The sequence below is a fragment of the Ensifer sp. GW821-FHT05G01 genome, from assembly GCF_059419585.1.
Genome location: NZ_JBWKSC010000008.1, coordinates 1 through 57,298 on the forward strand (window position 1 = coordinate 1; position 57,298 = coordinate 57,298).

Below are 57,298 nucleotides of genomic sequence, written 5' to 3' on the forward strand. Positions count from 1 at the left end.
AAGTGCTGGAACACCATGCCGACTTCGCGGCGCACTTCATCGATCTTCTTCAGATCGTTGGTGAGCTCGATGCCGTCTACGACGATCTTGCCCTTCTGGTGTTCTTCCAGGCGGTTGATGCAGCGGATCATCGTCGATTTGCCGGAGCCCGATGGGCCGGCAATGACGATGCGCTCGCCCTTCATCACCTTCAGGTTGATGTCACGGAGAACATGGAAGTCTCCGTACCATTTGTTCATTCCGCTGATTTCGACCGCAACGTCAGTCGCGGATACGGTCATCTTGGAAACAGTGGCTGCATTGGCCATGCGATCTCCCCCTCTTATCGTTTATGGCTCGTGTCGAGCACGCGTTCCATGAAGCCTGAATAGCGCGACATACCGAAGCAGAAAAGCCAGAATATGAAGCCAGCGAAAATTAGCCCTGAGATCGGCGTCACCGCCGAGGCCCAGTTGGCATCCGAGAAGTTCAACCGGACGATACCAAGAAGATCGAACATCCCGATGATCGAGACCAGCGAGGTGTCCTTGAACAGCCCGATGAAGGTGTTGACGATGCCGGGGATAACGAGTTTCAGCGCCTGCGGCAGCACGATGAGGTTCATCTTCTGCCAGTAGCTGAGGCCGAGCGAATCGGCGCCCTCATACTGCCCCTTGCCGATCGCCTGCAGACCGCCGCGCACCACCTCGGCCATGTAGGCGGAGGCGAAGAACGACACGCCGATCAGCGCCCGCAGGAACTTGTCGAAAGTCACCCCCTGCGGCAGGAACAGCGGCAACATCACGCTCGCCATGAACAGGACGGTGATCAGCGGGATGCCACGCACGACTTCGATGAAGAATGTGCAGAGCATCTTGATCACCGGCATGGTCGATCGTCGGCCAAGCGCAAGCAGGATGCCGAGCGGCAACGAGACTGCGATGCCGACGAAGGATAGCACCAGCGTCACCATCAGGCCGCCCCACAGCGGCGTCTCGACGAACGGCAGTCCGAACCACCCGCCCGGCAGAAGGATGAGCGCCAGGATAGGCAGAACGGCGAGTAGCAAGATCGCGTTGATGTTCTTGTAGGGAACCTTCGGGATCAGCATCGGGGTCAGGAACAGGACGAACAGGATGCCGACAAGTGCGGGGCGCCAGCGCTCCTCGATCGGGTAACGCCCGAAGAGGAACTGGTCGAACTTGGCGTTGACGAAAGCCCAGCAGGCGCCGCTCCAGCCATCCGGTTGCGAGCCACCCTGCGCGACGGTCGCACACACACCACGTCCGCCGCCGGTCCAGGCGGCATCGATGAACAGCCATTGCACGGCCGGCGGTACGAGCCAGGCGAGCACAAGCAGGCTTATGATCGTCAGAGCCGTATCCTTCGGCGTCGCAAAGAGGTTCTTGCGAAGCCAGTAGGCAAGGCCGCCCGTCTGTATGGGCGCCGGTGCAGCCTCGATCATCGAGGCGCGGACAAAATTTCCCTGGTGTGAGTTCATGATCTTATCTCTCCACCAGGGCCATTCGGGCATTGAACCAGTTCATCAGCAACGACGTCGTCAGGCTCAGCGACAGGTAGACGATGATCCAGATCGATACGACTTCGATCGCCTGACCGGTCTGATTGAGGATCGTTCCGCCGACGGCAACCAGGTCGGCGTAGCCGATGGCAATCGCCAGTGACGAGTTCTTGGTCAGGTTGAGATACTGGCTGGTTAGCGGCGGAATGATGATCCGCATCGCCTGGGGTACGACGACAAGGCGGGTGGTGAGGCCGGGCCGGACGCCCAGTGCATGGGCAGCCTCGGTCTGTCCCTTCGAGACGCCACGGATACCGGCCCGAACGATTTCGGCGATAAAGGCGGCGGTGTAGAAAGAAAGCGCCAGGAACAGCGACAGGAACTCCGGTCCGATGACCGAGCCGCCGGTGAGGTTGAACTTGCCGGCTACCGGGACATCGAAGGTAATCGGCGAGCCGGTTGCCAGGAAGGCGAGGAGTGGCAACCCGATGACGAGGCCAAGCACGGTCCAGAGCAACGGGAAGCGCTGTCCGGTTGCTTCCTGCTTGATGCGGGCATGGCGGGCGACGAGGAAGCTCGCGATCACGGCGGTCACGAACGCATATAAGACATATTGCGAGCCGTCGCCGAAGACCGGCTTCGGAAAGGCGATGCCGCGGTTGTTGAGGAAGATGTTGAGGGGCAGCGCGGCCGATTCGCGCGGTTGCGGAAGCACGGCCAGAACGCCGCTGTACCAGAAGAAGATGACCAGCAGCGGCGGGATGTTGCGGAACACTTCGACATAGGCGAGCGACAGTTTCGCGATCAGCCAATTGTGCGAGAGCCGCCCGATGCCGACGATGAAGCCGATGATGGTTGCGGTGATGATGCCGGTTATCGCCACGAGCAGCGTATTGAAGAAGCCGACGACCAGCGCGCGCCCGTAAGTGGAGTCACTCGTATAGGCGATCAAGGACTGCCCGACATCGAAGCCGGCGCGCCCGTTGAGGAAGCCGTAGCCGGACGCGATGTTGGCACGCTTGAGGTTCTCGATCGTGTTGTCCGCTATCCAATAGACGACGGCAACGAGAATAATGACGGTTATGACCTGGTAAAATATTCCGCGCACCTGCGGGTCGTTGATGATCGAACCGGAAGGTTTGCTTTTCTCAGGCGTAGTTGTGACGCCAATCGCCATGCAATGCCTCTTTCCCCTTGTCACCCTTTTGGGTGTTTTTATCGTTGGGATGGGGAAGCGGCGTGCCGCTCCCCCTTTCGTGTCGGGCCGTATTAGCGGACCGGAGGAGCGTACTGAATGCCGCCCTTGCTCCACAGCGCGTTGAGGCCGCGTTCGATCTTCAACGGGCTGCCGGCGCCAATGTTACGGTCGAAGACTTCGCCGTAGTTGCCGACTGCCTTGATGATGTTGACGGCCCATTCGTTGGTCAGGCCAAGGTCGGTGCCGATCTTGCTGTCAGCTTCGACGCCGAGGAAGCGCTGAACGTCCGGGTTGGTGGACTTCTTCATTTCTTCGATGTTTGCCTGCGTGACGCCGAATTCTTCCGCCTGGATCAGCGCGTAATGGACCCAGCTGACGATATCGAACCACTGGTCGTCACCCTGGCGAACGGCCGGACCAAGCGGCTCCTTCGAGATGATTTCCGGCAGGATCATATGATCGTCGGGCTTGGACAGCGTCAGGCGCAGCGAGTAGAGGCCGGACTGGTCGGTGGTGTAGACGTCGCAACGACCTGCGTCATAGGCCGCGTTCACTTCTTCGAGCTTTTCGAAGACGACCGGGTTGTACTGCAGGTTGTTGGCCTTGAAGTAGTCGGCGAGGTTGAGCTCGGTCGTGGTGCCGGTCTGTACGCAGACGGCAGCGCCGGAGAGTTCGAGGGCCGACTTTACGTTCAGGCCCTTGCGGACCATGAAGCCCTGGCCGTCATAGTAGTTGACCGGGCGGAAGTTGAAGCCGAGAGCGGTGTCGCGGTTGATCGTCCAGGTGGTATTGCGGGCGAGGACGTCGACCTCACCGGACTGCAGGGCCGGGAAACGTTCCTTGGCCGAAGTGGGTGTATATTTTACCTTGGTGCCATCCGCGAAGATCGCGGCGGCGATCGCCTTGCAATAGTCGACGTCGAAGCCGCTCCAGTTGCCCGAAGCATCCGGTGCCGCGAAGCCGGCGAGACCGGTGTTCACGCCGCATTGGACGAAGCCCTTGGCCTTCACGTCATCGAGTGTCGCAGCCGAAGCCGCATGCGCGCCAATCCCCATGACAGCAGCGCCAACAAGAGCTGTCAGAATACTTCTTGCCATTTTTTAGAACCTTTTTCTGTTGTCGTTAGTTCCCGTCTGCACCAGCGCGTCTCCCTGCGCGTACAGCCTCCGCCACCCTCATGGCGCGAGTGCAATCTATCTCATGCTCAAAATCCATGGGGGTCAAGAGAGCTTGCCGATTTTCTGAACTTGCGTGTGAAAAACCTGAAATAAGCCAGAAGTTTAGGCAGGTTTTGCAGGAAACGGGCAATTGCTGAGCGAAAATTCGCCAATCCTCGCTTCATTCGGCCGCAAAGTGTGTTTGTCGGATTTTGCCACTTGACCCCGGTTGTAGGGCGTTCGAAGAGTTTGGGATCGGTTTTTCAGCATCGGACACTTCAATGGCAGACAGCGGCAATGTGAACGGCAAGATGGGCATCAACACCCGTCTGGCCCATACCGGCAACAAACCCTTCGACTATTTCGGTTTCGTCAATCCGCCGGTCGTTCACGCGTCCACGGTACTGTTTCCAAACGCTCAGACGATGGAAACGCGCGCGCAAAAATACACCTACGGCACCCGCGGTACGCCGACGACGGACGCCCTCTGCGACGCGATCAATGAGCTTGAGGGGGCCGCCGGCACGATCCTCGTTCCCTCGGGCCTTGCTGCCGTCACCGTGCCGTTCCTGGCCTATCTTTCGTCCGGTGACCACGCGCTCATCGTCGATTCGGTCTATTTCCCGACCCGCCATTTCTGTGACACGATGTTGAAGCGTCTCGGTGTCACCGTCGAATATTACGACCCGATGATCGGTGCGGCGATCGAGAGCCTGATTCGCCCGAACACGCGCCTGGTTCACACGGAAGCTCCGGGCTCCAACACGTTCGAGATGCAGGATATCCGGGCGATCGCCGATGTCGCGCATCGTCATGGCTGCATTGTCACCATGGACAACACGTGGGCGACGCCGGTCTATTTCAAGCCGCTTGACCATGGCGTCGACGTATCGATCCATGCAGCCACGAAATACCCCTCGGGCCATTCCGACGTGCTGTTCGGCACAGTCTCGGCCAACGCCGCCCACTGGCCGGCGTTGACGGAAGCCATGGTCACGCTCGGCATCTGCGTTTCGCCTGACGACAGCTACCAGATCCTGCGCGGGCTTCGCACAATGGGCGTCCGTCTCGAGCGGCACCAGGAAAGCGCGCTGTCGCTCGCCACTTGGCTCGAGGGGCGTGACGAAGTTGCCCGCGTCCTGCATCCGGCGCTGCCGAGTTTCCCAGGCCACGACCTCTGGAAGCGCGACTTTACCGGCGCGAGCGGCATCTTTTCCTTCGTGCTGCGCGCGGAAAGTCCAGATCGCTTCAAGGCCAAGGCGCATGCCTTCCTCGACGCGCTGTCGCTGTTCGGGCTTGGTTATTCCTGGGGTGGTTTCGAAAGCCTGGCGCTTCACGTCGGTCTGTCGGATCGCAAGGTGGCGTTGGCGCCAACCGAGGGCCCGGTCCTTCGCCTGCAGATTGGTCTTGAGGATGTTGCGGATATTCGCCGGGATATCGAGGCGGGGCTGGCAGCGGCGAACGCCGTCTGACCGTTTTCAGCGTTCGGGAGCGCCGTAGCCGTAGAGCCAATCGAAATCGGCTGCGAGCGCTTCCGGACCCTTCATCGACAGAACGATATTCCGCCCGAGCCGGAACGGACCTCGAGCGTGATAGGCGAAACGGTTGAAGGCAGCGCGACGGCGCACCTGGGCGATGCGCGGACGGCGCTTGGCCTCGAAGGCGCCGAGGGCTTGGCCAATATCGCCTGAGCCGGCGAGGCAAGCCGCAAGCTCATGCGCATCCTCGATCGCCATGGCAGCGCCTTGTGCAGCAAACGGCGTCATCGCATGGGCGGCATCGCCGATGAGAACCGTCTTTCGCCCATTCTGCCAGGCGCCATCTGTTACCGTGCAAAGCGGCCAATAGGTTGGCGCGTCGGCGTTTTTCAGCAACGTTTGCAAGCCAGTGTTCCAGCCGGAAAAGGCTTCAAGGTAGTCGCGACGTCGATCTTCAGAATCCCTGCCGACCCAGACGCTGTCGGTTTCCTTGCCCTCGATGATCGCAACCAGGTTGAAGCCATCGATTTCGCGCAAGGGGTAGGCGACGAGATGCGCCCGTGCGCCAAGAAAGGCGGTGACGCGATCCGGTTGCAGAAGGCCGGCGGCGGCATCGCGCGTGACTGTCATGCGCCATGCGACATTGCCCGAAAACTGGACCGTACCGGCACCGGGAATTGCACTGCGCAGGCGCGACCAGATGCCATCGGCGCCGATGATCAGCGCTGGTGGCCGACCGGTGATGATGGCAATCGCCTGCTCGGCATCTCCATCGATGCGGTGGCCGAGATGGAGGCGGCAGCGCGGTTCGGCGGTTACGGCAGCGATCAGTATCCTTTGAAGGCTTGCCCGGTGCAGCACGCCATAGGGCGCACGCCATCGCTCACGGGCAAAACGGCCTGACGCAACGCTTGCAAGCGAACGCAGGGATTTTCCATCGACAAGCGCGATTGCATCAGGCTCGGTCCAGACAGCCTCAAGCGCCTCGATGAGACCGAGTTCACGCAGGACGCGCGATGCATTGGGAGAGAGCTGAAGTCCGGCTCCGACCTCGGTCAGAGCGGCTGCCTGCTCGACTATGTCGACTTCAAAACCGCGACGGGCAAGGCTGAGTGCTGCCGTGAGCCCGCCGACGCCGGCACCGACGATCGCGACCGCCGCTGACATCCGCGTTGATCAGGCTGCCTGGAACGTAAAGAGACAGCCAGGCGGGTTGGTTTCGGTCGCCTTCAGCTTCGGATTGTAGCGATAGAGCGTCGAGCAGTAGGAGCAGACCTTTTCATTGTCGTCGCCCATGTCGATGAAAATGTGCGGATGGTCGTAGGGAACGGACGCGCCGGTGCACATGAATTCCTTGACGCCGATCTCGATTGCCTGGTGTCCGCCGTCATTCTGGAAATGGGGGATGCTGTGGCCGGCCATGTCATGCTCCGATGTATGCAAGTCTTTGAGGGTCGAATTTGCCGGCACCATAGTGAGCTTTGTTGCAAAAGTGTAGCGGCAAACACGCCGCACCTGTGGTTTTTGCGGGCTCGGGGTTTCCCTCTTGGGAGCGACAAATTAGGTTGCGCCAAACCGATGCCGCCTCAAGGACTAGAATGATGGATCTCAATCCGCCCCCATTTTCGCACTTCACGCATGAGGGGCTGGATATTGCCTTCTTCGACGAAGGTGATCCGTCCGGTCCGCCGATCCTGCTCATTCACGGCTTTGCCTCGAGCGCCAACGTCAACTGGGTTTTCCCCGGTTGGCTGAAGACGCTTGGCGATGCCGGCTACCGGGTGATCGCGTTTGACAACCGCGGTCACGGCAAGAGCAGCAAGCCCTATGATCCAGCCGTCTACCATCCCCAGCAGATGGCCGGCGATGCGATCGCTCTGCTTGGGCATCTCGGCATCGCCGAGGCGCATGTCATGGGTTATTCCATGGGTGCGCGCATCTCGGCGTTCTTGGCGCTGGCTCATCCCGATCGTGTGCGCTCGCTGGTGTTCGGTGGGCTCGGTATCGGAATGGTGACGGGGGTCGGCGATTGGGACCCGATCGCCGATGCGCTCGTGGCGTCGTCGCTCGACGTCGTGACACATGCGCGTGGCCGCATGTTCCGCGCCTTTGCCGACCAGACCAAAAGCGATCGTCAGGCGCTGGCCGCCTGTATCTCGACCTCGCGCGACCTTTTGACCGCCGAGGACATGGGGCGCATCGATGTTCCGACCCTGATTGGCGTCGGCACCAAGGACGATATTGCCGGCTCGCCGCAGGAGCTTGCCGACCTGATGCCGAATGCACGTGCGCTTGATATTCCGGGCAGGGACCATATGCTTGCGGTCGGTGACCGGGTGTTCAAGAAGGCGGTCCTTGAGTTCCTCGAAGAGGTGGGGCGAGCTTAAACGCGTCTACGACCTTTGGTCGAACTGGTTCCAGCCCATTTATGTCCAGCCGGATTTCCCCTATATTGACGGCATAGACCGATTGAGAAGGAGTGCGACGATGGTCGCGACGACCGAACTTCGTCAGACGGAATCCCTCAAGCTGATGGATCCGATCTGGAGCAGCCTGCGAGAGGAAGCACGCCTCGCCGCCGAGCAGGATCCGATGCTGGCAGCGTTCCTCTATTCCACGGTCGTCAACCAGCATTCGCTGGAAGAAAGTGTCGTCTACCGCATCTGCGAGCGCCTCGATCATCCCGATCTGCAGGCGAACCTCTTGCGACAGACCTTTGCTGAAATGCTGGAGGATTGGCCGGAATGGGGCACGATCCTGCGCGTCGACATCCAGGCGGTCTATGACCGCGATCCGGCCTGCACCCGGTTTCTTGAGCCCGTACTTTACTTCAAGGGCTTTCATGCGATCCAGACGCACCGGCTCGCCCATTGGCTCCTGAAGCGCGGGCGCCGGGATTTCGCGTTCTATCTGCAGAGCAGGGCATCCAGCGTCTACCAGACCGACATCAACCCGGCCGCCCGCATCGGACGCGGCATCTTCCTCGATCACGCCACCGGCCTGGTCGTCGGCGAGACCGCTGTCATCGGCGACAACGTTTCGATCCTTCACGGCGTCACGCTCGGCGGTACCGGCAAGGAAGGCAGCGACCGTCATCCCAAGATCGCCGACGGCGTTCTGATCGGGGCAGGCGCCAAGATTCTCGGCAATATCCATATCGGCCACTGCTCGCGCATTGCCGCCGGCTCCGTGGTCCTGAAACCGGTGCCGCCGAAAACGACGGTTGCCGGCGTTCCGGCCAAGGTCGTCGGCGAAGCGGGATGTTCCGAACCGTCACGCCAGATGGACCAGATCCTGACAAGCTTCGAAATTTGAACCATCGGGAACCGGTGCGTAGCCGCTTTCGAGGGGTTTACACCCGCCGATGCAGCGTGCGAGAAGCGCCGCACATCAAAAACGGCTACGGAGAAGACATTTGAAGCCCGAAGAAATCCGCAAGCTTGAAGCCTACCTCAAGCGCACGTTCAACCAGTCGATGGTCGTCAAGGCTCGCCCGAAGAAGGACGAGTCGGCTGAAGTCTATCTCGGTGACGAATTCCTCGGCGTCGTCTTCCGCGATGAGGAAGATGGCGAACTGTCCTACAACTTCTCCATGGCGATCCTCGACATCGACCTCTAAGTCGCCGATCGACCGTTTCAGGAAATGACCCGGTGGCGAGCGATCGTGCCGGGTTTTTCTATGCTTTGACGTTTTTTGGGGCGCAAGGCCGAAGAAATTTGCGCATCCGTGACTCTTTTTCATCAAGCTGTTGCAAGTATTGTGTTTTATTGCACTGCACGCTCGACTTGACTTTTTGTGCAGTGCACATAAACTGAAGCCTCCAGATCAGGCCGTCACTAAGGAGACACCCGATGTTCAACTTCGATGATGCAAACAAGAAAAGCAAAGAAGCCATTGACGTGGCTGTGAAAAGCTATTCCGCCTGGACCAAGGGCCTTCAGGCCATTGCGACCGAGGCTGCCGATTTTTCCAAGAAGTCCTTCGAAGACAGCGTTGCGCACGTGGAGAAGCTCTCCAGCGTCAAGAGCGTTGAGACGGCTTTCGAACTGCAGACCAACTTCCTGAAATCGAGCTACGAAGGCTTCTTTGCCGAGGCGACCAAGATCGGCGAAATGTATGCCGACCTCGCCAAGGACGCCTACAAGCCGTACGAAGCGCCGGTTGCCAAGGCGACCGCAGCGGTCAAGGCCGCCGCTGCCGCGTAACGCAACGGATCATTGCCGTCATTCGAAGGCCGGTCGCCGATACAGCGACCGGCCTTTTTGCTGTTTCGCACACTTCGCGGTGGATCGAAGAAAGTTGATCAATCTTATGCCTCTCCGTGCGATTATGATTGCAGTGCGTTGGTTCGGTCTTAAAATCTAGAAACGAACCATTAGATAAAGGGCAAGCACGCCGCGGCACATCAGATGGATCCGCGGCTTGTACTAAGGAAAAGACACGAATGATCGCCATGCCGGTCCGGATGCAGCAAGGAAGCGACGACGAAGGAGGGGGAAGCAACCGCAGCACCTCCGTCATCACGCGCACCAAGCCGAAGACCAAGAAGCCTAGTTTGTATCGCGTTCTGCTTTTGAATGACGATTACACGCCGATGGAGTTTGTCATCCATATTCTGGAACGTTTTTTTCAGAAGAATCCGGAAGAGGCGACTCGCATTATGCTCCACGTCCACAATCACGGTGTGGGGGAGTGCGGCGTCTTTACGTACGAAGTCGCCGAAACGAAGGTGACGCAGGTGATGGATTTCGCTCGCCAGCATCAGCATCCGTTGCAATGCGTCATGGAAAAGAAATGAGGAACTAACGTGCCAACATTTTCGCCCAGCCTCGAAAAGGCGCTGCACCAGGCACTGACTTTTGCCAACGAGCGCCACCACGAATATGCGACGCTTGAGCATCTGCTTCTGGCATTGATCGACGATGCCGATGCAGCGGCCGTGATGGGCGCGTGCAACGTCAATCTAGAGACGCTGCGCAAGACCGTGACAGACTATGTCGACAACGAACTGTCAAACCTGATCACCGGCTATGACGAGGATTCAAAGCCGACCGCCGGTTTCCAGCGCGTCATCCAGCGGGCCGTGATCCACGTTCAATCGTCCGGGCGCGAGGAAGTGACGGGCGCAAACGTGCTCGTTGCGATCTTCGCCGAGCGCGAAAGCCATGCCGCCTATTTCCTGCAGGAGCAGGAAATGACGCGCTACGACGCGGTCAACTTCATTTCACATGGCATCGGCAAACGGCCGGGAAGCTCCGAGGCACGTCCGGTGCGCGGGGCAGAGGAACACGAATCCGAGCAGAAGCCTGCACGCGAAAACGAAGAGGCGAGCGCCAAGAAGCAGCAGGACGCGCTGACGGCCTATTGCGTCAACCTCAATGAGAAGGCGAAATCGGGCAAGATCGATCCGCTGATCGGCCGGCACGCCGAAGTCAATCGCACGATCCAGATTCTCTGCCGCCGTTCGAAGAACAATCCGCTCTATGTCGGTGACCCCGGTGTCGGCAAGACGGCCATCGCCGAAGGCCTTGCCAAGCGCATCATCGAGAAGAAGGTGCCGGAGGCGCTCCAGGACGCGACGATCTTCTCGCTCGACATGGGGACGCTGTTGGCCGGTACGCGCTATCGCGGCGATTTCGAAGAGCGACTGAAGCAGGTCGTCAAGGAACTCGAGGATTATCCGGGTGCGGTGCTGTTCATCGATGAAATCCACACTGTCATCGGCGCCGGCGCAACATCGGGCGGCGCGATGGATGCGTCGAACCTGTTGAAGCCTGCGCTTTCGTCGGGTGCGATCCGCTGCATCGGATCGACCACCTACAAGGAGTACCGGCAGTTCTTCGAAAAGGACCGCGCGCTCGTGCGCCGCTTCCAGAAGATCGATGTCAACGAGCCGACGATCGCCGATACGATCGAGATCATGAAGGGTCTGAAGCCTTACTTCGAGGACTATCACCACCTGAAATATTCGAACGAGGCGATCAAGGCGGCGGTCGAGCTTTCGGCCCGCTACATCAACGACCGCAAGCTGCCGGACAAGGCGATCGACGTGATCGACGAATCCGGTGCAGCGCAGATGCTGCTGCCGATCAGCAAGCGCCGCAAGCTGATCACCGAACGTGAGATCGAAGCCACCATCGCGACGATGGCCCGCATTCCGCCGAAAACCGTCTCGAAGGACGACGAAGCGGTGCTGGCCAACCTCGAGAAGGAACTGCGCTCCGTCGTCTACGGTCAGGATCTGGCGATCGAAGCACTGGCGTCGTCGATCAAGCTCGCCCGCGCGGGTCTGCGCGAACCGAACAAGCCGATCGGCTGCTACGTCTTCTCCGGGCCGACAGGTGTCGGCAAGACCGAAGTCGCCAAGCAGCTGGCAACGTCGCTCGGCGTCGAACTTCTGCGCTTCGACATGTCGGAATACATGGAACGGCACACGGTATCGCGACTGCTCGGTGCACCTCCCGGCTATGTCGGTTTCGACCAGGGCGGTCTTCTGACCGATGGCGTCGACCAGCATCCGCATTGCGTGCTACTGCTCGACGAAATCGAAAAGGCCCATCCGGACCTGTTCAACATCCTGTTGCAGGTTATGGACCATGGCTCGCTCACGGATCACAACGGCAAGAAGATCGACTTCCGTAACGTCATTCTGATCATGACGACCAATGCGGGCGCTTCGGAAATGGCACGGGCCGCAATCGGCTTCGGTTCGTCCAAGCGCACCGGTGAGGACGAGGAAGCGCTGAACCGCCTGTTCACGCCTGAGTTCCGCAACCGTCTCGATGCGGTCATCCCGTTCGCATCGCTGCCGACACCGGTTATCCATCAGGTGGTGCAGAAGTTCGTCATGCAGTTGGAAACCCAGCTTGCAGAGCGCAACGTCACGTTCGATCTGGCACCCGATGCCATCGCCTGGCTTGCGGAGAAGGGCTACGACGAGAAGATGGGTGCGCGGCCACTGGCCCGCGTCATCCAGGAGCACATCAAGAAGCCGCTCGCCGACGAAATTCTGTTCGGCAAGCTGAAGAAGGGTGGCGTCCTCAGGGTGACGATCGGCACAAAGCCCGATGGAACCAGAGGGCTGTTGCTTGATGCCGTACCGGAAACGGCGCCGATCAAGCCGAAGGCGGAAGTGACACGCCCGGCGATGAAGAGCGCCAAGCCGAAGAAGGCCGAGGAAAAGGAAGCCGTCGGCGCTGAGCCCGCACCGAAGGCCAAGCCGAAGAAGGCTGCCGCCAAGGCGCCGTCTGTCGCCGAAGCCAAGGATACGGGCGCGGCAAGCCCACGAAAGGGCAAGACGGTGCCGAAGGTTCCGCGGAAGAAGTAGTCCTACTGGACATGATGTTTGGCGCTGCCGGATGATCTCATCCGGCAGCGTTTTTCTGAATAGAACATTCCGGAACAGCTGATGAAAAGTGATGAAAACGACCAGTCGTCGGTCGTCTGGTTTCTGAGCGGCATGCGTGGCCTGTTCAGCCTACCCGCCTTTATCCTGATGCTGTCCTTCGTCGGCTTCTGTTCGCTGACGGCGCAGGCTGGAATTCCGCCGGAACAAGTCGTGTTCATGACCGGCATGGTCTGGGCATTGCCAGCCAAGGTCATTCTCGTCAGTTCGATGATGAGTGGCGCAAGCCTGGCGGCCGCCTTCCTTGCCGTCTCGCTCTCTTCCGTCCGTCTGATGCCGATGGTTGCGGCGCTCATTCCCGAATTGCGCACGTCGAAGACACCGACATGGCTTTTGCTGTTCCTGTCGCATTTCGTCGCGATCACCGCCTGGGTGTTCGCGATGGAGAGGGTGCAGGCGGTGCCGCGCGGCAGGCGTGTCGCCTTCTTCGCCGGTTTCGGCATCACGCTGGTTGTCGCCAATATGGTGCTGGTCGGCGTCGTCTATCACTTCGTCGCTGATTTTCCGCCGATTGTCGCGGGTTGCCTGTTCTTCCTGACACCGATCTATTTCCTGGCTTCGATCTGGCATTCGGCGCGCCATCCGGTCGTCCATATCGCGTTGCTCATCGGCCTGGTGGCCGGTCCGTTGTTCTATTGGCTCGTGCCCGAATTCGACATCCTGCTTGCGGGCGTCGGCGGCGGGACGCTGGCCTGGGCCACGGAGCGGCTGTGGCATCGGCGCAAGGAAGCCAGCGCATGACGTGGCAGGATGGTTGGTGGGCCTACGCCTTCATCGCGATTGCCGGATGGCTTGCAACCGACATCTGGCGCTGGCTGGGTGTCATTGCCGGAAACCGGCTGCGCGACGATTCCGAGGCCCTGAACTGGGTGAGGGCGGTTGCGACCGCGCTCGTCGCGGCCGTCATCGCCAAGTTGATCCTCTATCCGACGGGCGTACTTGAACAATCGCCGCTATGGCTGCGCCTGGGGTCGGTGGCGATTGGCGCAACGGCATTCTTCCTGCTCGGCCGCAAACCGGCAATCGGCATCGCCACAACGATAGCAGCATTGGCAGCAGGCTTATGGTGGCTAGGTTTCTAGAGCGCCGTTCAGTGGGACGCACCAAGGACGTTCTAGCACTCTGATTCTAAAGCATCTTATCCGCCTGCAGCGATTGCACTTGAAAGCCAGATGCTCGGGAAATGCGAAGCGTGGCAGGTGACGGCCGCTGGCGCGACCGTCAGACTTGCATTCAAAGTGCCTGGCGCACTTTCTCGGCATTGGCGGCCAGCACCGCGCCATCTTCCATCGTACCGGAATGGGGCTTCAGCGGAACGCCGTCGCGTCGCGGAATGACGTGGAAGTGCAGGTGGAAGACGGACTGGCCGGCGGGCGCTTCATTGAACTGCATGATCGTCACGCCGTCGGCATCGAAAGCCTCCTTGGCGGCGACGGCGATTTTCTGAACCGCGGCGATCAGCGCCGGCAGGCTCGCGGCGTCCGCATCCAGCAGGTTGCGGGAAGGTGCTTTGGGAACGACCAGCATGTGGCCCTCTGCCTGCGGCATCACGTCCATGAAGGCGATCGTCGCATCGTCCTCGTAGACACGATGCGACGGGATCTCGCCCCGCAGGATCTTCGCGAAGATGTTGTTGGTGTCGTAAGCGCTCATTGTCTTTCCTCGTAGATTGGATCCGGCCAGAACCGGAGAGCGGTTCAATCGTCCTGGCGCTCACCTTTTCGGAAAGGGCCGTGCTCTGCAAGAAACTCAGCCGTTTCCTCCACATCCCTGCGTTCGCGAACGAGATAGTCCTCGACTGCGCGGGCGAGGCCGGGATGGCTGATGTAGTGTGCCGAATGGGTTGTGACCGGCATGTAGCCGCGGGCGAGCTTGTGCTCGCCCTGCGCACCGGCTTCCACGCGCTTGAGGCCCTTTGCGATCGCGAAGTCGATTGCCTGGTGATAGCAGACTTCGAAATGCAGGAAAGGGTGGTCCTCGGTGCAACCCCAGTGGCGGCCATAAAGCGCATCGCCGCCGATGAAGTTGATAGCACCTGCAATATAGCGGCCATTGCGACGCGCCATCATCAGAACGATGTCGTCTGGCATGCGCTCGCCGATCAGCGAATAGAAGGCGCGCGTGAGATACGGGCGCCCCCACTTGCGGCTGCCGGTATCCATGTAGAACGTGAAGAACTGGTCCCAGATCGCTTCCGTCAGATCGCTGCCGGTTAGCCAGTCGATCGTGATGCCATTTTCAAGTGCCGCACGGCGCTCCTTCTTCAGGGCCTTGCGTTTTCTGGATGCCAGCGTTTCCAGGAAGTCGTCATGGGTGCCATAACCTTCGTTGAGGAAATGGAACTGCTGGTCGGTGCGGTGAAGGAAACCGGCGTTTTCGAAGATTGGCATCTCCGCTTCACGCACGAAGGTCACATGCGCCGACGAGGCATCGTGCCGTCGCGCCAGTTCCTTCAAGCCTGCCGCAAGCCCATCCTGTACGGGCGAGCCATCGTCCCCCGAAACCGTCAGCAGCCTCGGCCCGGTTGCCGGCGTGAATGGAATGGAGCCTTGAAGCTTCGGATAATAGCGGCCGCCGGCGCGCTCGAATGCGTCCGCCCAGCCATGGTCGAAGACATACTCACCCTGGCTGTGGTTCTTCAGATAGCAGACGAGCGCCCCGAGAAGTTGTCCATCGGAGCCCTCCATCAGCAGATGTTGCCCGAGCCAGCCGGTTTTGGCGGTGGCCGAGCCCGATTCCTCCAGCGCCGAAAGATAGGCATGCGAGACGAACGGATTGTAGATTGCGCCGTCTCGCCCCTTCGCCGCGCCGGAAAGCGTGTTCCAGCGCGCCGCCGGTATCTCGGCGAAGGATTGCTCTATGCGGATGGTGACGGCGTCGGACATGAGCTCAGGAAATCAACGCCTCCCGCGGGTCGAAGCCCTCGAAGGTCATCTGGTCGGCGTGGGCGTAGGTATATTCTTCAGCCTGCCTGTCGCGAACGGTCCAGGTGATGATCGTCCGGCCGAGGGTGCGTTCCTTGGTGATGAACGAATTCGGCAGATGGCCGTAATGGTAGGAGATGAAGTCGAGGCCGAGTTGCATCGCCTCTTCGTGCACGAAGAAGGTTTCCGGTCTGGCACCTTCGGCGGTCAGGCCGAGTGGGTAGGGCGCATCCAGTGCTTTCAGGTCCTTGAGCAGCCAATGGTCGAAGCTCATCAGGGCGACGTGGCCCTTGTAGCCTTCGAGCGTTTCGAGGACGGCTGCGGCAAAGCCCTCATCGTCGCCCTTGCGCCCCTTCAGTTCGATGACTAGCGGCACTTGGCCCTTGACGAGCCGTAGCATCTGCGACAGCGTCGGGACCTTGTCCTTCGTGCCGCCGATCGCCATCAGGCCGAGTTCACCGGCCGTTCTCGCCCGCACGTCGCCCTTGATGCCGCAGAGCCGCTCGGTGTCGTCGTCATGGAAGACGACAGGCACGCTGTCGGCGGTGTATTGCAGGTCGCATTCGATCGCGAAGCCGGCGTCCGCAGCGCGGGAAAACGCCGAGAGCGTGTTCTCCCACACTTGCTTGTTCATGTCGTGATAGCCGCGATGGGCGATCGGCTGGGCCTTCAGCCAGGAAAGGTCAGTCATGCCTGGCACCTGATCACGCGATCTCGATGACGGCGTCGATCTCGACGGCGGCATTGAAGGGCAGGGCGGCCATGCCGACGGCAGCGCGCGCATGCTTGCCTGCGTCGCCGAGGACATTGGCCAGCAGGTTGGAGGCGCCGTTGAGCACAAGATGCTGTTCGATGAATTCCGGCGTGGAGGCAACGAATCCGTTGATCTTGACCAGCCGGCGGATGCGGCCGAGGTCGCCGCCGAGCGCGGATTTGGCCTGGGCGAGAATATTGATCGCGCAGAGTTCGGCGGCGCGCTGGGCGCCCGCGACGTCGACGTCCTTGCCAACATGGCCGGTCACTGCGATCTTCCCGCCTTCCATCGGCAGCTGTCCGGAGATGTAGAGCATCGAGCCGCTGATGACGTAGGGTACGTAGTTCGCCGCCGGCGCTGCCGCCTGGGGAAGGGTGACGCCGAGGTCCTTGAGGCGCGTTTCGATCTCTGCGGACATGGAAAGCTCCGTTGTTGTCTTTTGTGTTAAAATCCGGCATTCAGGCCGGATCGCGGTGGGCGACGGCATTTAAATGTAGTGACGCCTCGCTTCTGCCGAAAGCTTGTTTATAGCATTGCCCGCGAGTCCAACAGGAGGAAACGGATGTTTCGTAAAGGCTTCGGTCTCGCCGGTTTCGGCAGCGCTTGCTTTGCAGCGATGATGGTTTCTGGCCCCGGCGCGGCGAGCGCAAATGTCCTTGTGCCGCATCGGGCCGTCTACGACCTCGAGCTCAAGGACGCTTCCGACCGATCGGGCATTTCCGGCATGTACGGCCGAATGGTCTACGAGTTCAATGGATCGGCCTGCGAGGGGTACACGGTCAGTTTCCGCTTCGTGACGCAGGTCAATACCGGCGAAGAAACGCGCATGACCGACCAGCAGACGACCACCTATGAAGATATGAAGTCCGGCAACTTCCGTTTTTTGACGCGCTCGTTCACCGACGAGAAGCTCGACAAGGAAGTGCGCGGCACGGCCCATGACGACAAGACCGGCGTCAAGGTCGAACTGACCGCGCCGGACAAGCGCGAGGTCGAGCTGGCGGCAAGCCGGTTTCCGACCGAACATATGGTCGAGGTCATCGACCGTGCCAAGAAGGGCGAAAGCTTCTTCGAGGCACGGATCTTCGACGGATCCGATTCGGGTGACAAGACGCTGATCACCTCGACCTTCGTCGGCAAGTCGCGCAAACCGTCGGCCGACGAGCCGGATGCAGGCAAGGCTGGCAAGCTCGGGACCGAGAATTACTGGCCTGTCACCATCTCCTACTTCAACGACGACAAGAGCGGCGATGCGCTGCCGATCTACCGCATGTCGTTCAAACTGTACGAAAACGGCATTACCCGCGATCTGACGATGGACTACGGCGACTTCGTGCTGAGCGGTAAGCTCGCCGACCTCGAAGTCTTCAAATCGGAAGAATGCAAGTAGTCGATATGACAAAAACGGACTCCAAGTCTTGATTTGTCGGGCAGTTGCCGGTAAGGGGCTGCCCATTCCACACGTGAGGCATGGGATGTTCCGGGAGAAATCCGGATCGTTCCGCCGGTGGGCTTTTCAAAAGAAGAGCTCGACGTCTCGCGGAGGTTCAACCGGAAAAGGAGAAAAGGCATGGCATTGCCTGATTTTAGCATGCGCCAGCTGCTTGAGGCTGGTATTCACTTCGGCCACCAGACACATCGCTGGAACCCGAAGATGAAGCCCTACATCTTCGGCGATCGTAACAACGTTCACATCATCGACCTCGCACAGACCGTTCCGATGCTGTCGCGCGCACTCCAGGTCGTTAGCGACACAGTCGCCAACGGCGGCCGCGTCCTGTTCGTCGGCACCAAGCGCCAGGCTTCTGAAATCATCGCTGACGCTGCAAAGCGTTCGGCCCAGTACTACGTCAATGCTCGCTGGCTCGGCGGCATGATGACCAACTGGAAGACGATTTCGAACTCGATCCAGCGTCTGCGCAAGCTCGACGAAATCCTCGCTTCGGAAGCTTCGGGCTTCACGAAGAAGGAGCGTCTGAACCTTGAGCGCGAACGCGAAAAGCTCAACCGCGCTCTCGGCGGTATCCGCGACATGGGCGGCACGCCGGACCTGATGTTCATCATCGACACCAACAAGGAATCGATCGCAATCGACGAAGCCAAGCGTCTTGGCATCCCGGTTGTCGCCGTTATCGACTCCAACTGCGATCCGGACCAGATCGACTACCCGATCCCGGGCAACGACGACGCATCGCGTGCAATCGCTCTTTACTGCGATCTCATCGCTCGTGCAGCCATCGACGGCATTGCCCGTCAGCAGGGCGCATCGGGCCGCGATCTCGGCGCATCGGCTGAAGCTATGATCGAGCCGGCGCTCGACGAAGCCTCCGAAGCCTGATCGGACGGCGCGGCGGACATAGGATCGCCGCACCAATCTAATGTCGGGACGAGGCCGTTTGGGACGAAAGATCTGAACGGCCTTGTTCTTTTCAGCGAGGGATGAAGCGGCTTGGGCCGGCGATCCGCGCCCCGGACACGACAGCGGTGGGCGCGTTCATCACGGTGTCACATTCGCAAGCCATTCCCCTGCCAAACCTCCTGGTGCCGCGCCACTTGCGGGCAGCGCGCCAGCCAAACAGACAAAGAGGCAAAAGATGAGTGTAACTGCAGCAATGGTGAAGGAACTGCGCGAAAAGACCGGCGCAGGCATGATGGATTGCAAGAAGGCGCTCGCCGAAACCAATGGCGACATGGAAGCTGCGATCGACTGGCTGCGTGCCAAGGGCATCGCCAAGGCCGACAAGAAGTCGGGCCGCACGGCTGCTGAAGGCCTCATCGGTATCGTCAGCGGCGGCGTCAAGGCTGTTGTCGTCGAAGTCAACTCCGAGACCGACTTCGTTGCCCGCAACGAAGCCTTCCAGGAACTGGTTCGCGGTGTTGCCAACGTTGCTCTCGGCACCGACGGTTCTGTCGAAGCCATTGCCAACGCCAACTACCCGGCAACCGGCAAGTCGGTCGACGACACGATCAAGGATGCGATCGCCACCATCGGCGAGAACATGACGCTCCGCCGCGCAGCCCTGCTGCAGGTCGAAGACGGCGTCGTTGCCACCTACATCCACAACGCTGCCGGCGACGGCATCGGCAAGCTCGGCGTTCTCGTTGCGCTGAAGTCGATTGGCGACAAGGAAGTTCTGTTCTCGGTCGGCCGCCAGGTCGCCATGCACATTGCTGCCACCAACCCGCTGGCCATCCGCGCCGACGAAGTCGACGCTGCTGTTGCCGAGCGCGAACGCAACGTGTTCATCGAACAGTCGCGTGCTTCGGGCAAGCCGGACAACATCATCGAAAAGATGGTCGAAGGCCGCATGCGCAAGTTCTTCGAAGAAGTCGCCCTGCTGTCGCAGGCCTTCGTCATGAACCCGGAAATCACCGTCGGTCAGGCCATCAAGGATGCTGAAAAGCTTGCTGGCGCACCGATCGAAGTGACCGGCATGGCCCGTCTTCTGCTCGGCGAAGGCGTCGAGAAGGAAGAATCGGACTTCGCAGCCGAAGTTGCGGCTGTCGCCAAGGGCTGATTTCTTCACCCTTGTTTGGAAAACCTCAGGGCATCGCGTGACAACGCGGTGCCCTTCGTGTATCCGGCTTCGTCAATGCGCCGGACCCGCCGGAAAATGCTCCGCAGCGGTTGAAACCGGGTAGCGCACTATGTCCTTATACGCAGCGCGCCTTTTTGCGTGCACGCGTACCGATCTGATCAGGAGCGATGATGCCGGCCGAGCCAATCTACAAGCGTGTTCTACTCAAAGCCTCCGGTGAAGCCCTGATGGGAAGCCAGGGCTTCGGCATCGATGTGGCTGTCGCTGACCGCATTGCGGCCGACATCGCCGAGGCGCGCGCCATGGGCGTCGAAGTTGGCGTCGTCGTCGGCGGCGGCAACATCTTCCGCGGCGTCGCCGTCGCCTCCAAGGGTGGCGACCGGGTGACCGGTGACCATATGGGCATGCTGGCAACCGTCATCAATGCGCTCGCGCTGGCGACGTCGCTGCGCAAGCTCGACATCGACACGGTGGTGCTCTCGGCAATCGCAATGCCTGAGATCTGCGAAAGCTTCTCGCAGCGCGCAACGCTCTACCATCTGTCGCTCGGGCGCGTGGTGATCTTTGCGGGCGGTACCGGCAATCCGTTCTTCACGACCGATTCTGCAGCCGCGCTGCGCGCCGCCGAAATGGGTGCCGAGGCGATCTTCAAGGGCACGCAGGTGGACGGCATCTATTCCGCCGACCCGAAGAAGGACCCGACAGCGACTCGCTTCGACCACCTGACCCACAGCGCCGTCCTGGAAAAGGGCCTGGCGGTGATGGATGTGGCAGCGGTGGCGCTGGCGCGCGAGAACGCCATTCCGATCGTCGTCTTCTCAATCCACGAGAAGGGCGGCTTTGCCGAAATATTGACCGGTGGCGGCCGCGCCACCATCGTCATGGACAACTAGAAGCTGCCAGACAGCTATCTGCCGATGAAAGACAGAACGGGAGTTTTCAACCATGAGTGAAGGTGTAGACCTGAAGGAACTGAAGCGTCGCATGGATGGCGCTATCTCGGCATTCAAGAGCGATATCGCATCGCTACGCACCGGCCGCGCGTCGGCGAATGTTCTCGATCCGGTGACCGTGGAAGCCTATGGCTCGCGTGTTCCGCTCAATCAGGTGGCAAACATCACTGTGCCAGAACCGCGTATGCTGTCCGTTTCGGTCTGGGACAAGCAGATGGTCGGCGCCGTCGATCGCGGCATCCGCGAATCGAACCTCGGCCTGAACCCGATCATCGACGGCCAGAACCTGCGCATCCCGCTGCCGGAACTCAACGAAGAGCGTCGCAAGTCGCTGGTCAAGGTTGCGCACGACTATGCCGAAAAGGCCAAGGTCGCCGTGCGGCACGTTCGTCGCGATGGCATGGACGACCTGAAAAAAGCCGAAAAGGATGGCGACATCGGGCAGGATATCAGCCGTGCTCAGTCCGAGCGGGTGCAAAAGATGACCGATGAAACGATTTCCGATATCGACCGCTTGCTCGTCGATAAGGAAAAGGAAATCATGCAGGTCTGATCTGCCCCTGATCCTTTGAGTCTCCTTTCGCGGACGCCTTATGCAAACTCTCCTCCCGATCACCGTTCCGGAACACGTTGCCATCATCATGGATGGCAACGGGCGCTGGGCGAACGCGCGCGGACTTCCGCGCACGATGGGGCACCGCAAGGGTGTTGAGGCGGTTCGCGACGCCGTGAAGACGGCGGCGGAAGCCGGGGTACGCTACCTCACGCTCTTTGCGTTCTCGTCAGAAAACTGGAACAGGCCGCAGGCCGAAGTGACGGATCTGATGGGCTTGCTCAAGGCCTTCATTCGCCGTGACCTTGCCGATCTGCATCGCGAAAACGTCCGCATCCGGATTATCGGCGAGCGGTCGAACCTGCGAGGCGACATCCTGCCCCTGCTGATCGAGGCCGAGGAGACGACGAGCGGAAATACCGGCATTACGCTGGTGATCGCCTTCAATTACGGTGCGCGTGACGAGTTGACGCGCGCCATGCGACGCCTGGCGACGGAAGTTGCCGAGGGGCGCCTGCGGCCCGAGGACATCACGCAGGAACGTATTGCCGCTTCGCTCGATACGGCCGGGATACCCGATCCGGATCTCATTCTTCGCACCAGCGGCGAAGAGCGGCTTTCAAACTTTCTGTTGTGGCAGGGCGCCTATTCGGAACTGCTGTTTGTTCCCGAGCTTTGGCCAGACTTCACACGCGAGACGTTCCTGTCCGCGCTCGAGAAATTCGCCTGCCGCGAGCGTCGCTTCGGCGGTCTGGCGCAGCCGACGTTAGCGGTTGGTTCGTAATGCAAACAGAACTCAAGCTTCGCATCGCTTCCGGAGTGGTGCTCGCGGCGGTCGCCCTTGGCGCGACCTGGTTCGGTGGCCTGGCCTTCCAGCTGCTTTCGGTGGCGATCGCCTTGCTCGTCTACTACGAATGGTCGACGATAACAGGCCTTGCGGAACGTGATTTCCAGGGCAACGCCTTCGGTTGGCTGTCTCTGGCGACAATCGCGGCGCTCATTCTTCTCGGAAACATCGGCTACAGTCTGCCGGCCCTGCTCCTTGCCGTCGTAATAGCGGTGCTCTGGGTGTCGCTCAAAAAGGGGAGCTGGTGGCTGCCGGGTGGGATTGTCTACGCCGGATTGACAGGTATCTCGTTGGCTGCGCTGCGAGGCGCCGACAACCCTGGCCTGGTGGCGACGTTGTTCGTCTTCGCCGTCGTCTGGGGAACCGATATTCTTGCCTATTTCGTCGGCCGCGCCCTCGGCGGACCCAAGCTGGCGCCGCGCATTTCGCCCGGCAAGACCTGGTCCGGTGCGATTGGTGGCACCGTCTGCGGTGTTCTAGCCGGAACGGCCGCTTTTATGGCATACTTCCCGCTGCAAGACCTGCGTATCCCGATGTTGGCGCTGGTTCTTTCCGTCGCGAGCCAGATCGGGGACCTCTTCGAATCCTTCATAAAGCGCCGCTTCGGCGTCAAGGATTCGAGCCATCTCATTCCTGGGCATGGCGGGGTCATGGATCGGGTCGACGGTCTGGTCTTCGCCTGTATCGCCACGCTGGTCCTTGTCCTGATACAGTATGTCGTCAGCGATGGGCGTCAGATCGCCTTCGGTTCGGTCCTGCTCGGCCTGTGATGCTGGTGGCAGGCACTTAAGGAAAGTCCATGACATATCTGCTTGATGCCCTGCAATTCGTGACCGGCTACATTGTTCCATTCCTGCTGGTTCTGACCCTCCTCGTCTTCGTGCACGAAATGGGACACTACCTTGTCGGCCGGTGGTCGGGCATTCGTATCCTCGCATTTTCGGTTGGCTTCGGACCGGAACTGCTGGGCTGGACCGATAAGCATGGCACCCGGTGGAAGTTCTGCGTGATACCGCTTGGCGGCTACGTCAAGTTCTATGGCGACGAGGATGCGGCCAGCACGCCGGACTACAAGCGGCTCGAGACGATCTCGCCGCAAGAGCGGGCGCAAACCTTTCTCGGGGCCAAGCTGTGGAAGCGGGCCGCGACGGTGGCGGCAGGCCCCATCGCAAATTTCATCCTTGCCATCGCCATTTTTGCCGTTCTCTTCGCCGTCTACGGGCGTTCGGTGGCAGACCCCGTCGTCGCTCAGGTCAAGGAGAACAGTGCCGCGGCCAAAGCCGGCATTCTGCCGCGCGACCGGTTGATCGCCATTGACGGGACCCCGGTGGCGACGTTTGACGATGTTCGTCGCTATGTCAGCGTGCGGCCCGAACTCGAGATCAAGATCCGGATCGAGCGGGACGGTGCATTCCTGGATCTTCCCATGGTGCCGCAGCGGACCGAGATTTCCGACCAGTTCGGAAACAAGATGGAGATTGGCATCATCGGTATCGTAACCGATCAGGATGCCGGCAATTTCCGTCTGGTCACCTATGGCCCGATCGAGGCGATCGGGCAGGGTGCGCTGCAGAGCTGGCACATTGTTACCGGTACGTTCGACTATCTGGCGAATCTCGTTACCGGGCGGATGAAGGCGGATCAGCTTGGCGGCCCCATCCGTGTGGCCCAGGCGTCAGGTCAAATGGCGACCCTGGGTGTTGCAGCCGTGCTGCAGCTTGCGGCTGTCCTGTCAGTTTCCATAGGATTGCTTAACCTCATGCCCGTTCCGGTGCTTGATGGCGGCCATCTGATGTTCTATGCGGTTGAGGCCTTGCGCGGAAAGCCGGTTGGAGCCGCCGCGCAGGATGTCGCTTATCGGATTGGCTTTGCCATGGTGCTGATGCTCATGGTTTTTGCCACCTGGAACGACATTTCGATGTTCTTCGGCTAGCGTTCGGCCGGGGAGTGTTTGGGCGGATACGACGACCGATACTGTGAACGATAGGATTTCAATGGCTTGTGCAGCAAGGATTTGTTTACGATAACTCGAATCTGTAGTGGCCGTTAAGCCACGGTTCGAATTGAAGTAAACAGAAATTAACGAGCTGGCTTGCTTGTATGGGAAAAGCGGGTAAAACGGCAACCGTGACCGGAGTCGGCACGAAATTGCCGCGCGACGTTGGGAAAAGGTAAGATTTGAACATGAAAGCTGGTTCAAGGTTTTTGAACGCGGTGTCTGCGTTTGCGCTATCCACGAGTATTGTGGTTTCTGGCGCTGGTGTTGGATTGCTCGCAGGCGCTTCCGTCGCAGAGGCCGCCACCATCAGTCGTGTTGAAGTTCGCGGAGCCACGCGCGTCAGCGCTGAGACGGTGCGCGCGAACATCACGATTGTTCCCGGTAAGAGCTTCAGCAATGCCGATATCGATGCTTCCGTGAAGCGTCTGTACTCGACCGGCTATTTCTCTGATGTCAGCATCAATATTGCCGGTGGGACGCTCGTCGTCACCGTCAGCGAGAATCAGCTGATCAACCAGGTTGTCTTCAACGGCAATCGGAAGATCAAGGACGACAAGCTGCAAGGCATCGTTCGCACCCAGCCGCTCGGTCCCTACAGCGAAGCAACCGTCGAAACCGATATTCAGTCGATCAAGGAAGCCTACGCGGCGATCGGTCGCAGCGATATCACGGTGACGACCCAGGTTGTTCCGATTGCCGAAGGTCGTGTGAACCTTGCCTTCGTGATCAACGAAGGTGAGCGTACCAAGATTTCGCAGATCAATTTCGTCGGCAACGAAGCCTACAGCGATGGTCGTCTGCAGTCGGTGATCGCGACGAAGGAATCGGGCATCTTCTCGTTCCTGACCCGCAAGGATGTTTACAACCCGGACAAGCTGCGCGCCGACGAAGAGCTGCTGCGCCAGTTCTATTTCAACCGTGGCTACGCTGACTTCCAGGTCATTTCGTCCGAGGCTACGCTGAACGAGGCGACCAACGAGTACACGGTGACGGTCACCGTCGAAGAAGGTCCGCGTTACGACTTCGGTGCGGTGACGGTTGAATCGACGGTCGAAGGTGTGGATGCTGAATCACTGAAGGGTGTTGTCCTCAGCCGCGAAGGATCGGTCTACAAGGCCAAGGATATCCAGGAAACGATGAGCGAGATTTCGAAGCGCGTCGCTTCGGCTGGCTACCCGTTTGCGCGCGTCACCCCGCGCGGTAACCGCGACCTCGGCAATCATACGATCGCAGTCGATTATCTCGTCGATCAGGGCGAGCGCGCCTATGTCGAGCGCATTGAAATCCGCGGCAATACCCGCACACGTGACTACGTTATCCGTCGCGAGTTCGATATGGGCGAAGGCGATGCCTTCAACCAGGAAATGGTAGCGCGTGCCAAGCGTCGGCTTGAGGCTCTTGGCTACTTCTCAACCGTCAACGTCTCGACGGCTCCCGGCAGTGCTGCCGACCGTGTCGTGGTTATCGTTGACGTTCAGGATCAGTCGACCGGTTCGTTCGGTATTGGTGCCGGTTACTCCGCTGGTAGCGGTGGCGGCTTCCTCGTCGAAGCCTCGATTGAAGAAAAGAACTTCCTCGGTCGCGGTCAGTACATTCGCGTCGCTGCAGGTCGCGGCGATGAGAGCCGGACTTACAACGTTTCGTTCACCGAGCCGTATTTCCTTGGTTACCGTCTGGCCGCAGGCTTCGACGTCTTCAAGAATGAAAACGACTTTGATGACGACAACTACAGCTATGAAGACCAGGGTTTCAGCCTGCGCATAGCGGCTCCGATCACCGAAAACCTGTCGACGACGCTGCGGTACAACTATACGCAGTTCGACTATAGCAGCGGTAATCTCGCAGATCTGTCGTCGCCTTACGTTCGCGCAGTTGAGGGTGGAAATTGGCTCCGCTCGTCGGTATCGCAGTCGGTCACCTACAACACGCTGGATGACGCGCAGCTGCCGCATGACGGTATCCTGGCAACGTTCACCCACGAGTTCGCGGGCCTCGGCGGTGATTCCGACTTCTACAAGATGACCGGTAAGGCCAAGTGGTACTACACCGTGAACGACGAAGCGGACATCATTGCCTCGCTTAGCGGTGGTGCTGGTCATATCTTCGAAACCGGCAGCGACCTGCAGGTCTTCGACCAGTTCCAGCTCGGCAGCAACGATATTCGCGGCTTCGAGCGTAACGGTATCGGTCCGCGCGACCAAAGAACGGGCGACGCGCTTGGCGGCACAACGTACTTCACGGCTTCGGCTGAAGCGACGTTCCCGCTTCCGGGTATCCCGCGTGACAGCGGTTTCCGCGGCGCGGTCTTTGCCGATGCGGGTACGCTCTATAGCAACAAGGTCGCCATGTTGCCTTCGGAAACGGTCCAGGGCAACGGTTCCTCGCTGCGTGCGTCGGTCGGTCTCGGCTTGATCTGGGCTTCGCCGTTCGGTCCGCTGCGTGTCGACTACGCCTGGCCGATCGCGAAGGAAGATTTCGACAAGGTTCAGAACCTGAAGTTCGGTATTTCCTCGTCGTTCTGATAAAGAAGCAGTCCAGAACTGCCGAAAGTTGATTGTTCTGGAGTGTCCATGGAACAGAACTGGTTTTTTCCGCCCCATAAAGGGATTCGTTTGGGTGACCTTGCGGATCAAGTTGGGGCGGAGTTGTCGGATGGCGCGGTCGCAGATCGCGCTATCCATTCCGTAGCACCTGTCTATCGGGCAAAGCCCGGTGACATTTGCTATATGCTCTTGCGCAAGTACCGCGCTGAGCTGGAGAGCTGTCAGGCCTCCGCGATTATCTGCGACAAGACGATCGCTCCGCTCGTGCCGCCTCACATTCCCATTCTCCTGACTGGACGGCCGCATACGGCCTTTGCTCTGGCTGGCACGCTGTTGCACGAGGTGGCGATGCGCCCGTCGCGCAATACCAGCCTTGCTGGCGTCTCACCGGCTGCTTTCGTCGATCCGTCCGCGCGTCTGGAAGAGGGCGTTGAGGTCGAGCCGATGGCTGTGGTCGGGGCCGATGCGGAGATTGGTAGCGGCACCCGGATTGCTGCAGGTGCGGTGATCGGCCCCGGCGTTCGTATCGGGCGCGACTGCACGATCGCGGCAGGCGTCAGCGTTCTTTGCGCTCTTGTTGGCAACAACGTCATCATCCATCCCGGTGCACGGATCGGCCAGGACGGGTTCGGCTACGCGCCGGGTCCCAAGGGTGGAATGATCAAGATTGTCCAGGTCGGGCGTGTGATCATTCAGGACCATGTCGAGATCGGTGCAAACACCACTATTGATCGTGGCACGATGGACGACACTGTCATCGGCGAGGGCACGAAGATCGACAACCTCGTGCAGGTGGGCCACAACGTCCGCATCGGCCGCTATTGCGGTATTGTCAGCCAGGTCGGTATCGCCGGCAGCACCAGAATTGGTGACGGCGTGATGATCGGCGGTGGCAGCGGCGTCAACGGCCACATCACCGTGGGCGACGGCGTGCAGATTGCCGCGATGAGCGGCGTTGCAAGCGACGTGCCTGCGGGCGAGCGTTATGGCGGTATTCCAGCGCGTCCGATGCGCGATTTCCTGCGCGATGTCGCCGAAATGGCGTTGCGCGCAAGTGACAGACAGAAAAAGAAGGGTGGCACGAATGAGTGAGGCGGCAACGGTTCTGGGTACGGCGGATATTCAGGAGATCCTGAAGCTTCTCCCGCATCGCTACCCCTTCCTGCTCGTTGACCGGATCATCGAGATCGACGGTGACAATTCGGCGATTGGCATCAAGAATGTCTCGGCGAATGAGCCGCACTTCACCGGCCACTTCCCGGAAAAGCCGATCATGCCGGGCGTATTGCTGATTGAAGGCATGGCGCAGACCGCAGGCGCGATCTGTGCGCGCAAGACTGCTTCGGGCACCAACCTCGTCTACTTCATGACCATCGACAATGCGCGGTTCCGCAAGCCGGTTGTTCCGGGCGATCGTGTCGAGTTTCATGTCGTGAAGCAGAAGCAGCGCGGCAATATCTGGAAGTTTCATTGTGACGCAAAAGTTGACGGGCAACTTGTCGCGGAAGCTGATATCGGCGCGATGATAGTCAGCACGGAAGACGCTTGAACATGATTGCAGCAACAGCGAAGATCCACCCGTCCTCGATCATCGAAGATGGGGCGACGATCGGCGAGAACGTCAAGATCGGCCCGTTTTGTTACATCGGGCCGAAAGTCGTTCTCGGCGACGATATGGAACTCAAGAGCCACGTCGTCGTGGACGGCCGTACGACGATCGGCAAGGGCTCCAAGATTTTCCCGAATGCCGTCATCGGTGGAGATTCGCAAAGCGTGCATCACAGCACGGTCGACACCATCCTGCAGATCGGCGACAACTGCACGATCCGCGAAGGCGTGACGATGAATGCAGGCACCGTCGAGTATGGCGGCGCGACGATCGTCGGCAATAACAATCTGTTCCTCGCCTATTCGCATGTGGCGCATGATTGCCGCCTCGGCGACAATATCATCATGTCGAACAACGTGATGTTGGCAGGCCACGTAACGATCGGGGACCGGGCAATCCTCGGTGGCGGCTGTGCCGTACATCAGTTCACGCGCATCGGCCGACAGGCGTTCATCGGCGGTCTTTCGGCCGTCAGCTACGACGTCATTCCCTATGGTATGCTAAACGGCAATCCCGGCGTCCTGAGCGGGCTCAACGTGGTGGGCATGACTCGCGCGGGCATCGAGCGTGCAACCATCCACGTGGTGCGTCGCGCCTACAAGCAGATCTTCGAAGGGCCGGAATCGGTTCGCGCCAATGCAGCCGCGATTCGCGCTGATTATGCGGACTGTGCACCGGTCGTCGAAATCCTCGATTTCATTGCAGCCGAGAGCGACAGGGCACTGTCGTCGCCAAGCCGCGGCAAGGCCTGAGCGTGACGTCGGCCGGGGCGAGCCGTGCGGCAAAAGGCGGCCGGCTCGCGATCATCGCCGGAGGTGGCGCTTTACCCCACCACGTGGCCGAGGCGGTTCGCGCCCGGGGAGAAGATCCCTTTATCATTGCGCTCTCGCGCGAAGCAGAAGAGAGCGATTGGCTTGAGTTCGATCACTCTGTTCTCCCTATCGGTGATTTCTCCGCGATCAGCCGCACCTTTAGGGATGAAGGTATCGACCGGGTCGTGCTTTCGGGTTGGGTTCGCCGGCGGCCGGAATGGCGCGATATTCGACCAACGCTTAAAACGCTTGCCAAGGTCCCGAGCGTGTTGAGGACGCTGGTGTCCGGCGGAGACGATGCCGTCTTGCGCATGGCGATGCAACTCATCGAAGCGAGCGGCGCGCATGTGATCGGCGTGCACGAGGTCGTTCCGAACCTTCTGGCAGATCCGGGGCCCATAGGCGCCCTTGCTCCATCAAGCGATGATCGACGCGATGTTGAGGCGGGTATCGCTGCCGCCAACGCGCTCGGTGCTCTTGATGTGGGGCAGGGCGCCGTCGCCGTCGGTGGCCGAGTGGTTGCGCTGGAGGGTGCTGAAGGCACCGATGCGATGCTCGAGCGCGTAGCGACACTCAAGGCGGAAGGACGGGTCTCGGCGCGCCGCCGCGGGGTGCTGGTCAAGCTGTGCAAGCCGGAACAGGATTTGCGTGCAGATCTGCCGTCGATCGGACCATCGACAGTTGCCGGCGCCGTCGCTGCGGGGCTTGCCGGAATTGCCGTCGAAGCCGGCCGCGCTCTGGTGCTCGAGCGTGCCGAGGTGATCGAGGCCGCCAACCGGGCAGGGCTGTTTGTCATCGGCGTCGAGCGCAGCGATTACCGGGGAAGGGCATGAGCGGACAAGGCTATAGGCTGGCGGTGATCGCCGGCGAGGTATCGGGTGATCTGCTTGGGACAGATCTGGTGCGGGCACTGCGCATCCAAAGCGGCCGTGATGTCGAATTGGTCGGCGTCGGCGGGGACGGCCTGGAGGGCGAAGGTCTGAAATCGCTGTTCGACTATTCCGAACTGTCGATCATGGGCTTTTCGCAGGTGCTGGCGCGTCTGCCGAAGCTGATTCTGCGCATCCGGCAGACCGCCAATGCTATCATTGCGGCGCGCCCCGATGCCCTGCTGATCATCGATAGTCCGGATTTCACCCATCGTGTGGCGCGTCGCGTGCGTGCCGCACTGCCGGATCTGCCCGTCATCAACTATGTCTGCCCGAGTGTATGGGCGTGGAAGCCGGAACGTGCGCCACGCATGCGCAGCTATGTCGACCACGTGTTGGCGGTTCTGCCGTTCGAACCCGAGATCATGCGCAAGCTCGAGGGCCCGCCGACGACCTATATAGGCCATCGCCTGGCCTCGGACGCCAATGTGCTTGCCGTTCGCGCCAGCAGGCGTGAGAAATTGCGCGAGGCGAATGGCAGTTCCGTTTCGACCTGTCTGCTTCTGCCGGGCTCTCGGTCGAGCGAGATCGGGCGACTGCTGCCGATTTTTGGGCAGATGGTGGAAGAACTCGCGGCCCGGCATCCGGGCATCCGGTTCCTGTTGCCAACGGTTTCTCGCCAGGAAAAACTGGTACGCGAGATCACCTCCGGTTGGAAGGTTCAGCCGGAGATATCCGTCGGCGCTGCCGAAAAATGGGCGGCCTTCGACAAGGCGGATGCTGCAATCGCCTCGTCGGGCACAGTCATTCTTGAACTCGCGCTTGCCGGCGTTCCGGTCGTCTCGACCTATGATGCCGATTGGCTCGTGCGGTTGCTGCATAACCGCATCCGAATCTGGAGCGGGGCACTTCCCAATCTGATCGCCGATTTCCCGATCGTGCCGGAATATTTCAACCAGAGCATTCGGCCGGGCGCCCTGACCCGTTGGGTCGAGCGGCTGTCTGCCCCGACCGCCCAGCGCGCATCAATGCTCGATGGCTACGCGCTCGTGCAAGAGCGCATGGCGACAAGCAGACCGCCCGGCCAACTGGGCGCTGAGATCGTCCTTGCGCATATGCAGGACAAAAACGTCCGCTAGTTACGCATTTCCCGACGGAAAACCGCTCCGCACTTTTCCTGGAAATGCTTTGGCGACCGATCTCCTTGGGCATTCGATCTTTCGGTGCAGCGATCGCCACGGCAATAGAGTAGACCGGAGCATCGTCGCGATGGTCCGGTCTCCAAATGAAAAAAAGCCCGGTCATTTCTGGCCGGGCTTTTTCATTTTATATCAAGATCTTAACGCTTGGAGACCGGCACGTAGTCGCGCTGCGGAGCGCCGACATAGAGCTGGCGCGGGCGGCCGATGCGCTGTTCCGGATCTTCGATCATCTCGTTCCACTGGGCGATCCAGCCGACGGTGCGCGCGAGCGCGAACAGCACGGTGAACATGGTGGTGGGGAAGCCCAGCGCCTTCAGCGTGATGCCGGAGTAGAAGTCGATGTTCGGGTAGAGCTTTTTCTCGATGAAGTATTCGTCGGTCAGCGCAATACGCTCGAGCTCCATCGCCACTTCGAGCAGCGGATCGTCCTTGTGGCCAAGTTCCGCGAGGACTTCATGCGTGGTCTTCTGCATGATCTTGGCGCGCGGATCGTAGTTCTTGTAGACGCGGTGGCCGAAGCCCATCAGGCGGAACGGGTCGTTCTTGTCCTTGGCCTTGGCGATGAATTCCGGAATACGGTCAACCGAGCCGATTTCGGCCAGCATGTTGAGCGCAGCCTCGTTGGCGCCGCCGTGAGCGGGCCCCCAGAGGCAGGCGATGCCGGCGGCGATGCAGGCAAACGGATTGGCTCCGGACGAACCGGCAAGGCGCACGGTCGAGGTCGAGGCGTTCTGCTCGTGGTCGGCATGCAGGATGAAGATGCGATCCATTGCGCGCGACAGCACCGGGTTGACCACATACTCCTCGCAAGGCACGGCAAAGCACATGCGCAGGAAGTTGGAGGCGTAGTCGAGGTCGTTCTTCGGATAAACGAAGGGCTGGCCGATATGGTACTTGTAGGCCATGGCGGCAATCGTCGGCATCTTTGCGATCATGCGCAGCGAGGCGACCATGCGCTGGTGCGGATCGGTGATGTCGGTCGAGTCGTGATAGAACGCCGAGAGGGCGCCGACGCAGCCGCACATGACGGCCATCGGGTGGGCGTCGCGGCGGAAGCCGGTGAAGAAGCGCGACATCTGCTCGTGCACCATGGTGTGGTGCGTGACGCGATAGTCAAAGTCAGCCTTCTGTGCCTTCGTCGGCAGTTCGCCGTAAAGCAGCAGGTAGCAGACTTCGAGGAAATCGCCATGTTCGGCAAGCTGCTCGATCGGGTAGCCGCGATGCAGGAGCACGCCTTCATCACCGTCGATATAGGTGATTTTGGATTCGCACGACGCCGTCGAGGTAAAGCCCGGGTCGTAGGTGAACATCTTGGTCTGCTTGTAGAGCGAACCGATATCGACCACATCAGGACCGATGGACCCCGATCGCACTGGTAGTTCCGCCGACTTTCCATCGAGTGTTACGACCGCGCTTTTTTCTGTCATGGGGACCCTCCGTCTTATGGCAACGTGGCACAGAGATATGCCACGAAAATGAACGTTGCGAAGTTGCTATATGATTTATTTTCGGCTGCCAAGCTGTACGAAAGGCAAATTGTGCGATGCGAAAATGTGCATATGGCGACGCAATAATCGCACGTTAGGGCAATATGTCCAACGGGATCAATGGCGGTCAAAGCAATGGTGGGGGACCATTCCATATAGGATTGCCGCTTTTTTCGGCAGATAGCGTCCTGGTTGCGGATCTGGCGTGTTGGTTGCATCATCGATGTCGACTGTCTTCGGGGGGAAGTGCCGTACGATGAGCGAGATCGAGGCCCGGTCTTCGATGCAGGATGGAGTTCGCGCCGCTCCGGCGCTACCCGCGTCGGTTTTGGCCGACGGTGCGCCTGCAACGCCTGCGAACAGGCGCGCCAAGCTCGTCTTTCGCTTTTTGAAGTCTATGGCAATGGCTGCGCGCATGCGCCTGCGACCGGCTGCCATTGCTTCATCCTGGCGCAGCGCCATCGAGGAAGAGGCGGCGTTCGGCCACGGATTGGTCCTCGTCCCGGTGCTGCTTGCCGCCGGTGTGCTGACGTGGCTTTCGCTGCCTTATGACCTCGGACTCGTCAAACTTGCACTGCTGCCTTGCGTTTTCGGTATAGCCGCCTTGTCGTGCAACGGGGCCGTGCGCGCCATTCGCCCGCTGATGATCGCCGCCGGATTGTTCAGTGCGGGCATGGTGCTTGTCGCGGCCGAAACGGCGCGCATCGACACGGTCGTGCTCGACGGCCCGGTAACGACCAATCTACGCGGGAAAGTGTTTTCACGCGAGAAGAATGATCGTGAGCATTGGCGCTACGGCGTTCTTATCGAGCAAACCACCGAGCCGACGCTGCGGCGGCCACCGCTCAAGGTCATGGTACTGTCACGCAGCCCGCACACACCGTTGGCGATCGGAGCCACGATCGAAGGCAGGGCACGCCTTTCTCCACCTTCGGGCCCCGCGCTACCGGGTCTCAACGATTTCGCATTTGACGCATACTTCCGGCAGATTGGCGCCGTCGGCTATTTCTACGGTGCGCCGCATAGCCCTGCGGTCGATGCTGGCGCCGCGAAGGAGGACCCTTCGCTTTGGGCGCAAATGGCAGAAGGTCTGGCCGCGATGCGCGCAGCGGTCGGTGAGCGGATCCGCGGGGTGATCGCGGGCGACACCGGTGCGCTCGCCGCGGCGCTGGTGACAGCCGAGGAGAGAGCGATCGGTCGCGAGACGGTCGAGATGCTGCGGCAGGCGGGCCTCGCCCACGTGTTGGCGATTTCCGGTCTCAACATGGTGCTCGCCGCGGGAACCTTCTTGATCGGGGCTCGAACGATCCTGAGCGCGGTTCCCGGGTTGGCGCAGCGGGTCGCGATCAAGAAGATTGCCGCTGCCGGTGCGCTGGCCATGGTCTTTCTTTACATTCTGATTTCCGGTGGCGCTGTTTCCGCGGTGCGCGCGTGGATCATGATCTCGATCATGCTGGTGGCGGTGCTCTTCGATCGTATGTCGATCAGCCTGCGAAACATCGCGCTGGCTGCAATTGTCATCATCATGATCACGCCATCTGCCGTTGCGGGGCCGGGCTTCCAGATGTCTTTCGCCGCCACGTTGGCGTTGGTTGCCGGTTACGCACGCTGGCGTGAGCGTGCGCAAGCTGATGAGCTGGCAGCCGCCGGACGCTGGTGGGGCAGGCGGCTCGTCGTGGGCTTTGTCATCGGCGTGCTTGCGACGTCGCTGATCGGCGGCCTTGCGACGTCCGTCTACTCCGCCGCCTATTTCCAGCGCCTTCCGGCCTACGGCCTGCTCGCCAACGTCCTCGCAGCGCCTCTGATCAGCATTGTCATCATGCCGTTCGGTCTCTTCGCCATGTTGCTGATGCCCTTTGGTCTCGAACAGTATCCGCTTGCCGTGATGGCGTGGGGGCTCGATGGCATGCTGGTGATCGCCCGCTTCGTGACGTCGCTCGACGGCGAATTCCTGACGGGCCGAGTCGGGCCTTTGGCTTTCCTGCTCATTGCCTTTGGCGGCATCATACTGTGCGTGTTGCGGACCTGGCTTGCGGCTCTGGGTGGCGTCGTGTTGCTCGTCGGTTTGATGTGTCTCGTCGTCGAGGACAGGCAGCTGCCGGCGGTTGTGGTGTCGGAGGACGGGCGTCTCGTTGGATTGGTCACTGACGCCGCCATTGCGACGAACCGGGATCGGCCCTCGGATTTCCTCTTTTCACAATGGCAGCGCGCATTGGCGGTCGAGAGCCACGTCGCTCCAATGCCTGCACTTGGGGCGGTAGCCGAGGGCCTCTATCCCGAAGCCAAACGCCAATCCGGCAAGGCAACGCCGCGGGTGTTCGATCCAGCGGCCGCCGCCGCCATCCGCAAGGATTTCAACGCCACGCTCAGTAACGCGTCGCCCAATGTCTTTTCATGCCGCGAGAAACAATGGTGCGTCGCCCGAAGCAATGTCGGATGGACGGTCGCTCTCATCGAAAATCCCAACCTGTTTGAGGTGCTGTGCGATCAAGCCGATCTGTTGATCGTGCCTGGAAGCTTCAGCGAGCGGACCTGTTCATTCGGTCAAGCGCGGATACTGAATGGACGCCTGCTGCGGTTGACAGGTGCGGTCGAGATTTTCGCGGAGCCGACCCTAGGCAATCAGCGTTCGGATATGCGTTTCAAGACGTCGTTTACGTCCCTGCAACGCCCCTGGGAGCGTCACCGTGCCTATGACTGGCGGCGGGGCGACTTTGGCGATGATCCGCCATTCCTCTAAATCTTGAGGCCGGGCGGGTTGAAATGCAGGCGCGAAATTATTCTTGATTTATATACTCCACAAATCCTTGTGTTTCGGTCATAGTTTGTCGTAAAGAGCGGCCAATGCACGTTGAGGTGGCTCGAACTCCGGCCGCCAGTGATTTTGTGATGGCGAAACGGACCAGTACGCGAGGAACAAGATGCCCAACCGAACCCGATCGAAGCTGAGTATTTTGGCGGCAGCGACATTGGTGCTGGCTTGCAGTGTTTCCTCAACGGTCGTTTTGGCTCAGGCCACCTCAATCGACACAACAACCCCGACCATCGGTCAGGTTCAGAGCGCCGAACCGGCGGCAACGGCACCGAGCAACGCAGGCACTGCGGCCCAAGGCGAGCAGCCCGTGGCTTCTGGGGCGGTAACGTCGCAGCCCGTGGGCGCTCAACCGGCTGCCGGTACGCAGCCGACGGAGAACGGAATTGCTGTGACCGGAGCAGATACCGGCGGACAAACCCCGCCCGTATCGGTTGATACCCCCGCAGTCGAAGCGCCGTCGGAAGTCGCCGCCAACCCCATTCTGCCGCATGATCTCTCGCCGATGGGTATGTTCCTTGCTGCCGACATGGTGGTGAAGACCGTGATGATCGGACTTGCGCTTGCCTCGGTGATCACCTGGGCGATTTTCGTGGTCAAGACGTTCGAACTCTTTGCCGCAAAGGCACGCCTTGGCCGTGCTGTCCGTCAACTCTCGGCTGCAAACGGATTGGCTGAGCTTAAGTCCACATTCGACGGCAGGTCGGGGCCTGCCGCGGAAATGGTTGCCGCTGCGATCGACGAGATGGTGCGTTCCGAGGCTGTGCTCGATCACGCGCCGGCGGCAGGTCTCAAGGAACGCGTCGCATCGCTGCTGACGCGCATCGAAGTTCGCGCCGGCAAGCGCATGACCAGCGGTACGGGGATTCTTGCCTCGATCGGATCCGTCGGTCCGTTCGTCGGCCTGTTCGGAACCGTCTGGGGCATCATGAACTCCTTCATCGGCATCAGCAAAGCACAGACGACCAATCTGGCGATCGTTGCCCCCGGCATTGCCGAAGCGCTGCTGGCGACCGCAATAGGCCTCGTCGCCGCAATCCCAGCAGTTATCATCTACAACTACTTTGCCCGCTCGGTGGGCGGCTACAAGGTGGTCCTCGCCGACGCGGCAGCTGCCGTCGAACGGCTTGTCAGCCGTGATCTCGATCATCGCCTGGTGCGCAAGGCACAACCGCGTCGCCAAGACGGCTTCGCCCATCCGGCAGAAGCATCCATTGCAAGGATCGGGTGAGACATGGCCGGAAAGGTTAGCGATAGCGGCGGCGATCTCGACGAAAACAGCGAGATCAACGTCACTCCTTTCATCGACGTCATGCTCGTCTTGCTCATCATCTTCATGGTGGCAGCACCGCTTGCGACCGTGGACATGAAGGTTGATCTGCCGCAGTCAGTCTCCAAACCGACGCCGCGTGACGACAAGCCGGTGTTCGTGACGCTCAACGCCGATCTTGGCTTGGCGATCGGCAATGAGGAAACGGCCCGCGAAGAGTTTGCGGCGGAGCTTCAGCGCCTGACCGAAGGCAACACCGAGACACGCGTCCTGCTGCGTGCGGACAAGGCCGTCGACTACGGCGAGCTGATGACGGTCATGAACCTCATCCAGAACGCCGGTTATACCAAGATTGCCCTTGTTGGGCTGGAGGGTGCGCCTGGCCGCTGAGTCGGGCGTTAGCCGTTCGGGTGTCGGCCGGCCGCATGTCTGGCGCATTTATCGGGTCGCGCGATCGCCGAACCCGCTTTTCCGGTTTCCTTTTTCCGCTGCAAGATGTCGCTGTCGCTTGAAACCGGCGGGGCGGCGATTTATGAGCTTATGGAAAGGCTGCGCATCGGCAGCCGTATGACGACTGCGCGGTTTTCCGGGATGCCGGTACCGCGCCCATCCGGACACGAGGGCAGTATGATGAATTTCGAAGCGGCGCGCACCAAGATGGTGGACAATCAGATCCGGACGACGGATGTCACGTCCCACGCGATCTTGTCCGCTTTCCTTTCCGTACCGCGCGAAGAGTTCGTGCCCGCGCGCATGAGGGAGCTTGCCTACATCGACGCCGACATCGAGCTCGACGGAACCAAGGGCGTTGGCCCACGGTACCTTATGGAGCCGTCGCCGCTCGCCAAGCTGTTGCAACTTGCCGAAATTTCGAAGTCGGACGTTGTGCTGGAGATCGGTTGTGGCACCGGCTACGCCTCCGCGCTGCTTTCGCTGATCGCCGGCTCGGTCGTCGCACTTGAAAGCGATGAGGCGCTTGCCGCCACGGCGACGGAAACGCTGGCCCGGCTCGGTTATGACAATGTTGCCGTCGTCACAGGCGATCTTGGCAAGGGCTATGCCGCCGAAGCACCCTATGACGTGATCTTCGTTAACGGGTCCGTGGAGGTGCTTCCTGCGGCATTGTTCGAGCAGCTGCGCAACGGCGGCCGGCTGATTGCGGTCGAAGGCTTCGGTAATGCTTCGCGTGCTAAGCTCTATGTCCATGAGCATGGGAAGACGTCCGAAAGGGCGGACTTCAACACTGCGGTAAAGCCGCTTCCCGGTTTTCGCCGCGAGCAGACTTTTGTTTTTTGAGGTGCCACTTATTGAGGTATCTCAACATTTGATTGTGCTGCTAAAATAGCAATGTTGCCAATTGGCAACGAACCACCTGTTTCTTTTTGAAATGATCGTGCGCAGTATCGGTGTACAGTTGTGATCGTGCCGATTCCGGGTTTCAAAGAGTGCTGAGGTAGTGATTTGCTCACCGGTGGGCGGTGTGAGCGCTTCATCGCCGTATTTATGGCGGCTCGGTTTCGACTTCGGAATGGTGCCGCAGGAAATAGTGGGCTGGCTTTGCCGCCCCGATCGGAGAGGGAAGTATGGTGTCGATTGTCCGCAAAGCAGCCTTTTGGGCTGCCGTCTCGACGAGTGTACTGCTTGCGCCGCAGGCCGTGCTGGCGGAGACGATCTTCGGCGCAATGGCCAAAGCCTATGAGAATAACCCGGATCTGAACGCCGCGCGCGCCGGTCTTCGGGCGACCGACGAAGGGGTTCCGATCGCGAAGTCCGGGTTTCGCCCACAGGTTTCGGCGTTTGCAAACGGAACGCTTTCCAATGTCCAGAACGACGTTATCGGAAGCCGGAACTTTCACCAGGGGCAGATCGGTGTCACCGTAACCCAGATGATTTTTGACGGCTTTCAGACGTTGAACAACGTTCGCGCCGCCGAATCGAATGTCTTCGCCAACCGCGAAGGGCTTCGGGCGAACGAAATTCAGATTCTGCTGGCAGCAGCGACATCATACGCTAACATCGCACGCGACCAGCAGATCGTTTCCATCCGTCGACAGAACATCGCCTTCCTCAAGGAGCAGCTGAACGCGTCTCAGGCCCGCCTCGACGTCGGTGAAGGCACGCGGACTGACGTGAGCCTTGCTGAAGCATCGCTCGCCAACGCTCAGTCGCTTCTGATCAGCGCCATCGCGCAGCTGAAGCAGAGCGAGGCGGTTTATGTTCAGATCGTCGGCGTGGCGCCGACCGGCATCAAGCAGCCGGCACCTGCCTCAAAGGGGCTTCCCCGGTCGCTCGATCAGGCCGTTGCCCTTGGGCTGCGCCAGCATCCGACCATTCTCGCCGCGCAATACAATGTCGATACGGCCGGCTTCCAGGTGAAGTCAGCTGAAGGCACGATGCTCCCCGGCGTGACTATCCAGGGCCAGGTTGGGCGCACGACGGGTAATTCCGGTGACGGTGTCGTCAGCGACACATCGAGCGTCACGGCTCGCTTGACGGTGCCGATCTACCAGGGCGGTGCAGAATATGGTCAGATTCGTCGGGCCAAAGAGACCCTTGGGCAGCAGCGTATTCTGGTCGATTCGCAGCGTGCAGCCGTTCAGCAGAACGTTGTGACGGCTCATGCCCAGCTTGAGGCGGCGATCGCCCGCATCGGCGCCAACAAGACCCAGATCTCGGCGGCCAACATGGCGCTCGCCGGCGTCATCGAAGAGCGCAAGGTCGGCCAGCGCACCACGCTCGACGTCCTCGACTCGCAACAGACTGTGCTGAATGCGCAGGAACAGCTGGCGATTGCCCAGCGCGATGCTGTCGTAGCGAGCTACGGTCTGCTCGCCGCCACCGCGATCTTGAGCGTCAAGAGCCAGGGCCTGCAGGTTGCCGAATACCGTGCCGAAGAGCACTACGAGGCGGTCAAGGACAAGTGGTTCGGACTTCGAACCGTCGACGGCCGCTGATCAAAGAAAACGCCTCGGGAAACCGGGGCGTTTCTGCTTCTGCCGGCAAAAACAAATCTGTGCAACAATCCAAGTGTCTGATTCGCGGCGTATGTTTCGCCCGCGAACTCACTTAAGGTTTGTTTGCAATCGGCACATGCGTCGTTTCGGGACACATGCTCGGCCGCGTCAAACGGGGATAGAAATGGCACAGCTCAATGTCGCGCGTGAACCTTCGATGGATGAGATTCTTGCATCCATTCGTAAGATCATCGAGAGCAACGAGCCGGGGCAGATCGATTTCTCCTCGCAGGATCACTACGAGGACGATGCGTCCGACGAAATCGAGCTGACGATCGACAGCGAAATCGAAGCAGCGGCTTTCGGCGGGCGCGACGAGAGCCTCGAAGCGCCAAAGCCAGCAACGCCTGCGCCGGCGATCGAGGTGGCCGTCATCCCTTCGGAGCCGCACGCAAACATCGCGCAGCCGCCGCTTTCCCTGGCCGATGTCGCTGCCCGGGTGCGAGCAGCCTCCGAGCGTCATACCGTGAGCTATACGACGAAAGCGAACGCCGGCGACGAACCGCCGCGTAGTGTTCAGGATAGCCCGGTGATCACGTCGCGAATGGCTGCCGTCTCGTCGCCGCAAGCGCCGGCTGGTCGTCTCCCGCTGAGCGAGGCCCAGCAGCCCGGCAACGAGAGTGTCGCGGCTGAAACGCCGGTAGCGGCGCCGAAGCTGGTAGAGCCTGTGGCCGTCGCCGTTTCGGCCGGTCCGGTGGCGCTTGTCGCTGAAGAACCTGTGGTCGAAAAAGGCGCACCTGCGATCATTTCGGCCGAGGTCGGTCGTCAGGTTGCGCAGTCCTTTGACAATCTTGCCCAGGCGGTCGACCTTAGCACGCGTCGGTCGTTTGATGAAATTGCCGAAGAAATGTTGCGTCCGATGCTGCAGGAGTGGCTGGACGACAACCTGCCGACCTTGGTGGAACGGCTCGTGCGGGAAGAGATCGAACGCGTCGCGCGCGGCCCCCGACGCTGATACCTGAGCCTTTCCGACACAGGGGCCGCGGAACAGTCGCGGCCTTTTTGCGTTCGTGTTGACTTGCACCGGTCGTTCCGGTTTACAAGACATAGATATCAATCTCCAAAATTGGCTTCAAAATGCTTGATAAGACCTACGATTCCGCATCCGTCGACCCGCGTATCGCCAAGAAGTGGGACGAAGAAAACGCGTTTCGTGCAGGTGCGGGAGCAAAGCCCGGCGCCGACAGCTTCTGTATCGTGATCCCGCCACCGAACGTGACGGGCTCGCTGCACATGGGCCATGCGCTGAACAACACGCTGCAGGACGTCCTGGTGCGGTTCGAACGCATGCGCGGCAAGGACGTGCTGTGGCAGCCGGGCATGGACCATGCCGGTATCGCCACGCAGATGGTCGTCGAGCGCAAGCTGATGGAGCAGCAACAGCATCGCCGCCAGATGGGCCGTGAAGCCTTCATCGAGAAGGTCTGGGAGTGGAAGGCCGAATCCGGCGGGTTGATCTTCAATCAGCTGAAGCGCCTCGGCGCCTCCTGCGACTGGTCGCGCGAGCGCTTCACCATGGACGACGGCCTGTCGGAGGCTGTCCTCGAAGTGTTCGTTTCGCTCTACAAAGAGGGCCTGATCTACAAGGACAAGCGTCTGGTCAACTGGGATCCAAAGCTGCTGACGGCGATTTCCGATCTGGAGGTCGAGCAGCATGAGATCAACGGAAACCTCTGGTACCTGCGCTATCCGCTGGAGCCGGGCGTCACCTATCAGCACCCGGTCGCCTTCGACGAAGACGGCAAGGCGACGGAATGGGAAACCCGCAACTATCTGGTCGTTGCCACCACGCGGCCGGAGACGATGCTTGGCGACAGCGGTATTGCCGTCAATCCGGAAGACGAGCGCTACAAGCCGCTCATCGGCAAGCACGTCATCCTGCCGATCGTCGGCCGTCGCATCCCTGTGGTCGGTGACGATTATGCCGATCCGACTGCCGGAACCGGTGCCGTCAAGATCACGCCGGCGCATGATTTCAACGACTTCGACGTCGGCAAGCGCGCGGGCCTTGCCGCCATCAACATCCTGACCATCGAAGGCCGGATCACCATCAAGGACAACGAGGAATTCCTCGAGGGCCTCAGCGATCCCGCTGCCCTTCATGGCGCCTGGGATGAGCTTGAAGGCAAGGATCGCTTCGAGGCACGCAAGATCATCGTCCGGATTTTCGAAGAAGCCGGGTTGCTCGACAAGATCGAGCCGCACAAGCACATGGTTCCGCATGGCGACCGTGGCGGCGTGCCGATCGAGCCGCGCCTGACCGAGCAATGGTATGTCGATGCGAAGACGCTGGCCAAGCCCGCGATTGCGTCGGTCAAGGAAGGTCGCACCAACTTCGTCCCGAAGAACTGGGAAAAGACCTATTACGAATGGATGGAGAACATCCAGCCGTGGTGCGTCTCGCGCCAGCTCTGGTGGGGTCACCAGATCCCGGCCTGGTACGGCCCTGATGGTCAGGTCTTCGTTGAGAAGACCGAGGAAGAGGCGCTGCACGCTGCGATCCAGCATTATCTGGCCCACGAGGGCCCGATGAAGGCCTATGTCGAAGACCTGCTCGAGAACTTCAAGCCGGGCGAGATCCTGACGCGCGATGAGGATGTGCTCGACACCTGGTTCTCCTCGGCCCTCTGGCCGTTCTCGACGCTCGGCTGGCCGAACGAGACCCCGGAGCTCGAAAAATACTACCAGACCGACGTTCTGGTCACCGGCTTCGACATCATCTTCTTCTGGGTCGCCCGGATGATGATGATGGGACTTCACTTCATGAAGGATGCCGACGGCACGCCGGTCGAGCCGTTCCACACCGTTTATGTCCACGCGCTCGTTCGCGACAAGAACGGCCAGAAGATGTCGAAGTCCAAGGGCAACGTCATCGATCCCCTGGAGCTGATGGACGAATACGGCGCCGATGCGCTGCGCTTTACGCTGGCGATCATGGCCGCCCAGGGGCGCGACGTGAAGCTCGACACGGCCCGGATCGCCGGCTACCGCAACTTCGGCACCAAGCTCTGGAACGCAACGCGTTTCGCGCAGATGAACGGCGTCACCAACAGCGACGGCTTCATTCCGGAGGCGTCGTCGCTGACGATCAACCGCTGGATCCTGACCGAGCTTTCGCGCACGATCCGCGACGTCACCGAAGCGCTGGAGGGGTTCCGTTTCAACGAAGCGGCCGGGAGCCTCTACCGCTTTGTCTGGAACCAGTTCTGCGACTGGTATCTCGAACTGCTGAAGCCCGTCTTCAGCGGTGAGGATGAGGCGGCAAAGCGCGAATCCCAGGCCTGCGTCGCTTACGTTCTCGACGAGATCTACAAGCTGCTGCACCCGTTCATGCCCTTCATGACCGAAGAACTCTGGGATCAGACGGCGGGCGAGGGACGTGAGCGCGCCGGCTTGCTCTGCCACGCGGAATGGCCGTCTGCGTCCTATGCCGACGATGCTGCCGCCGACGAGATCAATTGGTTGATCGATCTGGTGTCGGGCATCCGTTCGGTCCGCTCCGAAATGAACGTGCCGCCGGCGGCAACCGCGCCGCTCATCGTCGTCGCTGCCAACGCGCTGACGCGCGAACGGCTGGAACGTCATGCTTCGGCCATCGGCCGGCTGGCGCGTGTGGAGCATATCGATCATGCGTCCGTTGCCCCGCGCGGCAGCGCCCAGATCGTGATCGGCGAAGCGACGGCCTGCCTGCCGCTCGGCAACTTGATCGACCTCTCGGCTGAAAAGGCACGTCTTGAAAAGGCGATCTCGAAGGTCGATGTCGAGCGAGACCGTATTCTCGGCAAGCTGGCAAACGAGAAGTTCGTCGCCAACGCAAAGCCCGAACTGGTCGAGGCTGAGCGTGAGCGTCTCGTCGAGCTGGATCTGCAGAAAGAATCGCTCGGCATTGCCCTGGCGCGGGTGGCGGAAGCTGGCTAAGCGGATCGCAAGATCTTGATTTTATATGATCCGCGGTGGCAACACCGCGGATTTTTCATTTTCTGACGGTGCATCTGGAGCATCTGCCAAGCCGATTCGGTGCGCCGGGGCGGCGGCTTTCTGTCGCGCCGCCTTGGGCGTTCGAGCCTGGCTTTCAAACCCGGATATTTCTTTTTTGGTGCAAAAACCAATGTTGTTGTCGTTGAGTAACACTTTCGGATTATATTGGAAAATAATACTAACATTAGCGACATAATTGCCATCGAGAGGAAAATCCGTTCGATTTGCGGGGATTGTGTTCAAATGATGAGAATCTTACGTAAATTTGGCGGCGGCGATGGCCGGTATCCCCCTAGAATGCGGCATTTGCGATTTCACGTGATCGTGAGAATACTTTTGCCACAGGCGACGTGAGGTGGATTGTCGCAGATTGAAATGCAGGGGGAGGAGCTTAATGGCTCATGAGAATTTGAAGCGGGGCGTCCTGGCGTTGGCAGCCGGAATTCTGGTTGCGTCGTCGGCGCACGCTGGCGGTCTTGAACGCGGCGGTTACAACATCGACCTGCTGTTCGACCCGTCGGACTATGCGGCGGAAGCAGCAACGACTTACGTGGTACCGCAGCGCAAGCTGAAGAATGTTCGGGACACTGATACCGGCAACACGGACATCCTCGGCGGGACGTTCGGTGGGGGAAATCTGAATTACCGTCCGAATTCCGTCGATGACACCGAGAACTATTGGGTCCCCCGTGTTGGTTTCAAGGCAGCCTTGACTGACGGTATCGATTGCATGGCTGACTACTCCCAGCCTTGGGGTGCGCACACCAATCCCGGCAAGAACTGGGCTGGCGCCAATAACAATATCGAGACGAAGGTCGAGAGCGATAACTATGCGGCGACCTGTTCCTACAAGTGGGATATGGGTCCCGGTCAATTCCGCATCATCGGCGGCGTCTTCTACCAGGAAGTGAACGGCTTCAAAGAACGGTTGGTCCAGGATTATACGGGCACCCCGCTGGCAGGCCTCTTTTCGGGCGTTGGCAGGCTTGAGCTGGAAGGCGACGGCTGGGGCTGGCGGACGGGCGTGGGCTATGAAATCCCTGAATACGCCCTGCGCGCGAGCCTCGTCTACAACAGTTCGGTAGAGTTGGATAATCTGTCGGGCTTCATCGATCTGCGTCAACTGGGCTTCGTTGTCCCCGGTGTTGGCCTGGTCACCGGCACGAAGTACGATGTAAACGGTTCGGCTTCGATGCCGGATTCGCTCGAACTCAAACTGCAGAGCGGGTTCGCGCCGGATTGGGCTGCGTTCGGCTCCGTCAAGTGGACCGACTGGAGCCAGTTGCAGGTCTTGAAATTCTGCCCGGCCACCGTATCTCGTACGACCCCTTGCACCAGCCTGGACCTTCTTTATCGTGATGGCTGGACCATTTCAGGCGGCGTCGGACACAAGTTCAACGACCAGTGGAGCGGTGCGGTCAGCCTGACCTGGGATCGTGGCACGAGCCACGGTTATGGCAGTCAGACTGATACCTGGCTCTTGGGCTCGGGTGTCTCGTATACGCCGACGAAAAATGTCGAGTTTCGTATGGCTGGTTTCGCCGGTATCATGACAAGCGGCAGTTCCGGCGCGGTTACCTATCAGGGCGACGTCATCGGCGACGATGTGTCGTATGACTTTGGCAATGATTTCGTCGGAGGGATTTCGACGGCACTCAAGGTAAAATTCTGATCCACTATCGACCAGAACGTTCAAGGCCCGGCTCATCCCCGGGCCTTTTCTTTGAGTTGCGCGACATCTGTTGGTGACTGTTCCACGGCCCGCCAATGTGACGATTCAGCAACACATTTAATGCTAGAGTTTGCTAGGGTCGGACTCAAGGTGAGTATGTCCATTTCCCGCCACAAACAGGGAGCAGCGATGTTGGGGACAAACGTGCAACTCGAAGATCGAGCCAGCAATGTTTGTAACGAAATGAAGTCATGTGTTGTCTTGAGTGAGCTGCCGCACTTCTGCGGAAATGGTCGGCTAAGGCTACACAAAATGGAGTTTCATCCTGGACTGGGTGCGTCGATGTTTTCGGCGGTTTCGGTGAACAATTGAATGGCAAAGGGCTGTTCAGGCGTTTGTGTTTGCAGCGGTGATGAGTTCGGCGTGGCCGGCTGGAACGGAAGAATTAGACTGTGATGCTTGCGGGTGAACTGAAGTCTCTGAAGGTTGCGATGCTCGGCGTGTCGCTTGTGGTCGGCGGTGCGACGGCCGGTCCAGCGCGTGCCTTTGATCCGGGCACCGGTGTCAGCAAGGAATCCGGCCCGTTTGCCTTGTTCAAGTTCGGCTTCTCCGCCTACAAGAGCGGCCGCAAGGACGAAGCCGTCGAGGCCTACCGTTATGCCGCCGAGAAGGGGCACACCGGCTCCCGCTGGGCCCTTGCCAATATGTATGCTTATGGCGACGGCGTCGCTGAAAACGACCTCGAAGCCTTCAAGATTTACAGCGAGATTGCCCAGCAGGGTGTGGAGCCCGGTTCCGAGGATACGGGGTACTTCGTCAACGCGCTGATCTCGCTTGCCGGCTACTATCGCCGCGGCATTCCCGACAGCCCGATCAAATCCGACATGTCTCAGGCCCGCCAGCTCTACTTCCAGGCGGCGTCGACCTTTGGTGTATCGGAGGCCCAGTTCCAGTTGGCGCGCATGCTGCTTTCGGGCGAGGGCGGCAACGTCAACGTTCAGCAGGCCAAGAAGTGGCTGAACCGCGCGCGAAAGAGTGGTCATGCCGGCGCCATGGGCGTTTTCGGTAACGTTATCTTCCAGGAAGGTCAGACCATCCGCGGTCTTGCCTATATGACCGCGGCGCTCGACCAATGTTCGCCAAAGGACCGGCCGTGGCTGCAGTCGATGCAGGAGCAGGCCTTTTCTCTGGCAACCGAAGGTGATCGCCGCCAGGCGATCACGCTGTCGCAGAACATGCACACGCAGGGCGACGACGACTAAACGCGTCCGGCTGAATACGACCAGGTCGTTCCGGTTTAAACGAAGTCGCAGAAAGCCTCTATCTTCCTGCTGTTTCGCCTTTCCTGACGCAAATCGCTACGCACTTTTCCTGGAAATGCCCGAAGCGCCGCCCCCGCGCAAACCTTAGCGTCAAAGCGGACGTTCGAACGTGAAATAGCCCGCGACCGGTACGTGGTCGGAAGGCTTCTCCCACGCCCGCACATGTTTTTCGATAGACGTCGAAACCAGCCTGTCCGCCGCTTCCGGTGACAGCATCAGGTGATCGATGCGTATGCCGAAATTCTTCGGCCAGCATCCGGCTTGATAATCCCAGAATGAATAAAGCGGAACGTCATCCGTGGTCGAGCGAACAGCGTCCGTCAGGCCGAGATTGCGCAGCCGGCGGAAAGCCTGGCGTGTCTCGGGCAGGAACAGTGCATCGTTCTGCCAGACCTTGACGTCCCAGCAGTCGTGCTCCTCGGGGATGACATTGTAGTCGCCGGCAAGAATGAACGGTTCTTCAAGCTGCAGCCGCTGCTCGGCATAGGCCGCCAGGCGCTGCATCCAGCGCAGTTTGTACGGATACTTCTCGCTGTCGACCGGGTTGCCGTTGGGCAAATAGAGCGAGCAGACGCGGATGACACCGCCGGAGACGGAAAATACGCCTTCGATAAAGCGGGCCTGCTCGTCCGCGTCATCGCCTGGGAGGCCGCGATTGACTTCGTCCGGTTTCAGCTTGGAAAGCAGCGCAACGCCATTGAAGCCTTTCTGGCCGTGCGTTTCGACGTGATAGCCGAGCGCTTCGATCTCCAGGCGCGGGAAGTTTTCGTCGACCGATTTGATTTCCTGCAGGCAGACGATGTCCGGATTCGATTCCTTCAACCATGCCAGCAGGCTGTCGATCCGCGCCTTGACGCCATTGATGTTCCAGGTGGCAATCTTCATGGCTCGAAACGCCCTTCCATGTCAGTGAATCCGCTCGGACCGTTTCTTGTAACGGCTCCGGATTCTTTTGACAAATCCGATACCTGCGGTCTTTTCGTCAAGAATGTCGCAATACACCCTTAACGCGCAGCGAATTCCAGCCACTTGCGCCTCGCGCGCATCGGCAACGAATTGATTCCGATCGGTTGCAGGCTATAGTCCCGCTCATGATCGACTTCATCCAGAACTATTGGCCGCATTTTCTCGTCTTCTTGTCTTTCGTTCTGGGCGTGCCGGCGGCAATCCATGCTGCCATGACCAAGGACGATGTCAGGGCGGCTGCCGGCTGGGTCGGCGTCGTGCTGCTGTCGCCGATCGTTGGGGCGCTCGTCTATGGTGTTGCCGGTATCAACCGGATCCGCCGCTCGTCGATAGGCATGCAGCGTTCGCTGGTGCGTGGTCGCGGGCCGGATCAGTTCGGGCGCTTCGATGTATCCGATGCGGAAATCGGAACGCGATTCGGCCAGCGATTCGCGGCGATGAAAATCCTCGGCGACCGGGTGTCGCGACATGCAATGTCCACCGGAAACCGCATAATCATGCTGGAAGGCGGGGACGCGGCCTATACTGCCATGTTGCACGAGATTGCCAATGCGCGCCGCAGTATCCTGCTGGAAAGCTACATCTTCGACCGAGACGCACTGGGCTTGCGTTTCGCGGACGCGCTGATTGCCGCGCGTGGGAGAGGGGTCGATGTGCGGGTGTTGATCGATGCGGTCGGCGCCCGCTACTCGGTGCCGAGCATTGTCGGCTATCTCAAGGCGGCGAGTGTGCCGACAGCCGTCTTCAACGGCAACATCATCATGGGGCTGAGATTGCCCTATGCCAATCTGCGCACCCACAGGAAGATCCTGGTCGTCGATGGCAAAGTCGCCTTTGCCGGGGGCATGAACATCCGCGCCGGCTTCACGACCGAAATCGCCGGTCCGGAGGCGGCCTATGACACGCATTTCCGTATCACCGGCCCGGTCGTCGCCGACATCTTCCAGGTTTCAGCCGAAGACTGGCAGTTTTCGACAGGCGAGCCTCTGGCAAGCGATACCTGGAAGACCGAGGCTGTGCCGCCGCCGGCAAAGACGCCGGGCATGCTGATGCGGGCCGTCCCCTCCGGCCCCGACAGCACGAACGAAACCAATCACAAGATGCTGATGGGCGCCTTCTCCGTGGCGCGGAAGAACATCCGGCTGATGTCGCCCTATTTCTTGCCGGATCGGGAACTGATCAGCGCGCTGGTGACAGCCGCGCGGCGCGGCGTCGAGGTGGATATCGTCGTGCCCGCAGTCAACAATCTGTTGCTGGTCGACCGCGCCATGACGGCGCAATTCGATCAGGTGCTGAAGGGGCATTGTCGCGTGTGGCGCGCAAGGGGCGCCTTCAATCACTCGAAGCTGCTCGCGGTGGATGAACGCTGGGCCTATGTCGGATCGACGAACCTCGATCCTCGATCGCTGCGCCTCAATTTCGAGTTCGATCTTGAGGTGCTCGACGACGTTTTTGCTCGGACGGTCAGCAGCCGTATCGCGGCGATCGTCGAGGCGGCGGAGGAAGTGACGCTGAAGGACCTGAAAGCCCAGCCCTTGACGGCGCGCCTTGCCAACAGGCTGCTGTGGCTGGGATCGCCGTATCTGTGACTGCGACGCGCAAGAAGGCGTGCCGCTTACTCAGATCGAAAAACTCGTTCCGCATCCGCAGCTTGCGACAGCATTCGGATTCTTTATCTGAAACGACTGGCCGAGCAGGTTGTCGATGAAGTCGATCTCCGAGCCCCCCATATAGACGAGAGACAGGCTGTCGATCAGAACTTTGGCGCTGTCCTTTTCAAGCACGAAGTCGTCGTCGTTCGCGTCGTCGACGAGATCGAACTTATAGGAGAAGCCCGAGCATCCGCCGCCTTCGACGGAAACACGCATGGCATTCTTATGCCCGTCCGAGCGCAGAATGGTGGCGATCCGCTTGGCCGCTGCGTCGGAAAGGGTCACTGTTTCCTGTGTCATATTTGCCTCCTGCCGGGGTCAAGAACCGGAGAGATTCGTCTTCATTGCGCGATTTGCAGTGGCCGGTACCGGCATGTCTTTTCACGCCGAGCGCCAAACCGTTGCTTTGACTAGAGGAATCGGTCGATGCTTGCTGACCGCTTTCCCGTAGCTTTCACTATAGGTATGAAGGCTTGAATGTCCCGTCAATGGGACGACCACGCAGGTGTGAAATGACATTCGACAAAAATGCGCTCGGCTTCGGTTACGGTGAACATGCGCCATTCGCGTCGAATCCCTGGGCGACGCGCGGCAGGCTCTACCCGGAGGCGACAAGCCCGACGCGTTCCGATTTTCAACGCGACCGTGACCGCATCGTGCATACGACGGCTTTTCGCCGGCTGAAACACAAGACGCAGGTCTTCATCGCCGCCGACGGCGACCACTATCGCACCCGCCTGACCCACACGATCGAAGTGGCACAGATCGCGCGCGCCCTGGCGCGGGCGCTGAAGCTTGATGAGGATCTCGCCGAAGGCGTGGCGCTCGTCCATGATTTCGGCCACACCCCGTTCGGGCATACGGGCGAGGATGCGCTGCATGACATGCTCAAGCCCTATGGTGGCTTTGATCATAACGCGCAGTCGCTGCGCATCGTCACCAAGCTCGAGCGGCGCTATGCCGAGTTCGACGGGCTGAACCTCACCTGGGAAAGCCTGGAGGGGCTCGTGAAGCACAACGGGCCGCTTCTGACCCTGGACGGGCAGGGCACGCATGGGCCGGTGCCACAGCCTATCCTCGACTACTGCGCAATTCACGATCTTGAGCTCGCGAGCTTCGCGAGTCTTGAGGCGCAGGTGGCGGCCATCGCCGATGACATTGCCTATAATACCCACGACATCGATGACGGACTGAGATCCGGCTATCTTACGTTCGAGATGTTGGAAGACGTGCCGTTCCTCGCCCGTCTGATGCGCGAGGTCAGCGATCGCTACCCGGGTCTGGAAGCGAGCCGCTTTACCCATGAGATCATGCGGCGCCAGATCACGGCGATGGTCGAGGACGTGATAACGGTCGCGCAAGCGCGCCTCGGGGATATCAGGCCCGAAAGTGCCATGGATGTCAGGCATGCCGGTAAGGTCATCGCGACATTTTCGGACGAGATGGGCGAGACCGACAAGCAGATCAAGAGACTGTTGATGACGCGGATCTATCGACATCCCGAGGTGATGCGGGTGCGCGAAGGGGCCGCGTCGATCGTCTGCGATCTCTACCGCGCCTTCATGGCCGACCCCTTGCTGATGCGAGAACACTATTGGATCGACCAGATCCCCGGGATGGCCGAGCCTGCGCGGGCGCGGCATGTCGGCGATTATCTGGCAGGCATGACGGATACCTTTGCCATCAGCGTTCACAGGCGTTTGTTTGACCATACGCCCGATTTGCGGTAGGGACGCCCCGCCCGGAGGCTTTTGGTTCAACCGAACCGAGCCTCCTTTTGAGTTTTGCACCGACCATATTCGGTCGGGAATAGCGGACGGATCAGATGAATCTCTTCACGGACTTCGAATCAAGAATTAAGGATATTCTCGAAACGCTTGATACCGTTCGAGAAAAGCGATCCGAGCTTGATTTCAGCCGTATCAATGTCGAGCCGCCGCGCGACCCCAGCCATGGCGATGTCGCGACCAATGCTGCGATGGTGCTTGCCAAGCCGCTCGGGATGAATCCGCGTGCGCTTGCCGATCTGATCGTCGAGAAGCTCCGGCTGGACCCCGAGGTCACGGAGGTTTCCGTTGCGGGGCCTGGCTTCATCAACGTCCGGCTGTCCGTCTCCTATTGGCAAAAGCTGTTGACCCAAATGGTTCGCTCCGGCGCCGACTATGGCCGCAGCACGACCGGTGCGGGTCGCAAGGTCAACGTCGAATACGTCTCGGCCAACCCGACCGGCCCCATGCATGTCGGCCATTGCCGCGGTGCCGTTATCGGTGACGCGCTGGCGAACCTTTTGACCTTCGCCGGCTACGACGTGACCAAGGAATACTACATCAACGACGCCGGTTCGCAGATTGACGTGCTGGCGCGCTCCGCTTTCCTTCGTTACCGGCAGGCGCTCGGCGAAGAGATCGGCGAAATTCCATCGGGCCTCTACCCCGGTGACTATCTCGTCCCCGTCGGCGAGGCGCTGGCCGACGAATTCGGCACGAGCCTACGGCTGATGCCCGAGGACAAGTGGATGCCGCTCGTCAAGGAGCGCACCATTGACGCCATGATGGCGATGATCCGGGAGGATCTTGCCGCGCTCAACGTCACCCATGACGTCTTCTTCTCGGAGCGCACCTTGCATGCCAATGGCGCTGCGAAGATCCGCACCGCGATCAACGACCTGACCTTCAAGGGCCACGTCTACAAGGGCACGTTGCCGCCACCGAAGGGACAGTTGCCGGAAGACTGGGAAGACAGGGAGCAGACGCTGTTCCGCTCCACGGAGGTCGGTGACGACATCGATCGGCCCTTGATCAAGTCGGATGGGACTTATACCTACTTCGCCGCTGACGTTGCTTACTTCAAGGACAAGTTCGACCGCGGTTTCGACGAGATGATCTATGTGCTTGGCGCCGACCACGGCGGTTACGTCAAGCGCCTGGAGGCGCTGGCCCGGGCGGTGTCCGGCGGCGCGTCGAAGCTCACCGTGCTGCTCTGCCAGTTGGTCAAGCTTTACCGCGAGGGTGAGCCGGTCAAGATGTCTAAGCGCTCGGGCGACTTCGTGACGCTGCGCGACGTCGTTGACGAAGTCGGTCGCGATCCGGTGCGGTTCATGATGATCTATCGGAAGAACTCCGAGCCGCTGGATTTCGATTTTGCCAAGGTGACAGAACAGTCCAAGGATAACCCCGTCTTCTACGTGCAGTATGCCCATGCCCGTTGCCGGTCGGTTTTCCGCCAGGCGGCGGACGCATTCCCCGATCTCGACCTGTCTTCCGTCGATCTTGCCGGCGCAATCAACGGCGCGATCGTCGATCCGGCGGAGCTGCAGCTGGTCGCCAAGCTCGCAGAATATCCGCGTGTCATCGAGGCTGCAGCACTGGCGCAGGAGCCGCATCGCATCGCGTTTTACCTGTACGATCTTGCCGCTGCCTTCCATGGACACTGGAACAAAGGTAAAGAGAATCCGGAATTACGTTTTGTTAACGATAAAAATAGAGAATTAAGTACTGCCAGACTCGGGCTGGTGCATGCTGTCGCTTCCGTACTGAAGTCGGGCCTGTCCATTACAGGCACCTCCGCACCGGAAGAAATGCGATAAGTATTGTCACCATTTTCCCACAATGCACTGGCAAGTGAATGCAGGCAATTGTGAGTGGAGAGCATGGCAGACAAACAATTCGCACGAAGCGGGCCGGCTGAATTCGATGTATTGGCAGACGATGATCCGTTGGCCGAACTCGCCCGGATCGTCGGCTACGATGCCCGGCCGGCTGTCCAGCAGTTGCAGGAGTTGCAACGCCACCAGGAAGCCGTCCGGCAGGATCCGGCGTTCGACCTCGAGGAAGAGCTTCTTCGAGAGTTCGATACCTATGACGCGCCGCGCGCGGCAAGTGTTCAGCCGGACAATGCTCCGGTTGAGCATGATGCCTCGGTAGCGCAAGAGGTTCAGCAGGCCGAGCCGGCGCTCGAATTTGAGCCGTTCGAGTTTGCTGCGCCCGAATCGGCCCCGGTCGAAGAGGTGCAGGCGCTCGAGCCGGCGTATCAGCCAGCTGAATTCGTAGAGCCATGGGCAGAGGCCGTCGGTTCTTCCGGCGAGGTCGATCACGCCCATGCCGAAGTCGTCGCTTTTCCTGAGGCGCCTTCCGCTCCGATCGCTGATCCGGTTGTCCACGACTTCGTTTCCGAAGAGGCCGAGCCGACCTTCGATCTGGAGCATGAGCTCGAGCTCTCGCTTGGCGACGTCGATCTTTCTCCTGCAGCCGAGTTTGCCTCGGTCGAGCAGCACGTGGTGGCACCTGACGAATGGCATGCGCCGGTCGAGGATATTTCGTTCGACGTTTCGGATTTCGCCAGCGAGTTGGCGGCCGAGCAGGCCACTTTGGCGGTTGAGCCAACCTTCGAAGTGGCTCCGGTTGCCGAGGGTAGCAATGCCTATGCGCTGGACAATGCATATGCGTATGAACCGGCCGTGATCGAACAGGCCGCTCCAGTTGCCGCAGAGCCGACAACCGACAGTGCTGTCGACGAGCTTCTTGCCGATATCGAGCGGTTCCCTGTGCCGGCTGCGACAGGATTGGTCGCCGCCGCGGTTCACACCCATCCCGCCGTCCATGCACGGGCTGAGCCGGTCGCAACCGGAGCAGCTCCCGTCAAGAAGAGCCCGTATCCCTTCACGCCGACTTTCAGCCGTGCCACTCCGGTCGCCTCGGCCTCCGGCGTCGGTCAGCAACGTGCCTTCGCCGGTCCGATCGTCTCGTCGATCCCCGCAGCTGCTGCCGCTGCAGTCGCTGTCCCAGCGGTCGCACCGGTGGTTCCTGAGGCCATCGTTGAGCCTGCTCGCCCGGCTTTTGAGCCGGAGAACGAGCCGAGCTTCGACATTGAGAACTTCGAAATGGAGCTCTCGGATGTGGCGCTGGAAATGGAGCTTCCGGAGTTCGATGCGTCTGAAGACGTGGCGACCGCCCTTCAGCAGCCTGCTTTCGCTGCCGTTGAGTCGACGCCTCTGCAGCGCGAAGAGCCTTTCGTCGCGCCGCCGATCGCGGCAGCGCCTATCGAAATCGAAGAGGTTCCGGTTGAAAGCGCGTTGCCATTCGATCCCTCGATGATCGCCGAAGCCGATACCGGTGTCGCTCCGATCGCCGACATGGAGGTGCCGCAGCTGCCGGTCATCGAGACGGAAAAGCCGGCCGCCTATCCCGCCGACTATGATCTCGATATCGACGCGGAAATGGCACAGCTTTTCGGCACGCCGGCACCGTCTGCAAGGGAGACACAGGCTCGCCCTGCCGAGGTTCGTGAACCTGCGCGCGCTGCGCCAGCAGCCAAGCCGGCCGCATCGTTCGGCGCGGCCCCGATGGATGATTTCGACGAGTTCGAGAAGGCAATGGAAGAAGACTTCCGTCGCTCGATGGTCGAACGCCAGACCACGCCGCGCGAATCCGAGCGCGTGCATCCGATGTCCGGCCAGGCCGAAGAGGGGGCTTACAAGGAGTACGGTTCCGGTCGCCGCTCGCAGCGCGCAATGCTGCTGGCCGCAAGCGTCGCCGGCGTCATCATTCTTGGCGGTGCGGGCGTTTATGCATGGATGGGGGGCAGCGATGCCGCTTCGTCCGGCGAAGGACCCAAGATCATTCTCGCCGATAAATCCCCGGTGAAGGTCGTGCCGGAGGAAAAGGGCGGGAAGACCGTGCCGAACCAGGACAAGGCCGTCTATGACCGCGTTGCCGGCGCACAGGGCACAGGTCCTCGCCAGGAGGCGCTCGTCTCTTCCACCGAGGAGCCGATGGATGTCGTGCAGCGGACGCTGACGCCGGAAAACCTGCCGAATGACAGCAGCGATGAAGCGGATGCTCTTGGCGTGACGTCGCCGAATGCAGACGAAGAGTCTGCCCGTCTTCTGCCTGACGACGGCACTGCTGCGCCGGCAGACCAGGAAGAAGACAAGGCTCCCGCTGTCGCGCCGCGAAAAGTACGTACGATGATCGTTAAGCCGGACGGCACGCTCGTCGCCCGCGAAGAGCCAGTTGCTGCACCTGCAGCGGAAGTCGCCGGCAATGCTCAACCGGTTCCGGCAACGGCTTCCGGCCAGGTTGCTGCGTCGGGCGCCGAGGGCCAGGCAACTGCCGCGGGCGCCGGTTCCGAACTTCGTGCAGCCGGACAGGCACCAGCTAGCGCCGACCAGGTCGCACTTGCCGCCGCAAGCAACGCCACTGTCAACGCCGGCGACCAGGCACCCTTGCCGCAGACCCGACCGGCCGAACAGGCGGCCAACGTGGCTGCAGCCACAACAGCTGCGCGCCCGGCGGAAACGCAAGACGCCGCCAGCGCCGCAGTGGATACCCAGCAGGTTTCCACCGCATCCGTTCCGGCTGGCACCTACTTCATCCAGGTGGCGTCGCTGCCTTCCGAGGCTGAAGCGCAGAAGTCCTACAATAGCCTTTCCAACAAGTTTGGAAGCGTTATCGGCGGTCGTGGCGTGGATATCCGCAAGGCGGAGATCGCGGGCAAAGGCACCTACTACCGTGTCCGCATCCCGGCCGGCTCGCGCGAAGAGGCCAATGCCCTTTGCTCGCGCTACAAGGGGGCAGGCGGCAGCTGCCTCGTTACCAAGTAGTCAGCGCGGAACTCGTGCTACAGGAAGGGCGCGGCAGAGATGCCGCGCCCTTCCTGTTTCAGTGTCAGTAGTCTGTGCATGACGCACACTCATGATTATTCTCGCTTCGCGGCCGGCAAGTGGCGCACTATGCTTTTGGGATGAGCGAATCAAAAGCATTTATCTCCGGCTGCAAAGGTCTTTCGCTTTCGGGCGAAGAGCGCAGCTTCTTTGATGGCGAGCGTCCTTGGGGCTTTATCCTCTTTGGTCGCAACATCGGTGAAGAACAGCAGATTTCCGATCTGGTCGCAGCCTTGCGAGATAGTATCGGCAATCCGGTGGCACCCGTGCTGATCGACCAGGAAGGCGGGCGGGTCCAGCGCATCCGGCCGCCGCTTGTCCAGCAGTACCCGAACGGTGCCGCGATCGGTGAAATCTACCGCCGCGATACGGAAGGCGGCCTGCGCGCTGCCTGGCTGATGGGGCGGCTTCACGCCTTTGATCTGATGCGGTTCGGCATCACCGTCGATTGCCTGCCGGTACTCGACGTTCCGGTTCCCGGCAGTCACGATGTCATCGGCAATCGCGCCTATGGACACGACCCGCAGAGCGTGACGGCGATCGGCCGGGCGATGGCGGAGGGCCTGAAGTCCGGTGGCATGCTGCCGGTGATGAAGCATATGCCTGGCCATGGCCGCACCTTCGTCGATTCCCACCACAGCCTGCCTGTCGTCAGCGAAACATTCGAGGAACTCGCCAAAAGCGATTTCCTGCCCTTCATCGCCATGAAGGACGAGGTCATGGCCATGTCGGCGCACATGGTCTTTACGGCGATCGATCCGGACAATCCGGCAACGACGTCCGCCAAGGTGGTGCGTGAAATTATCCGTGGTCACATCGGTTTCGACGGGTTGTTGATGTCCGACGACGTTTCGATGAACGCGCTGGCGGGCGACATGTCGACCCGCGCGCGCAACATCATCGACGCCGGGCTTGATCTTGTCTTGCATTGTCATGGCATAATGGAAGAGATGAAGGCTGTGGCGGATGTCGTCCCGGTTCTGGCCGGAGAGACATTGCGCAGGGCAAGGGCCGCAGAGGCCGCCTTCCGCAAGCCCGACGATGCGAACGAACAGGAACTGCGGGCCGAGTTCAACGGTCTGTTCGCAACTGTTTGAGGACGGGTACGGCCGGCGGGAAA

At 60.3% G+C, this 57,298-nt stretch carries 52 protein-coding genes; 37 read left to right on the forward strand and 15 right to left on the reverse strand.

The window, feature by feature from the left end:
• The 4 genes from AC07UR_RS19385 to AC07UR_RS19400 form a co-directional block, all read right to left on the reverse strand.
• The coding region (locus AC07UR_RS19385) for an ATP-binding cassette domain-containing protein (RefSeq protein ID WP_494700061.1) at nt 1–308 on the reverse strand (308 nt) is incomplete at its 3' end.
• 14 nt (nt 309–322) lie between these two features.
• Complete coding sequence (locus AC07UR_RS19390) at nt 323–1,480, reverse strand: amino acid ABC transporter permease (RefSeq protein ID WP_173419838.1); 1,158 nt, start codon at nt 1,478–1,480, stop codon at nt 323–325.
• 4 nt (nt 1,481–1,484) lie between these two features.
• On the reverse strand, nt 1,485–2,678 hold the full coding sequence (locus AC07UR_RS19395; RefSeq protein ID WP_209792262.1) for an amino acid ABC transporter permease: 1,194 nt from the start codon (nt 2,676–2,678) through the stop codon (nt 1,485–1,487).
• 92 nt (nt 2,679–2,770) lie between these two features.
• On the reverse strand, nt 2,771–3,796 hold the full coding sequence (locus tag AC07UR_RS19400) for an amino acid ABC transporter substrate-binding protein (RefSeq protein WP_173419840.1): 1,026 nt from the start codon (nt 3,794–3,796) through the stop codon (nt 2,771–2,773).
• A gap of 341 nt (nt 3,797–4,137) precedes the next feature.
• On the opposite strand from AC07UR_RS19400, the gene AC07UR_RS19405 reads away from it, so the two are divergent.
• The gene (locus tag AC07UR_RS19405; protein ID WP_209792264.1) at nt 4,138–5,328 is read left to right on the forward strand and encodes a cystathionine beta-lyase; all 1,191 of its coding nucleotides are present in this window, start codon (nt 4,138–4,140) and stop codon (nt 5,326–5,328) included.
• A gap of 6 nt (nt 5,329–5,334) precedes the next feature.
• Here AC07UR_RS19405 and AC07UR_RS19410 read toward each other — a convergent pair whose 3' ends face one another.
• Both AC07UR_RS19410 and AC07UR_RS19415 read right to left on the reverse strand, forming a co-directional pair.
• On the reverse strand, nt 5,335–6,501 hold the full coding sequence (locus tag AC07UR_RS19410) for an FAD-dependent monooxygenase (RefSeq protein WP_209792266.1): 1,167 nt from the start codon (nt 6,499–6,501) through the stop codon (nt 5,335–5,337).
• A gap of 9 nt (nt 6,502–6,510) precedes the next feature.
• Nucleotides 6,511–6,756, reverse strand: a complete 246-nt coding sequence (locus AC07UR_RS19415; protein WP_053247284.1) for a zinc-finger domain-containing protein — start codon at nt 6,754–6,756, stop codon at nt 6,511–6,513.
• A gap of 179 nt (nt 6,757–6,935) precedes the next feature.
• On the opposite strand from AC07UR_RS19415, the gene AC07UR_RS19420 reads away from it, so the two are divergent.
• From AC07UR_RS19420 to AC07UR_RS19455, 8 genes are all read left to right on the forward strand, one after another.
• Entirely contained in the window at nt 6,936–7,721 is a 786-nt protein-coding gene (locus AC07UR_RS19420) for an alpha/beta fold hydrolase (protein WP_173419843.1), read from the forward strand.
• A 100-nt stretch (nt 7,722–7,821) separates the two neighbouring features.
• Complete coding sequence (gene cysE, locus AC07UR_RS19425; protein ID WP_053247285.1) at nt 7,822–8,649, forward strand: serine O-acetyltransferase; 828 nt, start codon at nt 7,822–7,824, stop codon at nt 8,647–8,649.
• Nucleotides 8,650–8,749: 100 nt separating this feature from the next.
• Nucleotides 8,750–8,953 carry a DUF3126 family protein gene (locus AC07UR_RS19430; RefSeq protein ID WP_003535016.1) on the forward strand — a complete coding sequence of 68 codons (204 nt, stop codon included), beginning with the start codon at nt 8,750–8,752 and terminating at the stop codon, nt 8,951–8,953.
• Nucleotides 8,954–9,186: 233 nt separating this feature from the next.
• Nucleotides 9,187–9,540, forward strand: a complete 354-nt coding sequence (locus AC07UR_RS19435) for a phasin family protein (RefSeq protein WP_025426808.1) — start codon at nt 9,187–9,189, stop codon at nt 9,538–9,540.
• A gap of 239 nt (nt 9,541–9,779) precedes the next feature.
• Nucleotides 9,780–10,133, forward strand: coding sequence for an ATP-dependent Clp protease adapter ClpS (gene clpS, locus AC07UR_RS19440; RefSeq protein WP_025426809.1), 354 nt, complete (start codon nt 9,780–9,782; stop codon nt 10,131–10,133).
• Between the two features lie 9 nt (nt 10,134–10,142).
• Entirely contained in the window at nt 10,143–12,662 is a 2,520-nt protein-coding gene (gene clpA / locus AC07UR_RS19445) for an ATP-dependent Clp protease ATP-binding subunit ClpA (RefSeq protein ID WP_173419844.1), read from the forward strand.
• Nucleotides 12,663–12,743: 81 nt separating this feature from the next.
• Nucleotides 12,744–13,481, forward strand: coding sequence for an AzlC family ABC transporter permease (locus tag AC07UR_RS19450; protein WP_209792268.1), 738 nt, complete (start codon nt 12,744–12,746; stop codon nt 13,479–13,481).
• A complete protein-coding gene (locus AC07UR_RS19455) occupies nt 13,478–13,822 on the forward strand; it encodes an AzlD domain-containing protein (protein WP_173419846.1) in 345 nt (114 codons plus the stop codon). Before AC07UR_RS19450 ends, AC07UR_RS19455 begins: the two co-directional genes overlap by 4 nt.
• A gap of 151 nt (nt 13,823–13,973) precedes the next feature.
• On the opposite strand, the gene AC07UR_RS19460 is transcribed toward AC07UR_RS19455, so the two are convergent.
• The 4 genes from AC07UR_RS19460 to AC07UR_RS19475 are packed head-to-tail and all read right to left on the reverse strand — an operon-like array spanning nt 13,974 to nt 16,836.
• Nucleotides 13,974–14,393, reverse strand: a complete 420-nt coding sequence (locus AC07UR_RS19460) for an HIT family protein (protein WP_173419847.1) — start codon at nt 14,391–14,393, stop codon at nt 13,974–13,976.
• Nucleotides 14,394–14,437: 44 nt separating this feature from the next.
• A complete protein-coding gene (locus AC07UR_RS19465; RefSeq protein ID WP_209792270.1) occupies nt 14,438–15,625 on the reverse strand; it encodes a GNAT family N-acetyltransferase in 1,188 nt (395 codons plus the stop codon).
• Between the two features lie 4 nt (nt 15,626–15,629).
• Entirely contained in the window at nt 15,630–16,355 is a 726-nt protein-coding gene (locus AC07UR_RS19470) for a glycerophosphodiester phosphodiesterase (RefSeq protein WP_173419849.1), read from the reverse strand.
• A gap of 13 nt (nt 16,356–16,368) precedes the next feature.
• Nucleotides 16,369–16,836, reverse strand: a complete 468-nt coding sequence (locus AC07UR_RS19475) for a RidA family protein (RefSeq protein WP_025426816.1) — start codon at nt 16,834–16,836, stop codon at nt 16,369–16,371.
• A gap of 144 nt (nt 16,837–16,980) precedes the next feature.
• Here AC07UR_RS19475 and AC07UR_RS19480 point away from each other — a divergent pair, with 144 nt between their 5' ends.
• The 14 genes from AC07UR_RS19480 (at nt 16,981) to AC07UR_RS19545 (ending at nt 31,281) form a co-directional block, all read left to right on the forward strand.
• Entirely contained in the window at nt 16,981–17,808 is an 828-nt protein-coding gene (locus AC07UR_RS19480; protein WP_209792273.1) for a cell envelope integrity EipB family protein, read from the forward strand.
• 180 nt (nt 17,809–17,988) lie between these two features.
• Entirely contained in the window at nt 17,989–18,756 is a 768-nt protein-coding gene (gene rpsB, locus AC07UR_RS19485; RefSeq protein ID WP_077498297.1) for a 30S ribosomal protein S2, read from the forward strand.
• A gap of 256 nt (nt 18,757–19,012) precedes the next feature.
• On the forward strand, nt 19,013–19,936 hold the full coding sequence (gene tsf / locus AC07UR_RS19490) for a translation elongation factor Ts (protein ID WP_173419851.1): 924 nt from the start codon (nt 19,013–19,015) through the stop codon (nt 19,934–19,936).
• A gap of 191 nt (nt 19,937–20,127) precedes the next feature.
• Nucleotides 20,128–20,850: a UMP kinase gene (gene pyrH / locus AC07UR_RS19495; RefSeq protein ID WP_209792276.1), complete on the forward strand. Its 723-nt coding sequence runs from the start codon at nt 20,128–20,130 to the stop codon at nt 20,848–20,850.
• A gap of 52 nt (nt 20,851–20,902) precedes the next feature.
• Nucleotides 20,903–21,463 carry a ribosome recycling factor gene (gene frr / locus AC07UR_RS19500; RefSeq protein ID WP_025426821.1) on the forward strand — a complete coding sequence of 187 codons (561 nt, stop codon included), beginning with the start codon at nt 20,903–20,905 and terminating at the stop codon, nt 21,461–21,463.
• 40 nt (nt 21,464–21,503) lie between these two features.
• Nucleotides 21,504–22,247, forward strand: a complete 744-nt coding sequence (locus AC07UR_RS19505) for an isoprenyl transferase (protein WP_173419853.1) — start codon at nt 21,504–21,506, stop codon at nt 22,245–22,247.
• Nucleotides 22,247–23,080, forward strand: a complete 834-nt coding sequence (locus AC07UR_RS19510) for a phosphatidate cytidylyltransferase (protein WP_173419854.1) — start codon at nt 22,247–22,249, stop codon at nt 23,078–23,080. Before AC07UR_RS19505 ends, AC07UR_RS19510 begins: the two co-directional genes overlap by 1 nt.
• A gap of 29 nt (nt 23,081–23,109) precedes the next feature.
• Nucleotides 23,110–24,243 (forward strand): RIP metalloprotease RseP, encoded by a 1,134-nt coding sequence (rseP, locus tag AC07UR_RS19515; protein WP_173419855.1) that lies wholly within the window; start codon nt 23,110–23,112, stop codon nt 24,241–24,243.
• Between the two features lie 251 nt (nt 24,244–24,494).
• Entirely contained in the window at nt 24,495–26,831 is a 2,337-nt protein-coding gene (gene bamA / locus AC07UR_RS19520; RefSeq protein WP_209792278.1) for an outer membrane protein assembly factor BamA, read from the forward strand.
• A gap of 48 nt (nt 26,832–26,879) precedes the next feature.
• Entirely contained in the window at nt 26,880–27,944 is a 1,065-nt protein-coding gene (gene lpxD / locus AC07UR_RS19525; RefSeq protein WP_209792280.1) for a UDP-3-O-(3-hydroxymyristoyl)glucosamine N-acyltransferase, read from the forward strand.
• The gene (fabZ, locus tag AC07UR_RS19530) at nt 27,937–28,401 is read left to right on the forward strand and encodes a 3-hydroxyacyl-ACP dehydratase FabZ (RefSeq protein WP_025426827.1); all 465 of its coding nucleotides are present in this window, start codon (nt 27,937–27,939) and stop codon (nt 28,399–28,401) included. Before lpxD ends, fabZ begins: the two co-directional genes overlap by 8 nt.
• A 2-nt stretch (nt 28,402–28,403) precedes the next feature.
• Nucleotides 28,404–29,213, forward strand: coding sequence for an acyl-ACP--UDP-N-acetylglucosamine O-acyltransferase (lpxA, locus tag AC07UR_RS19535; protein WP_412728407.1), 810 nt, complete (start codon nt 28,404–28,406; stop codon nt 29,211–29,213).
• A 2-nt stretch (nt 29,214–29,215) separates the two neighbouring features.
• Nucleotides 29,216–30,106 (forward strand): LpxI family protein, encoded by an 891-nt coding sequence (locus AC07UR_RS19540; protein WP_173419859.1) that lies wholly within the window; start codon nt 29,216–29,218, stop codon nt 30,104–30,106.
• On the forward strand, nt 30,103–31,281 hold the full coding sequence (locus tag AC07UR_RS19545; protein ID WP_209792284.1) for a lipid-A-disaccharide synthase: 1,179 nt from the start codon (nt 30,103–30,105) through the stop codon (nt 31,279–31,281). Before AC07UR_RS19540 ends, AC07UR_RS19545 begins: the two co-directional genes overlap by 4 nt.
• A 200-nt stretch (nt 31,282–31,481) precedes the next feature.
• Here AC07UR_RS19545 and gltA read toward each other — a convergent pair whose 3' ends face one another.
• Entirely contained in the window at nt 31,482–32,771 is a 1,290-nt protein-coding gene (gltA, locus tag AC07UR_RS19550) for a citrate synthase (protein ID WP_077498285.1), read from the reverse strand.
• 177 nt (nt 32,772–32,948) lie between these two features.
• The gene (locus AC07UR_RS19555) at nt 32,949–33,269 is read right to left on the reverse strand and encodes a hypothetical protein (protein ID WP_234942039.1); all 321 of its coding nucleotides are present in this window, start codon (nt 33,267–33,269) and stop codon (nt 32,949–32,951) included.
• On the opposite strand from AC07UR_RS19555, the gene AC07UR_RS19560 reads away from it, so the two are divergent.
• The 7 genes from AC07UR_RS19560 to AC07UR_RS19590 all read left to right on the forward strand — a co-directional run bounded on the left by AC07UR_RS19560 (nt 33,235) and on the right by AC07UR_RS19590 (nt 43,845).
• The gene (locus tag AC07UR_RS19560; protein WP_412728409.1) at nt 33,235–35,571 is read left to right on the forward strand and encodes a ComEC/Rec2 family competence protein; all 2,337 of its coding nucleotides are present in this window, start codon (nt 33,235–33,237) and stop codon (nt 35,569–35,571) included. The two genes, AC07UR_RS19555 and AC07UR_RS19560, sit on opposite strands and share 35 nt — an antisense overlap.
• A 181-nt stretch (nt 35,572–35,752) precedes the next feature.
• The gene (exbB, locus tag AC07UR_RS19565) at nt 35,753–36,874 is read left to right on the forward strand and encodes a tonB-system energizer ExbB (RefSeq protein ID WP_209792288.1); all 1,122 of its coding nucleotides are present in this window, start codon (nt 35,753–35,755) and stop codon (nt 36,872–36,874) included.
• A gap of 3 nt (nt 36,875–36,877) precedes the next feature.
• Complete coding sequence (gene exbD / locus AC07UR_RS19570) at nt 36,878–37,303, forward strand: TonB system transport protein ExbD (RefSeq protein WP_077498282.1); 426 nt, start codon at nt 36,878–36,880, stop codon at nt 37,301–37,303.
• 240 nt (nt 37,304–37,543) lie between these two features.
• Nucleotides 37,544–38,209 carry a protein-L-isoaspartate O-methyltransferase family protein gene (locus AC07UR_RS19575; RefSeq protein ID WP_173421011.1) on the forward strand — a complete coding sequence of 222 codons (666 nt, stop codon included), beginning with the start codon at nt 37,544–37,546 and terminating at the stop codon, nt 38,207–38,209.
• Between the two features lie 287 nt (nt 38,210–38,496).
• Nucleotides 38,497–39,867, forward strand: coding sequence for a TolC family outer membrane protein (locus AC07UR_RS19580; RefSeq protein ID WP_173419864.1), 1,371 nt, complete (start codon nt 38,497–38,499; stop codon nt 39,865–39,867).
• 184 nt (nt 39,868–40,051) lie between these two features.
• Nucleotides 40,052–40,882 carry a PopZ family protein gene (locus AC07UR_RS19585; protein WP_209792290.1) on the forward strand — a complete coding sequence of 277 codons (831 nt, stop codon included), beginning with the start codon at nt 40,052–40,054 and terminating at the stop codon, nt 40,880–40,882.
• Between the two features lie 122 nt (nt 40,883–41,004).
• Nucleotides 41,005–43,845 carry a valine--tRNA ligase gene (locus AC07UR_RS19590; RefSeq protein ID WP_209792292.1) on the forward strand — a complete coding sequence of 947 codons (2,841 nt, stop codon included), beginning with the start codon at nt 41,005–41,007 and terminating at the stop codon, nt 43,843–43,845.
• A 21-nt stretch (nt 43,846–43,866) separates the two neighbouring features.
• Here the strand turns inward: AC07UR_RS19590 and AC07UR_RS19595 are convergent, their stop codons facing one another.
• The gene (locus AC07UR_RS19595) at nt 43,867–44,148 is read right to left on the reverse strand and encodes a hypothetical protein (protein ID WP_209792295.1); all 282 of its coding nucleotides are present in this window, start codon (nt 44,146–44,148) and stop codon (nt 43,867–43,869) included.
• A 151-nt stretch (nt 44,149–44,299) separates the two neighbouring features.
• Between AC07UR_RS19595 and AC07UR_RS19600 the strand changes: the two genes are divergently transcribed.
• Together AC07UR_RS19600 and exoR are read left to right on the forward strand one after the other, a co-directional pair.
• Nucleotides 44,300–45,577, forward strand: coding sequence for an outer membrane protein transport protein (locus AC07UR_RS19600; protein WP_209792297.1), 1,278 nt, complete (start codon nt 44,300–44,302; stop codon nt 45,575–45,577).
• A gap of 455 nt (nt 45,578–46,032) precedes the next feature.
• Nucleotides 46,033–46,839, forward strand: a complete 807-nt coding sequence (exoR, locus tag AC07UR_RS19605; protein ID WP_209792299.1) for an exopolysaccharide production regulator ExoR — start codon at nt 46,033–46,035, stop codon at nt 46,837–46,839.
• Between the two features lie 150 nt (nt 46,840–46,989).
• Here exoR and xth read toward each other — a convergent pair whose 3' ends face one another.
• Nucleotides 46,990–47,784: an exodeoxyribonuclease III gene (gene xth, locus AC07UR_RS19610; RefSeq protein WP_209792300.1), complete on the reverse strand. Its 795-nt coding sequence runs from the start codon at nt 47,782–47,784 to the stop codon at nt 46,990–46,992.
• 206 nt (nt 47,785–47,990) lie between these two features.
• Here xth and AC07UR_RS19615 point away from each other — a divergent pair, with 206 nt between their 5' ends.
• A complete protein-coding gene (locus AC07UR_RS19615) occupies nt 47,991–49,454 on the forward strand; it encodes a phospholipase D-like domain-containing protein (protein WP_209792301.1) in 1,464 nt (487 codons plus the stop codon).
• Nucleotides 49,455–49,484: 30 nt separating this feature from the next.
• On the opposite strand, the gene erpA is transcribed toward AC07UR_RS19615, so the two are convergent.
• Nucleotides 49,485–49,817: an iron-sulfur cluster insertion protein ErpA gene (gene erpA, locus AC07UR_RS19620; RefSeq protein WP_173419872.1), complete on the reverse strand. Its 333-nt coding sequence runs from the start codon at nt 49,815–49,817 to the stop codon at nt 49,485–49,487.
• A gap of 212 nt (nt 49,818–50,029) precedes the next feature.
• Here erpA and AC07UR_RS19625 point away from each other — a divergent pair, with 212 nt between their 5' ends.
• The 4 genes from AC07UR_RS19625 (at nt 50,030) to nagZ (ending at nt 57,275) form a co-directional block, all read left to right on the forward strand.
• Nucleotides 50,030–51,247, forward strand: a complete 1,218-nt coding sequence (locus AC07UR_RS19625) for a deoxyguanosinetriphosphate triphosphohydrolase (RefSeq protein ID WP_173419873.1) — start codon at nt 50,030–50,032, stop codon at nt 51,245–51,247.
• A 95-nt stretch (nt 51,248–51,342) separates the two neighbouring features.
• Nucleotides 51,343–53,103, forward strand: coding sequence for an arginine--tRNA ligase (gene argS, locus AC07UR_RS19630; protein WP_209792302.1), 1,761 nt, complete (start codon nt 51,343–51,345; stop codon nt 53,101–53,103).
• Nucleotides 53,104–53,166: 63 nt separating this feature from the next.
• Nucleotides 53,167–56,118, forward strand: coding sequence for an SPOR domain-containing protein (locus tag AC07UR_RS19635; protein WP_209792303.1), 2,952 nt, complete (start codon nt 53,167–53,169; stop codon nt 56,116–56,118).
• A 140-nt stretch (nt 56,119–56,258) separates the two neighbouring features.
• Nucleotides 56,259–57,275 carry a beta-N-acetylhexosaminidase gene (gene nagZ / locus AC07UR_RS19640; protein ID WP_209792304.1) on the forward strand — a complete coding sequence of 339 codons (1,017 nt, stop codon included), beginning with the start codon at nt 56,259–56,261 and terminating at the stop codon, nt 57,273–57,275.
• The last annotated feature ends 23 nt before the right edge of the window (nt 57,276–57,298 follow it).

Bases quoted from the DNA above. Each gene is read 5' to 3' on its own strand.
- AC07UR_RS19405 (WP_209792264.1), top strand. From the start codon at position 4,138: ATGGCAGACAGCGGCAATGTGAACGGCAAGATGGGCATCAACACCCGT.
- AC07UR_RS19590 (WP_209792292.1), top strand. From the start codon at position 41,005: ATGCTTGATAAGACCTACGATTCCGCATCCGTCGACCCGCGTATCGCC.
- AC07UR_RS19410 (WP_209792266.1), bottom strand. From the start codon at position 6,501: ATGTCAGCGGCGGTCGCGATCGTCGGTGCCGGCGTCGGCGGGCTCACG.
- AC07UR_RS19545 (WP_209792284.1), top strand. From the start codon at position 30,103: ATGAGCGGACAAGGCTATAGGCTGGCGGTGATCGCCGGCGAGGTATCG.
- clpS (WP_025426809.1), top strand. From the start codon at position 9,780: ATGATCGCCATGCCGGTCCGGATGCAGCAAGGAAGCGACGACGAAGGA.
- AC07UR_RS19580 (WP_173419864.1), top strand. From the start codon at position 38,497: ATGGTGTCGATTGTCCGCAAAGCAGCCTTTTGGGCTGCCGTCTCGACG.
- AC07UR_RS19465 (WP_209792270.1), bottom strand. From the start codon at position 15,625: ATGTCCGACGCCGTCACCATCCGCATAGAGCAATCCTTCGCCGAGATA.
- rseP (WP_173419855.1), top strand. From the start codon at position 23,110: ATGACATATCTGCTTGATGCCCTGCAATTCGTGACCGGCTACATTGTT.
- erpA (WP_173419872.1), bottom strand. From the start codon at position 49,817: ATGACACAGGAAACAGTGACCCTTTCCGACGCAGCGGCCAAGCGGATC.
- rpsB (WP_077498297.1), top strand. From the start codon at position 17,989: ATGGCATTGCCTGATTTTAGCATGCGCCAGCTGCTTGAGGCTGGTATT.
- AC07UR_RS19435 (WP_025426808.1), top strand. From the start codon at position 9,187: ATGTTCAACTTCGATGATGCAAACAAGAAAAGCAAAGAAGCCATTGAC.
- AC07UR_RS19460 (WP_173419847.1), bottom strand. From the start codon at position 14,393: ATGAGCGCTTACGACACCAACAACATCTTCGCGAAGATCCTGCGGGGC.
- AC07UR_RS19575 (WP_173421011.1), top strand. From the start codon at position 37,544: ATGAATTTCGAAGCGGCGCGCACCAAGATGGTGGACAATCAGATCCGG.
- AC07UR_RS19395 (WP_209792262.1), bottom strand. From the start codon at position 2,678: ATGGCGATTGGCGTCACAACTACGCCTGAGAAAAGCAAACCTTCCGGT.
- AC07UR_RS19420 (WP_173419843.1), top strand. From the start codon at position 6,936: ATGGATCTCAATCCGCCCCCATTTTCGCACTTCACGCATGAGGGGCTG.
- gltA (WP_077498285.1), bottom strand. From the start codon at position 32,771: ATGACAGAAAAAAGCGCGGTCGTAACACTCGATGGAAAGTCGGCGGAA.
- lpxA (WP_412728407.1), top strand. From the start codon at position 28,404: ATGATTGCAGCAACAGCGAAGATCCACCCGTCCTCGATCATCGAAGAT.
- tsf (WP_173419851.1), top strand. From the start codon at position 19,013: ATGAGTGTAACTGCAGCAATGGTGAAGGAACTGCGCGAAAAGACCGGC.
- argS (WP_209792302.1), top strand. From the start codon at position 51,343: ATGAATCTCTTCACGGACTTCGAATCAAGAATTAAGGATATTCTCGAA.
- AC07UR_RS19635 (WP_209792303.1), top strand. From the start codon at position 53,167: ATGGCAGACAAACAATTCGCACGAAGCGGGCCGGCTGAATTCGATGTA.
- bamA (WP_209792278.1), top strand. From the start codon at position 24,495: ATGAAAGCTGGTTCAAGGTTTTTGAACGCGGTGTCTGCGTTTGCGCTA.
- exoR (WP_209792299.1), top strand. From the start codon at position 46,033: ATGCTTGCGGGTGAACTGAAGTCTCTGAAGGTTGCGATGCTCGGCGTG.
- frr (WP_025426821.1), top strand. From the start codon at position 20,903: ATGAGTGAAGGTGTAGACCTGAAGGAACTGAAGCGTCGCATGGATGGC.
- AC07UR_RS19415 (WP_053247284.1), bottom strand. From the start codon at position 6,756: ATGGCCGGCCACAGCATCCCCCATTTCCAGAATGACGGCGGACACCAG.
- exbD (WP_077498282.1), top strand. From the start codon at position 36,878: ATGGCCGGAAAGGTTAGCGATAGCGGCGGCGATCTCGACGAAAACAGC.
- lpxD (WP_209792280.1), top strand. From the start codon at position 26,880: ATGGAACAGAACTGGTTTTTTCCGCCCCATAAAGGGATTCGTTTGGGT.
- AC07UR_RS19510 (WP_173419854.1), top strand. From the start codon at position 22,247: ATGCAAACAGAACTCAAGCTTCGCATCGCTTCCGGAGTGGTGCTCGCG.
- AC07UR_RS19560 (WP_412728409.1), top strand. From the start codon at position 33,235: ATGGCTGCGCGCATGCGCCTGCGACCGGCTGCCATTGCTTCATCCTGG.
- AC07UR_RS19555 (WP_234942039.1), bottom strand. From the start codon at position 33,269: ATGGCAGCCGGTCGCAGGCGCATGCGCGCAGCCATTGCCATAGACTTC.
- pyrH (WP_209792276.1), top strand. From the start codon at position 20,128: ATGCCGGCCGAGCCAATCTACAAGCGTGTTCTACTCAAAGCCTCCGGT.
- AC07UR_RS19455 (WP_173419846.1), top strand. From the start codon at position 13,478: ATGACGTGGCAGGATGGTTGGTGGGCCTACGCCTTCATCGCGATTGCC.
- AC07UR_RS19600 (WP_209792297.1), top strand. From the start codon at position 44,300: ATGGCTCATGAGAATTTGAAGCGGGGCGTCCTGGCGTTGGCAGCCGGA.
- AC07UR_RS19585 (WP_209792290.1), top strand. From the start codon at position 40,052: ATGGCACAGCTCAATGTCGCGCGTGAACCTTCGATGGATGAGATTCTT.
- AC07UR_RS19480 (WP_209792273.1), top strand. From the start codon at position 16,981: ATGTTTCGTAAAGGCTTCGGTCTCGCCGGTTTCGGCAGCGCTTGCTTT.
- cysE (WP_053247285.1), top strand. From the start codon at position 7,822: ATGGTCGCGACGACCGAACTTCGTCAGACGGAATCCCTCAAGCTGATG.
- AC07UR_RS19390 (WP_173419838.1), bottom strand. From the start codon at position 1,480: ATGAACTCACACCAGGGAAATTTTGTCCGCGCCTCGATGATCGAGGCT.
- AC07UR_RS19450 (WP_209792268.1), top strand. From the start codon at position 12,744: ATGAAAAGTGATGAAAACGACCAGTCGTCGGTCGTCTGGTTTCTGAGC.
- xth (WP_209792300.1), bottom strand. From the start codon at position 47,784: ATGAAGATTGCCACCTGGAACATCAATGGCGTCAAGGCGCGGATCGAC.
- AC07UR_RS19400 (WP_173419840.1), bottom strand. From the start codon at position 3,796: ATGGCAAGAAGTATTCTGACAGCTCTTGTTGGCGCTGCTGTCATGGGG.
- AC07UR_RS19505 (WP_173419853.1), top strand. From the start codon at position 21,504: ATGCAAACTCTCCTCCCGATCACCGTTCCGGAACACGTTGCCATCATC.
- AC07UR_RS19470 (WP_173419849.1), bottom strand. From the start codon at position 16,355: ATGACTGACCTTTCCTGGCTGAAGGCCCAGCCGATCGCCCATCGCGGC.
- nagZ (WP_209792304.1), top strand. From the start codon at position 56,259: ATGAGCGAATCAAAAGCATTTATCTCCGGCTGCAAAGGTCTTTCGCTT.
- exbB (WP_209792288.1), top strand. From the start codon at position 35,753: ATGCCCAACCGAACCCGATCGAAGCTGAGTATTTTGGCGGCAGCGACA.
- AC07UR_RS19625 (WP_173419873.1), top strand. From the start codon at position 50,030: ATGACATTCGACAAAAATGCGCTCGGCTTCGGTTACGGTGAACATGCG.
- AC07UR_RS19475 (WP_025426816.1), bottom strand. From the start codon at position 16,836: ATGTCCGCAGAGATCGAAACGCGCCTCAAGGACCTCGGCGTCACCCTT.
- AC07UR_RS19615 (WP_209792301.1), top strand. From the start codon at position 47,991: ATGATCGACTTCATCCAGAACTATTGGCCGCATTTTCTCGTCTTCTTG.
- fabZ (WP_025426827.1), top strand. From the start codon at position 27,937: ATGAGTGAGGCGGCAACGGTTCTGGGTACGGCGGATATTCAGGAGATC.